This is a genomic window from Flaviramulus sp. (genome assembly GCF_982512915.1).
In genome coordinates this window covers 1-57,671 of the sequence record NZ_CEWOCJ010000001.1, presented here as the reverse complement: position 1 = coordinate 57,671, position 57,671 = coordinate 1, and the positions used below count along the sequence as shown (strand labels likewise).

At 31.1% G+C, this 57,671-nt stretch carries 57 protein-coding genes and 1 tRNA gene (1 of these 58 running past the window's edge); 37 read left to right on the top strand and 21 right to left on the bottom strand.

Annotated elements, in window-relative coordinates; all coding sequences use genetic code 11:
- Together AC1XJX_RS00290 and fsa are read left to right on the top strand one after the other, a co-directional pair.
- Nucleotides 1-1,094, top strand: partial view of a transketolase family protein gene (locus tag AC1XJX_RS00290; protein ID WP_482001955.1) — the 3' portion only. It extends 946 nt beyond the left edge of the window; the window shows 1,094 of its 2,040 coding nt (coding positions 947-2,040); the start codon falls outside the window, past its left edge; its stop codon occupies nt 1,092-1,094.
- A gap of 12 nt (nt 1,095-1,106) precedes the next feature.
- Complete coding sequence (gene fsa, locus AC1XJX_RS00285) at nt 1,107-1,763, top strand: fructose-6-phosphate aldolase (protein ID WP_482001954.1); 657 nt, start codon at nt 1,107-1,109, stop codon at nt 1,761-1,763.
- 130 nt (nt 1,764-1,893) lie between these two features.
- On the opposite strand, the gene AC1XJX_RS00280 is transcribed toward fsa, so the two are convergent.
- The gene (locus AC1XJX_RS00280; RefSeq protein WP_482001953.1) at nt 1,894-2,607 is read right to left on the bottom strand and encodes a VIT1/CCC1 transporter family protein; all 714 of its coding nucleotides are present in this window, start codon (nt 2,605-2,607) and stop codon (nt 1,894-1,896) included.
- 274 nt (nt 2,608-2,881) lie between these two features.
- Here AC1XJX_RS00280 and msrB point away from each other — a divergent pair, with 274 nt between their 5' ends.
- The 16 genes from msrB to AC1XJX_RS00200 all read left to right on the top strand — a co-directional run bounded on the left by msrB (nt 2,882) and on the right by AC1XJX_RS00200 (nt 16,376).
- Nucleotides 2,882-3,340: a peptide-methionine (R)-S-oxide reductase MsrB gene (gene msrB, locus AC1XJX_RS00275; RefSeq protein ID WP_482001952.1), complete on the top strand. Its 459-nt coding sequence runs from the start codon at nt 2,882-2,884 to the stop codon at nt 3,338-3,340.
- Nucleotides 3,333-3,875 (top strand): peptide-methionine (S)-S-oxide reductase MsrA, encoded by a 543-nt coding sequence (gene msrA, locus AC1XJX_RS00270; protein ID WP_482001951.1) that lies wholly within the window; start codon nt 3,333-3,335, stop codon nt 3,873-3,875. Before msrB ends, msrA begins: the two co-directional genes overlap by 8 nt.
- Nucleotides 3,876-4,067: 192 nt before the next feature.
- Nucleotides 4,068-4,748, top strand: coding sequence for a glycerophosphodiester phosphodiesterase (locus tag AC1XJX_RS00265; protein WP_482001950.1), 681 nt, complete (start codon nt 4,068-4,070; stop codon nt 4,746-4,748).
- Nucleotides 4,745-5,956, top strand: a complete 1,212-nt coding sequence (locus AC1XJX_RS00260; RefSeq protein ID WP_482001949.1) for a BaiN/RdsA family NAD(P)/FAD-dependent oxidoreductase — start codon at nt 4,745-4,747, stop codon at nt 5,954-5,956. The genes AC1XJX_RS00265 and AC1XJX_RS00260 overlap by 4 nt, the downstream gene beginning before the upstream one ends.
- Nucleotides 5,957-6,487, top strand: coding sequence for a DUF1697 domain-containing protein (locus AC1XJX_RS00255; protein ID WP_482001948.1), 531 nt, complete (start codon nt 5,957-5,959; stop codon nt 6,485-6,487).
- A 9-nt stretch (nt 6,488-6,496) separates the two neighbouring features.
- Nucleotides 6,497-7,576 (top strand): diphosphomevalonate decarboxylase, encoded by a 1,080-nt coding sequence (locus AC1XJX_RS00250; RefSeq protein WP_482001947.1) that lies wholly within the window; start codon nt 6,497-6,499, stop codon nt 7,574-7,576.
- A gap of 28 nt (nt 7,577-7,604) precedes the next feature.
- Entirely contained in the window at nt 7,605-8,531 is a 927-nt protein-coding gene (locus tag AC1XJX_RS00245) for a mevalonate kinase family protein (RefSeq protein WP_482001946.1), read from the top strand.
- Nucleotides 8,532-8,581: 50 nt separating this feature from the next.
- Entirely contained in the window at nt 8,582-9,484 is a 903-nt protein-coding gene (locus AC1XJX_RS00240; protein WP_482001945.1) for a geranylgeranylglycerol-phosphate geranylgeranyltransferase, read from the top strand.
- A 129-nt stretch (nt 9,485-9,613) separates the two neighbouring features.
- Nucleotides 9,614-10,459 carry a pseudouridine synthase gene (locus AC1XJX_RS00235; RefSeq protein ID WP_482001944.1) on the top strand — a complete coding sequence of 282 codons (846 nt, stop codon included), beginning with the start codon at nt 9,614-9,616 and terminating at the stop codon, nt 10,457-10,459.
- A 320-nt stretch (nt 10,460-10,779) separates the two neighbouring features.
- Nucleotides 10,780-12,177 (top strand): type III PLP-dependent enzyme domain-containing protein, encoded by a 1,398-nt coding sequence (locus AC1XJX_RS00230; protein WP_482001943.1) that lies wholly within the window; start codon nt 10,780-10,782, stop codon nt 12,175-12,177.
- A 146-nt stretch (nt 12,178-12,323) separates the two neighbouring features.
- Nucleotides 12,324-13,298: a deoxyhypusine synthase family protein gene (locus AC1XJX_RS00225; RefSeq protein ID WP_482001942.1), complete on the top strand. Its 975-nt coding sequence runs from the start codon at nt 12,324-12,326 to the stop codon at nt 13,296-13,298.
- 3 nt (nt 13,299-13,301) lie between these two features.
- A complete protein-coding gene (locus tag AC1XJX_RS00220) occupies nt 13,302-14,828 on the top strand; it encodes a bifunctional GNAT family N-acetyltransferase/carbon-nitrogen hydrolase family protein (protein WP_482001941.1) in 1,527 nt (508 codons plus the stop codon).
- Between the two features lie 49 nt (nt 14,829-14,877).
- On the top strand, nt 14,878-15,207 hold the full coding sequence (locus AC1XJX_RS00215) for a hypothetical protein (protein WP_482001940.1): 330 nt from the start codon (nt 14,878-14,880) through the stop codon (nt 15,205-15,207).
- Between the two features lie 14 nt (nt 15,208-15,221).
- Nucleotides 15,222-15,443 (top strand): hypothetical protein, encoded by a 222-nt coding sequence (locus AC1XJX_RS00210; RefSeq protein WP_482001939.1) that lies wholly within the window; start codon nt 15,222-15,224, stop codon nt 15,441-15,443.
- A gap of 10 nt (nt 15,444-15,453) precedes the next feature.
- Nucleotides 15,454-15,870: a VOC family protein gene (locus tag AC1XJX_RS00205; RefSeq protein WP_482001938.1), complete on the top strand. Its 417-nt coding sequence runs from the start codon at nt 15,454-15,456 to the stop codon at nt 15,868-15,870.
- 137 nt (nt 15,871-16,007) lie between these two features.
- Nucleotides 16,008-16,376, top strand: a complete 369-nt coding sequence (locus AC1XJX_RS00200) for a hypothetical protein (protein ID WP_482001937.1) — start codon at nt 16,008-16,010, stop codon at nt 16,374-16,376.
- A gap of 27 nt (nt 16,377-16,403) precedes the next feature.
- Here the strand turns inward: AC1XJX_RS00200 and AC1XJX_RS00195 are convergent, their stop codons facing one another.
- Entirely contained in the window at nt 16,404-17,807 is a 1,404-nt protein-coding gene (locus AC1XJX_RS00195) for an MptA/MptB family glycosyltransferase (RefSeq protein WP_482001936.1), read from the bottom strand.
- Nucleotides 17,808-18,130: 323 nt separating this feature from the next.
- Between AC1XJX_RS00195 and AC1XJX_RS00190 the strand changes: the two genes are divergently transcribed.
- The gene (locus tag AC1XJX_RS00190) at nt 18,131-19,042 is read left to right on the top strand and encodes a helix-turn-helix domain-containing protein (RefSeq protein ID WP_482001935.1); all 912 of its coding nucleotides are present in this window, start codon (nt 18,131-18,133) and stop codon (nt 19,040-19,042) included.
- Between the two features lie 99 nt (nt 19,043-19,141).
- Nucleotides 19,142-20,395 carry an erythromycin esterase family protein gene (locus AC1XJX_RS00185; RefSeq protein WP_482001934.1) on the top strand — a complete coding sequence of 418 codons (1,254 nt, stop codon included), beginning with the start codon at nt 19,142-19,144 and terminating at the stop codon, nt 20,393-20,395.
- Between the two features lie 29 nt (nt 20,396-20,424).
- Here the strand turns inward: AC1XJX_RS00185 and AC1XJX_RS00180 are convergent, their stop codons facing one another.
- From AC1XJX_RS00180 to AC1XJX_RS00160, 5 genes are read right to left on the bottom strand one after another with little or no spacing between them, the layout of a single operon-like run.
- Entirely contained in the window at nt 20,425-21,915 is a 1,491-nt protein-coding gene (locus AC1XJX_RS00180; protein WP_482001933.1) for a cellulose synthase family protein, read from the bottom strand.
- Complete coding sequence (locus AC1XJX_RS00175; protein WP_482001932.1) at nt 21,912-22,604, bottom strand: glycosyltransferase family 2 protein; 693 nt, start codon at nt 22,602-22,604, stop codon at nt 21,912-21,914. Before AC1XJX_RS00175 ends, AC1XJX_RS00180 begins: the two co-directional genes overlap by 4 nt.
- On the bottom strand, nt 22,601-23,080 hold the full coding sequence (locus AC1XJX_RS00170) for a toxin-antitoxin system YwqK family antitoxin (protein WP_482001931.1): 480 nt from the start codon (nt 23,078-23,080) through the stop codon (nt 22,601-22,603). The genes AC1XJX_RS00175 and AC1XJX_RS00170 overlap by 4 nt, the downstream gene beginning before the upstream one ends.
- Before the next feature lies 1 nt (nt 23,081).
- Entirely contained in the window at nt 23,082-24,671 is a 1,590-nt protein-coding gene (locus AC1XJX_RS00165) for a 4Fe-4S binding protein (RefSeq protein WP_482001930.1), read from the bottom strand.
- 2 nt (nt 24,672-24,673) lie between these two features.
- Nucleotides 24,674-25,975 carry an NAD(P)/FAD-dependent oxidoreductase gene (locus tag AC1XJX_RS00160; RefSeq protein WP_482001929.1) on the bottom strand — a complete coding sequence of 434 codons (1,302 nt, stop codon included), beginning with the start codon at nt 25,973-25,975 and terminating at the stop codon, nt 24,674-24,676.
- 238 nt (nt 25,976-26,213) lie between these two features.
- Between AC1XJX_RS00160 and AC1XJX_RS00155 the strand changes: the two genes are divergently transcribed.
- The 8 genes from AC1XJX_RS00155 to AC1XJX_RS00120 all read left to right on the top strand — a co-directional run bounded on the left by AC1XJX_RS00155 (nt 26,214) and on the right by AC1XJX_RS00120 (nt 33,027).
- On the top strand, nt 26,214-26,927 hold the full coding sequence (locus AC1XJX_RS00155; RefSeq protein ID WP_482001928.1) for a DUF547 domain-containing protein: 714 nt from the start codon (nt 26,214-26,216) through the stop codon (nt 26,925-26,927).
- 89 nt (nt 26,928-27,016) lie between these two features.
- Entirely contained in the window at nt 27,017-27,901 is an 885-nt protein-coding gene (locus AC1XJX_RS00150; protein WP_482001927.1) for a hypothetical protein, read from the top strand.
- Between the two features lie 40 nt (nt 27,902-27,941).
- Nucleotides 27,942-28,949, top strand: coding sequence for a glycoside hydrolase family 113 (locus AC1XJX_RS00145; protein WP_482001926.1), 1,008 nt, complete (start codon nt 27,942-27,944; stop codon nt 28,947-28,949).
- Nucleotides 28,933-29,673 (top strand): hypothetical protein, encoded by a 741-nt coding sequence (locus AC1XJX_RS00140; protein WP_482001925.1) that lies wholly within the window; start codon nt 28,933-28,935, stop codon nt 29,671-29,673. Before AC1XJX_RS00145 ends, AC1XJX_RS00140 begins: the two co-directional genes overlap by 17 nt.
- Nucleotides 29,670-30,146 (top strand): POTRA domain-containing protein, encoded by a 477-nt coding sequence (locus tag AC1XJX_RS00135; protein WP_482001924.1) that lies wholly within the window; start codon nt 29,670-29,672, stop codon nt 30,144-30,146. Before AC1XJX_RS00140 ends, AC1XJX_RS00135 begins: the two co-directional genes overlap by 4 nt.
- Nucleotides 30,077-30,943 (top strand): BamA/TamA family outer membrane protein, encoded by an 867-nt coding sequence (locus AC1XJX_RS00130; protein WP_482001923.1) that lies wholly within the window; start codon nt 30,077-30,079, stop codon nt 30,941-30,943. The genes AC1XJX_RS00135 and AC1XJX_RS00130 overlap by 70 nt, the downstream gene beginning before the upstream one ends.
- Before the next feature lie 42 nt (nt 30,944-30,985).
- The gene (locus AC1XJX_RS00125; RefSeq protein ID WP_482001922.1) at nt 30,986-32,242 is read left to right on the top strand and encodes a POTRA domain-containing protein; all 1,257 of its coding nucleotides are present in this window, start codon (nt 30,986-30,988) and stop codon (nt 32,240-32,242) included.
- 53 nt (nt 32,243-32,295) lie between these two features.
- Nucleotides 32,296-33,027, top strand: coding sequence for a metallophosphoesterase family protein (locus AC1XJX_RS00120; RefSeq protein WP_482001921.1), 732 nt, complete (start codon nt 32,296-32,298; stop codon nt 33,025-33,027).
- A gap of 31 nt (nt 33,028-33,058) precedes the next feature.
- On the opposite strand, the gene AC1XJX_RS00115 is transcribed toward AC1XJX_RS00120, so the two are convergent.
- From AC1XJX_RS00115 to AC1XJX_RS00055, 13 genes are all read right to left on the bottom strand, one after another.
- Entirely contained in the window at nt 33,059-34,579 is a 1,521-nt protein-coding gene (locus tag AC1XJX_RS00115; protein ID WP_482001920.1) for a carboxypeptidase-like regulatory domain-containing protein, read from the bottom strand.
- 75 nt (nt 34,580-34,654) lie between these two features.
- On the bottom strand, nt 34,655-35,377 hold the full coding sequence (locus tag AC1XJX_RS00110) for a TIGR04283 family arsenosugar biosynthesis glycosyltransferase (protein WP_482001919.1): 723 nt from the start codon (nt 35,375-35,377) through the stop codon (nt 34,655-34,657).
- Nucleotides 35,378-35,401: 24 nt separating this feature from the next.
- Complete coding sequence (locus AC1XJX_RS00105) at nt 35,402-36,280, bottom strand: DUF547 domain-containing protein (RefSeq protein ID WP_482001918.1); 879 nt, start codon at nt 36,278-36,280, stop codon at nt 35,402-35,404.
- A 181-nt stretch (nt 36,281-36,461) separates the two neighbouring features.
- Complete coding sequence (locus AC1XJX_RS00100; protein ID WP_482001917.1) at nt 36,462-37,274, bottom strand: purine-nucleoside phosphorylase; 813 nt, start codon at nt 37,272-37,274, stop codon at nt 36,462-36,464.
- Nucleotides 37,267-37,899 (bottom strand): TIGR04282 family arsenosugar biosynthesis glycosyltransferase, encoded by a 633-nt coding sequence (locus AC1XJX_RS00095; RefSeq protein ID WP_482001916.1) that lies wholly within the window; start codon nt 37,897-37,899, stop codon nt 37,267-37,269. Before AC1XJX_RS00095 ends, AC1XJX_RS00100 begins: the two co-directional genes overlap by 8 nt.
- On the bottom strand, nt 37,892-38,386 hold the full coding sequence (locus AC1XJX_RS00090; RefSeq protein ID WP_482001915.1) for a rhodanese-like domain-containing protein: 495 nt from the start codon (nt 38,384-38,386) through the stop codon (nt 37,892-37,894). Before AC1XJX_RS00090 ends, AC1XJX_RS00095 begins: the two co-directional genes overlap by 8 nt.
- Before the next feature lie 30 nt (nt 38,387-38,416).
- A complete protein-coding gene (locus tag AC1XJX_RS00085) occupies nt 38,417-39,244 on the bottom strand; it encodes a metallophosphoesterase family protein (protein WP_482001914.1) in 828 nt (275 codons plus the stop codon).
- Complete coding sequence (locus AC1XJX_RS00080) at nt 39,229-40,563, bottom strand: sodium:solute symporter family transporter (RefSeq protein WP_482001913.1); 1,335 nt, start codon at nt 40,561-40,563, stop codon at nt 39,229-39,231. Before AC1XJX_RS00080 ends, AC1XJX_RS00085 begins: the two co-directional genes overlap by 16 nt.
- A 6-nt stretch (nt 40,564-40,569) precedes the next feature.
- A complete protein-coding gene (locus tag AC1XJX_RS00075) occupies nt 40,570-42,009 on the bottom strand; it encodes a SusD/RagB family nutrient-binding outer membrane lipoprotein (protein WP_482001912.1) in 1,440 nt (479 codons plus the stop codon).
- Nucleotides 42,010-42,046: 37 nt separating this feature from the next.
- On the bottom strand, nt 42,047-45,238 hold the full coding sequence (locus AC1XJX_RS00070; RefSeq protein WP_482001911.1) for a SusC/RagA family TonB-linked outer membrane protein: 3,192 nt from the start codon (nt 45,236-45,238) through the stop codon (nt 42,047-42,049).
- A gap of 55 nt (nt 45,239-45,293) precedes the next feature.
- Nucleotides 45,294-45,977, bottom strand: coding sequence for a DUF2064 domain-containing protein (locus AC1XJX_RS00065; RefSeq protein WP_482001910.1), 684 nt, complete (start codon nt 45,975-45,977; stop codon nt 45,294-45,296).
- A 3-nt stretch (nt 45,978-45,980) separates the two neighbouring features.
- Nucleotides 45,981-47,036 carry an arsenosugar biosynthesis radical SAM (seleno)protein ArsS gene (gene arsS / locus AC1XJX_RS00060; RefSeq protein ID WP_482001909.1) on the bottom strand — a complete coding sequence of 352 codons (1,056 nt, stop codon included), beginning with the start codon at nt 47,034-47,036 and terminating at the stop codon, nt 45,981-45,983.
- Between the two features lie 144 nt (nt 47,037-47,180).
- Complete coding sequence (locus AC1XJX_RS00055; RefSeq protein WP_044637200.1) at nt 47,181-47,516, bottom strand: arsenosugar biosynthesis-associated peroxidase-like protein; 336 nt, start codon at nt 47,514-47,516, stop codon at nt 47,181-47,183.
- A 170-nt stretch (nt 47,517-47,686) separates the two neighbouring features.
- Between AC1XJX_RS00055 and AC1XJX_RS00050 the strand changes: the two genes are divergently transcribed.
- Complete coding sequence (locus AC1XJX_RS00050; RefSeq protein ID WP_482001908.1) at nt 47,687-48,934, top strand: cation:proton antiporter; 1,248 nt, start codon at nt 47,687-47,689, stop codon at nt 48,932-48,934.
- Between the two features lie 2 nt (nt 48,935-48,936).
- Here the strand turns inward: AC1XJX_RS00050 and AC1XJX_RS00045 are convergent, their stop codons facing one another.
- The gene (locus tag AC1XJX_RS00045; RefSeq protein WP_482001907.1) at nt 48,937-50,079 is read right to left on the bottom strand and encodes an acyl-CoA dehydrogenase; all 1,143 of its coding nucleotides are present in this window, start codon (nt 50,077-50,079) and stop codon (nt 48,937-48,939) included.
- Nucleotides 50,080-50,173: 94 nt separating this feature from the next.
- On the opposite strand from AC1XJX_RS00045, the gene AC1XJX_RS00040 reads away from it, so the two are divergent.
- The 8 genes from AC1XJX_RS00040 to AC1XJX_RS00005 all read left to right on the top strand — a co-directional run bounded on the left by AC1XJX_RS00040 (nt 50,174) and on the right by AC1XJX_RS00005 (nt 57,390).
- Nucleotides 50,174-51,238 carry an anhydro-N-acetylmuramic acid kinase gene (locus AC1XJX_RS00040; RefSeq protein ID WP_482001906.1) on the top strand — a complete coding sequence of 355 codons (1,065 nt, stop codon included), beginning with the start codon at nt 50,174-50,176 and terminating at the stop codon, nt 51,236-51,238.
- Between the two features lie 149 nt (nt 51,239-51,387).
- The gene (locus AC1XJX_RS00035) at nt 51,388-52,614 is read left to right on the top strand and encodes a Glu/Leu/Phe/Val dehydrogenase dimerization domain-containing protein (protein WP_482001905.1); all 1,227 of its coding nucleotides are present in this window, start codon (nt 51,388-51,390) and stop codon (nt 52,612-52,614) included.
- 9 nt (nt 52,615-52,623) lie between these two features.
- The gene (nhaD, locus tag AC1XJX_RS00030) at nt 52,624-54,018 is read left to right on the top strand and encodes a sodium:proton antiporter NhaD (protein ID WP_482001904.1); all 1,395 of its coding nucleotides are present in this window, start codon (nt 52,624-52,626) and stop codon (nt 54,016-54,018) included.
- A gap of 73 nt (nt 54,019-54,091) precedes the next feature.
- Nucleotides 54,092-54,793 (top strand): MotA/TolQ/ExbB proton channel family protein, encoded by a 702-nt coding sequence (locus AC1XJX_RS00025; protein WP_482001903.1) that lies wholly within the window; start codon nt 54,092-54,094, stop codon nt 54,791-54,793.
- A 1-nt stretch (nt 54,794) separates the two neighbouring features.
- Nucleotides 54,795-55,187: an ExbD/TolR family protein gene (locus tag AC1XJX_RS00020; RefSeq protein ID WP_482001902.1), complete on the top strand. Its 393-nt coding sequence runs from the start codon at nt 54,795-54,797 to the stop codon at nt 55,185-55,187.
- Nucleotides 55,187-56,035, top strand: a complete 849-nt coding sequence (locus AC1XJX_RS00015; RefSeq protein WP_482001901.1) for an energy transducer TonB — start codon at nt 55,187-55,189, stop codon at nt 56,033-56,035. Before AC1XJX_RS00020 ends, AC1XJX_RS00015 begins: the two co-directional genes overlap by 1 nt.
- Entirely contained in the window at nt 56,036-57,253 is a 1,218-nt protein-coding gene (locus AC1XJX_RS00010; protein ID WP_482001900.1) for a bifunctional folylpolyglutamate synthase/dihydrofolate synthase, read from the top strand. It begins immediately after the preceding gene.
- Between the two features lie 62 nt (nt 57,254-57,315).
- Nucleotides 57,316-57,390, top strand: a tRNA-Val gene (locus tag AC1XJX_RS00005).
- Nucleotides 57,391-57,671 lie beyond the last annotated feature (281 nt).

The window sequence follows — 57,671 nt, the reverse complement described above, 5'->3', positions numbered from 1 at the left end:
TTAATGCTTGGAGACAAACTAATGAAGTGCTATCTAATAAATTAGATTTCTTTTTATCAGGTAAATTACCAGAATTAGATTTTTCATCCATAGAACATAAAGCAGGATTAGCAACTAGAGTAGCATCATCTAATGTATTTGGCTATTTAGCAGATCATGTAGAAAATATGATTGTTTCATCTGCAGATTTATCTAATAGTGATAAAACAGATGGCTTCTTGAAAAAATCATCAGCACTTAAAAAAGGTGACTTTAGTGGCGGATTTTTACAAGCTGGTGTTGCAGAATTAACTATGGCTTGTATTGCTAATGGTATCGCATTACACGGAGGAGTTATTCCGGTGGTGGCTACATTCTTTGTGTTTTCAGATTATATGAAGCCAGCTATAAGATTAAGTGGTATACAGGAGTTAGGTGTAAAATATGTTTGGACACATGATGCCTTTAGAGTAGGAGAAGATGGACCAACTCACCAGCCTGTTGAACAAGAAGCACAAATAAGGCTACTAGAAAAACTAAAAAATCATAGTGGCAAAAATAGTTTCTTAGCATTACGACCAGCAGATTCAGCTGAAACAAGTGTTGCTTGGAAAATGGCATTAGAAAACAATAACACGCCTACAGGATTAATTTTGTCCAGACAAGGTATTAAAGACATATCTGCTCAAGGAACCTCACGATATGAAGAAGCTTTAGGTGCAGAAAAAGGTGGATATTTAGTAAAATCTGTTGAAAATCCAGATGTTGTATTAATAGCAAATGGGTCAGAAGTTGCTACTTTAGTAGCTGCGGCAGAAATTTTAGAAACTGAAAACGGATTAAAAGTTAATATTGCTTCAGTAATTTCAGAAGGACTTTTTAAATTACAATCAAAAGATTATCAAAACAGTATCATACCAAAAAACAAACCTTTATTTGGATTAACAGCTGGATTGCCAGTAAATTTAGAAGGGTTAGTGGGAGAAAACGGAAAAGTTTTTGGTTTAGAGCACTTTGGATATTCAGCTCCAGCTAATGTATTAGATGATAAATTTGGATTTACAGGAGATAAAGTAAGTAAAGAAGTATTAGCATATTTAAAAACACAACAATAATATTAATAAGCAATGAAATTTTTTATAGATACAGCAAACTTAACAGAAATAGCAGAAGCACAAGCTTTAGGCGTACTAGATGGAGTAACAACAAACCCATCATTAATGGCTAAAGAGGGTATAACTGGGGCAGAGAATATATTAAATCATTATAAAAAAATATGTGATATTGTTGAAGGCGATGTTAGTGCTGAGGTAATTTCAACAGATTTTGAAGGTATGGTAAGAGAAGGTGAAGCTTTAGCAGCGCTGCATCCACAAATTGTAGTTAAATTACCTATGATTGCAGCTGGAATAAAAGCCTGTAAATACTTTTCTGATAAAGGAATAAGAACTAACGTAACCCTAGTTTTTTCTGCAGGACAAGCTTTATTGGCTGCAAAAGCAGGTGCAACTTATGTGTCTCCTTTTTTAGGACGTTTAGATGATATTTCAACAGATGGATTAAACTTGATAGCAGAAATAAGACAGATTTATGATAACTATGCATTTGAAACACAAATCTTAGCAGCTTCAATTCGTCACACCATGCATGTAATAGATTGTGCTAAAATAGGCAGTGATGTAATGACAGGGCCATTATCATCAATAACGGGTTTACTTAAACACCCGTTAACGGATATAGGATTAGCTAAATTTTTAGAAGATTATAAAAAAGGAAATCAATAGTCAATTTAAAAGTTATAGATTTAAAAAAGCTTCTCATTTTGAGAAGTTTTTTTGTTTAATATTCATTGTATATTGATAACTAATTAATAAAGTATTTTTGAATAAATAATTTAATACATAAAAAGGTGTATCAAATATTTACTCCAAAAAAGTATCCAACTAAAGCTGTTAGCCCCATTGCTGCTGTGCCCCAAAATGTGATTCTAATAATTGCTTTTAAAACTCTAGAACCGCCGGTTTTAGCTGCTAAACTTCCTAAAATAGCAAGAAAAAAAATAGCAAAACCATATAGATAATATTCTATACTATTTAAAGGAAAAAAAAGGGTTATTAATAAAGGTAATAAACCACCTAATGTAAATGCTGCTCCAGAAGCAAAAGCTGCTTGAATTGGTTTTGCTTGACTTATTTCATTAATACCCAATTCATCTCTCACATGAGCTCCCAACGCATCATACTCAGTTAATTCTTTTGCAACAATTAGAGCAGTTGTTTTTTTTAAGCCTCTTTTTTCGTAAATTTCTGCTAAGCGATTTAATTCAATTTCGGGCATTTCTAATAGCTCTTGTTTTTCACGTTCAATATCAGCTTTTTCAATATCTGTTTGTGAACTAACTGAAACATACTCACCAGCTGCCATAGATAAAGAACCTGCCACTAACCCAGCTAATGTAGCTAGTACAATAGGTTCTCTAAAATCACTTGCTGCAGCAACCCCTATTGCTATACTTGCAGTTGATAAAATACCATCATTTGCGCCTAGAACTGCCGCTCTTAACCAATTACTTCTATGTATATAGTGGTTATTTAAATAATCATCTAATTCTTCAATTTTTTTTTCCATATTGAATTTTGTATTGATAGAAATTCTTGTTAAATAACAAACAATTGTATTTACATCTTTTTTCTAAATTTATAAAAATATAGTGAATAGATTTTTGATTTAACAAAATAAATTCTCTTGACCTTTAGCATTTACTAATCGTTTTATATTGCAAATATTTATCGTAAATTTCACAAATATTTGTTTTTAATTTTACAGGTATAAGACGCCATTTTTTCAATGTTATTTAGTTAATGTTTAAGATTTAAATTCATATTATAAAATAAAAATAATTATGCTTACTTGGAAAGATATTATAAACTTTACTGTTAAAAAAAATTTAACTCCTGATAACCGTATTGATAAAACAGAAGAAGAATGGCAAGTGCAATTAACTCCTGAGCAATATAGAATCACTAGACTCAAAGGTACAGAAAGGCCACATACTGGTGCTTTGTGTAGTATTTATGAAGAAGGTAAATATAATTGTATTTGTTGTAATGCACCTTTATTTGATTCTACAATCAAATTTAATTCTGGCACTGGTTGGCCTAGTTTTACTCATCCTATTAAAGAAAATGCTATCAAATACAAAAGAGATACCGCTTTTGTAATGGTTAGAGTAGAGGTAATGTGTAATACTTGCGATGCACATTTAGGACATGTTTTTCCTGATGGGCCAGAACCAAGTGGATTAAGATATTGTATCAATTCAGAATCTATGCAATTAGAAAGGGAGGTTGAAAATGAATAATGGTGATTTTCAAATAGCCACATTTGGAGGTGGCTGTTTTTGGTGTACTGAAGCCGTTTTTTTAGAGTTAAAAGGGGTAAAAAAAGTTGTTTCTGGATATTCAGGCGGGAATGTACCAGGATATCCAACTTATCGTGAGATTTGTTCTGGGTTAACTGGGCATGCTGAAGTTATACAAGTAACATTTGATGCTAATATAATTTCATTTAAAGATATTTTAATAATCTTCATGAATACCCACGATCCTACAACTTTAAACAGACAAGGAGCCGATAAAGGAACACAGTACCGATCAGTTATATATTATCATGATAATGCCCAAAAGGAGATTGCAGAACTTGTAGTTAAAGAACTTGCTACTTTTTATGAAAATCCAATTGTTACTGAAATAAGTCCATTATCTACTTTTTATAAGGCAGAAGATTATCATCAAAATTATTACAACAATAACCAAACTGAGGGATATTGTAGCTTTGTAATTACTCCAAAACTTGTAAAATTCAGAAAAACGCATTCTGAGAAACTTAAAAAATAGTTTAATTTATTGAGTCTTTTGAATCATTTTTTTCAAGAAATTATACTAATTGTACTTTTTCAAAAATATTTTGTAGTATTTGAAAGAACTTTGATTCTAGTAAAATATCTTATAATATTTTTATTCAAAGATAATTTAAGTAACTACCTTTGAAACGAAAATATAAAATATCAAAACATCTATAAAATTAGTATGCAACTATTAAAAATTGGACACAGAGGAGCGAAGGGACATGTTACCGAAAACACTTTAGAATCTATTCAAAAGGCTTTAAAATTAGGTGTTGATGGTATTGAGATTGACGTGCATCGATGTGCCTCTGGAGAATTAGTTGTTTTTCATGATTTTACTTTAGATAGAGTATCTGATGGCACAGGAGATATTTCAAAATTCACTTTAAAAGAGCTTAAAAAGATAAAAGTAAAAGGGGATTATGAAATACCTACATTATCTCAAGTTCTAGCTTTAGTAAATAATAAGTGTTTGTTAAATATTGAGTTAAAGGGTCAAGATACTGCAAATGAAGCTTCTAGGCTTATTGATTTTTACGTTGAAAAAAAGGGTTGGGATTACCAAAATCTAATAGTATCTAGTTTCCAATCGAGTTTACTTGAATCGGTTTTTAAAATTAATAAAAACATCCCTTTAGGTGTTATCACAGATACAAGTTTAGACAAAGCAGTTGCTTTTGCTAAAACGGTAGATGCAGGATTTATTTACGCCGATCATACCATGTTAACCCAAGAAAATGTAGAGGATTTAAAAAAAGATTTTAAAGTTTTTGCCTTTACAGTAAATAATTTAAAACCAATTAAACGTATAAAATCTTACGAGGTTGATGGTATAATTACCGACTATCCAGATAGGTTATGATCATCAAAGATGTAATTATAATTGGTGGTGGAGCTGCAGGTTTTTTTGCAGCTATTAATATTGCTGAACAAAATCCTAATTTAAAAGTAGCCATTTTAGAACGTGGAAAAGAAGTTTTAACTAAAGTTAAAGTTTCTGGAGGCGGACGTTGTAATGTAACGAATGCAGAATTTATTCCTCAAGAGTTAGTTCAAAATTACCCCAGAGGATATAAAGAGCTTTTAGGCCCTTTTCATCAATTTATGACTGGCGATACCATTGAATGGTTTGAAAAAAGAGATGTAGAACTGAAGATAGAAGAAGATGGTAGGATGTTTCCAGTTTCTAATTCGTCACAAACAATTATTGATTGTTTTTTAAATGAAGCCAAAAAATATAAAGTTGAAGTTTTATTAAATCACTCTGTGAAAACTATTAAAAAAGAAGTTTCTGTTTTTGAAATTGACACGAATCAAGGAAATTTCAAATCTAAAAAAATTTTAATAGCAACTGGTAGTAATCCTAAAATATGGAACGTTTTACAAAATTTAGGACATTCAGTTTCTCAACCTGTACCTTCTCTTTTTACTTTTAATATCTCAGACGAGCGCATAAAAGAGATTCCTGGAGTTGTGGCTTTAAATGTTGAAGTTAAAATTGTAGATACTGATTTATGGAGTGAAGGTCCTTTACTTATTACCCATTGGGGGATGAGTGCGCCAGCGATTTTGAAACTTTCTGCATTTGGAGCGATTGAATTAGCAAAAAGAGATTATAAATTTCAAATTGAAATTAATTTCATCAGAAAATCTTTTGAAGATTGTTTCGATGTTTTAAAGGGATTTAAACACGAGTTGTCAAAAAAAACAGTTTTTAAATCTACTCAATTTGATTTGCCAAAACGTCTTTGGCAAAAGCTAGTTTTAGCATCTGATATGGACTCAGAAACGCGTTGGGCTGATTTAAATAAAAATCAATTACAAAACTTATCAAATCAGCTAACAAATGCACTTTTTATTGTTGATGGTAAAAGCACTTTTAAAGAAGAATTTGTAACTGCAGGAGGAGTAAATTTAAAAGAAGTTAATTTTAAAACATTTGAAAGTAAACTGCATAAAAACATGTATTTTGCAGGTGAAGTTTTAAATATTGATGCCGTTACAGGTGGTTTTAATTTTCAAAATGCTTGGACTGGTGCTTATTTAGCAGCTCATAACATCTCCATGTAAATGAATAAGTATATCGTATTATTGAAAGGTATCAATGTAGGAGGACATAAAAAAGTTCTTATGGCAGAACTTCGAGAATTGTTATCAAATACTAACTTTCAAAACGTTCAAACCTACATTCAAAGTGGTAATCTCATTTTAGAATCTCCAGAAAAAGATGTCAAAAAATTAAAGCTTCATATGCAAAATGCTATCAAAAATCATTTTGGTTTTGAGATATCTGTTTTAATTAAAACTCCCAAAGAATTTCAACAAATTTTTAATGCCTGTCCTTTCCCAAAGGATATAAAGCAGTTAAGCTACTTTGTTATTTTGGATGATGCTCCGAATAAGGATTTGCTTAATGATGCTTCAGTCAAAATTTATGATGGTGAGCTATATGAAATAATTAACGATTGTATTTATTTTTATTTTGAAAAAGGTTTTGGTCAATCTAAATTTAATATAAATTTTTTTGAAAGAAAACTTAATACAATAGGTACCGCCAGAAATTTTAAAACTATGGTAAAGTTGTTATCTTTGTCAACTTAAATAGGTTAAATGTCAGTACAACAATTTATTCCAAAACCATATACAGCTTCTGTTAAAAACGGAAGTTTTAAATGGTCGTCACCTAGCAATATCGCTTTAGTTAAATATTGGGGTAAAAAGGAAGATCAAATCCCAGAAAACCCCTCTTTAAGTTTTACGTTAAGTGACTGTAAAACAATTACTAATTTGATTTTTTCAGAAAAACAAAATCAAGATAATTTTTCGTTTGAAGTGTTTTTAGATGATGACAAAAAGGATGATTTCAAACCAAAAATTGAAACTTTTTTTAAAAGAGTTGAGGTTTTTTTACCTTTTTTAAGGCACTATCATTTTAAAATTGAAACATCAAATACTTTTCCGCACAGTTCTGGTATTGCGTCTTCTGCAAGTGGGATGAGTGCATTAGCATTATGTTTGATGAGTCTTGAAAAAGCATTAAACAATGAAGTTTCTGATGAATTTTTTATTAAAAAAGCATCATTTTTGGCTCGATTAGGATCTGGTAGTGCTTGCCGAAGTTTAGAAGGCGATACAGTAGTTTGGGGACATCATAATGAGATTAAAGGAAGTTCAGATTTATTTGGAACGAAATATCCATTTGAAGTTCATGATAATTTTAAAAACTATCAAGACACCATTTTATTGGTTGATAAAGGCGAAAAGCAAGTTAGTAGCACCGTAGGGCATAATTTAATGCACGGACATCCATTTGCATCAAAGCGTTTTAGTCAAGCTCATAAGAACTTATCTAATTTAATAACTATTTTAAATGATGGAGATTTAGACGCTTTTATTAAGATAGTTGAAAGTGAAGCATTAACCTTGCATGCTATGATGATGACTAGCATGCCCTATTTTATATTAATGAAACCTAATACCATAGAAATTATTTACAAAATATGGGGATATAGAGAAACATCAAACTCTAAAATTTGTTTTACTCTTGATGCTGGAGCGAATGTACATGTACTATATCCAGAATATGAAACAGAATCTGTTATGAAATTCATTAAAAATGAATTAGTTGTATATTGCCAAAATGGACATTATATTTGCGACAAAATTGGTTTTGGAGCAAAACAATTGTAACTTTATAGTTCCAAATCAAATAAAGTAAATGAAAGGACCACTTTTTTATTCGAAAATATTGCTTTTTGGAGAGTATGGAATCATTAAAGATTCTAAAGGCTTATCTATTCCCTATAATTTTTATAATGGTGCTTTAAAGAAAACTGAAAATCCTTCAGAAACTGCTTTAAAATCTAATCAAAGCTTAAGACGGTTTGTTGAGTATTTAAAAAATATAAATCCAGAACTGGTAACTTTTGATATTGAATCCCTCGCAATAGATGTAAACGAGGGTATGTATTTTGATTCTTCTATTCCACAAGGATATGGCGTTGGTAGTAGTGGTGCTCTTGTAGCTGCTATTTACGATAAATATGCTCAAGATAAAATTACTGTTTTAGAGAATTTAACTCGTGAGAAGCTATTGAAACTAAAAACTATTTTCTCGGAAATGGAGTCATTTTTTCATGGAAAATCATCTGGTTTAGATCCTCTTAATAGTTATTTGAGTATTCCAATTCTAATAAATTCTAAAGATAATATTGAAGCCACTGGTATTCCAGCACAACAAAATGGAAAAGGTGCTGTGTTTTTATTAGATAGCGGTATTATTGGTGAAACTGCACCAATGGTAAGTATTTTTATGGAAAAAATGAAGCAAGAAGGTTTCAGGAAGATGCTTACAAACAAGTTTATTAAACATACAGACGCGTGTGTTGATGATTTTTTATCGGGTGATATTAAATCCCTGTTCAAAAATACAAAACAACTTTCAAAAGTTGTATTAAGTCATTTTAAGCCAATGATTCCAATTCAGTTTCATGAACTTTGGAGAAAAGGTATTGAAACAAATGATTATTACTTAAAGCTTTGTGGTTCTGGTGGCGGTGGCTATATTTTAGGATTTACTGAAGATATTGATAAAGCAAAACTATCCCTTACAGGATATAAACTAGAAGTTGTTTACAACTTTTAATTCTCCTTTATTGTTCTGAAAAATTTCAGAATTTTATAAATTATAAAACTATGCTAAGTCGGAGACAGAATCATATTCTAGTTAAGTTTTTTAGTATGTTTTCTGTTGTTAGAGGTTACAATATCTTAATTATTGTTATTGCACAATATTTAGCTTCAGTATATATAATGGCAAAAGGTAAATCTCTTAAAGAAGTGCTTTTAGATCCTAATTTATTTATGTTAGTCTTGGCTTCTGCTTCAACCATTGCAGGAGGCTATATTATCAACAATTTTTACGATTCAGAAAAAGATTTAATTAATAAACCTATTAAATCTAGGTTAGATAAATTGGTAAGTCAAAATACTAAATTGTCTTTTTATTTTGTTTTAAATTTTTCGTCTGTAATTATGGCAAGCTACGTGTCATTCAATGCTGTTATTTTCTTTTCTGTATATATTTTCGCTATTTGGTTCTATTCACATAAATTAAAAAAACTACCTTTTATTGGTAATTTAACTTCTGCAATTTTAACTATTACTCCATTTTTCGCCATTTTTCTTTATTATAAAAATTTTGAAACGGTAATTTTTGTTCATGCCATTTTCTTGTTTTTAATGATATCTATGCGCGAACTAACAAAAGATTTAGAAAACATTAAGGGAGATCTTCTTCAAAGTTACCAAACCATACCTATAGTTTATGGAGAAAAGGCTTCAAAAAACATACTAAGGGTATTAACCATTTTAACGTTAGTGCCTACATATATGTTATTAGTTTGTTTTGAGATAGGCTATATGTATTTGTATTTTTATTTCAGTACTTTTTTACTTCTAGTTTTTCTTTATGTGTTATGGAAATCTAAAACTAAATTACATTATTTAATACTTCATAATATCTTGAAATTCATCATTGTAACAGGGGTATTTTGTATTGTACTTATTAATATAGAATTAGTTTTAAATCAGATATAAGTTTTTTTAAGTGTTGTTAACCAACTTAATTTAACTCCTACTTTATCAAAAAAGGATTACAATAATTCATAAACCAAAAAATCGTAAATCGTAAATTTTAAGTATATCTTTGCAAAAAAATAATACGAAATGAATAGGCATCAAGGCAGTAAAGGAAAAGGAAAAGCTTCGGGACGTGGAGATAATAATACGCGTAGTAAAAGTTATGCAAGAGGAAATGCTCCCATAAAAAAAACCACTCCAACTTCTCCTAAAAAAGCGAGTAACCCTGACGAAATTAGATTAAATAAGTATGTTGCTAATTCTGGAATATGTTCTCGTAGAGAGGCTGATGTTCATATAGCAACCGGATTAGTAACAGTAAATGGGACAGTTGTAACCGAAATGGGTTACAAAGTAAAGCTAGGTGATGAAGTGCGTTATGATGGAGGACGCGTAAACCCAGAAAAGAAAGCTTATGTATTATTAAATAAGCCTAAAGGTTTTGCAACTACAACTAGTGAAGGTAAAGGAAGAACCGTTATGGATTTAGTTGCCAATGCAACTACTTCAAAAATTAAACCTATTGGGCGTTTAGGTAGAAACTCAAAAGGGCTTCTGTTGTTTACAAATGATGAGCAAATTCATGATAAATTTACCAACTCTAAAAATGGTGTTGGTAGGTTATTTCATATTGAATTAGATAAAAATTTAAAACTTGAAGATTTAAAAAAAATCCAAGCAGGGTTTAAAATAGAGGGAAAACTTATCGGAGTTGAGGAGATTAGCTATATTGATGGCGCAACAAAACGTGAAATTGGCTTAAAAATTAAAAATACAGGGAACACGATTGTCAGAACAATTTTTGATTATTTAAAATATGAAATTGTAAATTTAGATTGTGTTGCCATTGGGCATTTAACAAAAAAAGATATTCCAAGAGGGCACTGGAAACATCTTACCGAACAGGAATTGAATACATTAAAAATGCTTTAAAAACTACTTAAAAAAATCTTTAAAAAAACTTATTAATTAAAAATTTTATATTTCATTTGTACTGTTATTAGCTGAACAATTTGAATTGTGTTTATATGTTCGGGCTTTTGAAAATTAGGAAGTCATACTCAAAAGCTGCTTATCGTTTAAGTAACCGAATTTTAAAGCTAACTTCCGTTTTAGCAATATATGCTAGCCAGCATATGAATGGCTTTATTCCTACTACTCAAAATCAAATTCAAATTTGATATTCATTTTTTTTACGAGTTTATCGCCTAATTAATTTTAGGGTTTTATCTTTAACCTATTAAACAAAATAAATGAATACAAAATACATTGATTTAATTGATCAGACTTTTGATTTTCCACAAGAAGAATTCAGATTAGAAAATAAAACATTAGAATTTCATGGGATTAATCTTATGGAGTTGGTAGAGGAATATGGCGCGCCCTTAAAGTTTACCTATTTACCACAAATTTCTAACAATATTAATAAGGCTAAACAATGGTTTGCCGATGGCATAAAAAAGAATAAGTATAAAGGGAAATACCATTATTGTTATTGTACAAAAAGCTCACACTTTAATCATGTTTTAAATGAAGCTTTAAAAAATGATATTCATATTGAGACTTCCTCTGCTTTTGATATTGATATTGTTGAAAATTTGAAAGCCCAAGGTAAAATTACAGATGAAACTTATGTAATTAGTAATGGTTTTAAACGTTCTCAATACGTAACCAATATAGCTAGACTGATAAATAATGGGCACAAAAATGCCATTCCAATTATTGATAATTATGAAGAAATCGATTTATTATCTCAAGAAATAAAAGGAAAATTTAATGTTGGTATTAGAATAGCTTCAGAAGAAGAACCAAAGTTTGAGTTTTATACTTCTCGACTAGGGATAGGTTATAAAAACATAGTGCCATTTTATAAAAACCAAATTCAAAACAATAAAAGAGTTAAGTTAAAAATGCTTCATTTTTTCATTAATACAGGGATACGAGATAATGCGTATTATTGGAATGAATTACAAAAATGTTTGAAGGTTTATACGAGTTTAAAAAAAATATGTCCATCATTAGACAGTTTAAATATAGGGGGAGGATTTCCAATAAAAAATTCTTTAGCTTTTGATTTTGATTATCAATACATGGTTGATGAGATTATAAATCAAATCAATCTTGCATGTGAAGAAGAAGAAGTTAAAGTGCCTAATTTATTTACAGAATTTGGCAGTTTTACAGTTGGTGAAAGTGGTGGAGCTATCTATGAAGTACTATACCAAAAACAACAAAATGATCGTGAAAAGTGGAATATGATAAATTCATCATTCATTACTACCTTGCCTGATACTTGGGCTATTAATAAACGGTTTATTTTACTGCCTATAAACAGATGGAATGAAAGTTACGAGCGTGTTTTACTTGGTGGTTTAACCTGTGATAGTGATGATTATTATAATAGTGAACAGCATATGAATGCTATTTATTTACCTAAATACAACAAAGAAAAACCACTTTATATTGGGTTTTTTAACACAGGGGCCTATCAAGAAACCATTGGTGGTTTTGGAGGTTTACAACACTGTTTAATACCTTCGCCAAAACATATTTTAATTGACAAAGATAAAGATGGAAATCTAACAACTAAATTATTTAGCGACCAACAAAAAAGTGAAGACTTACTTAAAATTTTGGGATATAATAATTAAAATGGTTGTTTAAAAGTGATAGATTAAAAATTAGAACAATCAAAAATTGCAGGATAACCAGTTAAGTTATAAATTTATAACAAACGCAAATACAGTATTATTGCTAAATCATAATAAATATAAACGCTTAAAAAATAGCGAGAAAGATGAATACTAAAGGACCAATATCACAATTTATAGAAAAACATTATTTACATTTTAATGCTGCCGCTTTAGTTGACGCTGCAAAAGGTTACGAAGCACAATTAAATTCTGGCTCAAAAATGTTAGTATCTTTAGCTGGAGCAATGAGTACCGCAGAGTTAGGAAAGAGTTTTGCAGAAATGATTCGTCAAGATAAAGTGCAAATTATTTCTTGTACAGGTGCTAATTTGGAAGAGGATATTATGAATTTGGTAGCGCATTCTCATTACAAACGCGTACCAAACTATCGTGATTTAACTCCGCAAGAAGAATGGGATTTGCTAGAAAAAGGATTAAATCGCGTAACAGATACTTGTATTCCAGAGCATGAAGCATTCAGACGTTTACAAGCACATATTTTTAAGATTTGGAAAGATGCCGACGATAAAGGAGAACGGTATTTGCCACATGAGTATATGTACAAAATGTTATTATCAGGTGTTTTAGAACAATATTACGAAATTGATTTGAAAGACTCTTGGATGTATGCAGCGGCAGAAAAAAACTTGCCTATTGTTTGTCCAGGTTGGGAAGATAGCACGATGGGAAATATTTTTGCAAGCTATGTTTTAAAAGGTGAGTTAAAAGCAAGTACCATGAAATCTGGTATAGAATACATGACATTTTTAGCAGATTGGTATACGAATAATTCTAAAAATGGAATTGGTTTCTTCCAAATTGGAGGAGGCATAGCTGGAGATTTTCCAATATGTGTAGTGCCAATGTTATATCAAGATATGGAACGTACTGACACTCCTTTTTGGAGTTATTTCTGCCAGATTAGCGATTCAACAACAAGTTACGGATCTTATTCTGGCGCTGTTCCAAACGAAAAAATTACTTGGGGTAAACTTGATATTGATACTCCAAAATTTATAATTGAGAGTGACGCCACTATTGTAGCACCTTTAATTTTTGCTTATTTATTAGGACAATAAATTTTGGAAACAAAAAAAATTGAAAATATAGAATTAAAGTATTTATCTGTAAATGACTATGAAGAGTTGAGAGATGCAACTCTAGAGTCGTACGGAGGTGTACTTAATTCTTATTGGAAAAAGCATCATATAGAAAAATTAACTACCATGTTTCCAGAAGGGCAAGTGGTAATTAAGATTGACGGTGATATTGCTGGTTGCGCATTATCTCTTATTGTGGATTATGATAGGATTGATGATGATCATACATATGCAGATATTATAGCTGGAGAATCTTTTAAAAATCACAATCGAGAAGGTGATGTTTTATATGGAATAGATGTATTTATCAGGCCTAAGTATCGAGGGTTACGTTTAGGTAGGAGACTTTATGATTATCGTAAAGAAGTATGTGAAAACCTAAATTTAAAAAGTATTGTGTTTGGAGGAAGAATGCCCAATTATCACGAGCACAAGGAATTCTCACCAAAAGAATATATTGAAAAAGTAAAACGTAAGGAAATTCATGATCCTGTTTTGAATTTTCAAATATCTAATGATTTTCATCCAGTACGTGTTTTAAAAGGTTATTTAGAAGGTGATACAGCATCAAATGAATATGCTGTTTTAATGGAATGGGATAATATTTATTATACTAAACCAAAGAAGAAAGCTAGCACCATAAAAACTATTGTGCGTTTAGGCCTCATACAATGGCAAATGCGTCCCTATAAAAGTTTAGATGAATTGATGCAGCAAGTGGAGTATTTTATTGATAGTGTTTCGGCATATCGTTCTGATTTTGCAGTATTTCCAGAGTTTTTCAATGCACCCCTTATGGCGGAGTTTAACCATATGCATGAGCCAGAGGCTATTAGAGAACTAGCAAAATTTACTGAAACTATTGTTAATAAACTTAAACAACTATCAATATCCTATAACATCAACATCATTTCTGGGAGTATGCCAGAAGTAGTGGAAGATAAATTATACAATGTTGGTTATTTATGTAGAAGAGATGGTAGTGTTGAGCGTTACGAAAAAATACATGTAACACCAGATGAAGCTAAAGTTTGGGGTATGCAACGCGGAAATAAATTACAAACTTTTGACACTGATTGTGGAAGAATTGGCATATTAATATGTTATGATTCTGAGTTTCCAGAATTATCGCGTTTATTGGCTGATGAAGGTATGGATATTTTATTTGTTCCTTTTTTAACAGATACTCAAAATGGCTATTCTAGAGTTCGTTTGTGCGCTCAAGCCAGAGCTATAGAAAACGAGTGTTATGTGGCGATATCTGGAAGTGTAGGTAATTTGCCAAATGTTAATAATATGGATATTCAATATGCACAATCTGCAGTATTTACACCATGTGATTTTTCATTTCCAAGTAACGGAATTAAAGCAGAGGCTACCCCAAATACCGAAATGATTTTAGTAGCAGATGTAGATTTAAGTTTGCTAAGAGAATTACACTCTTTTGGAGCAGTAAAAAATTTAAAAGACAGAAGAAAAGATTTTTATGATGTTATACGCATAAAATAATCATAAATAGTATATTTAACTCATAAGTAAAAAACTTTACCCCATAAAAATGAAAAATAGAAACGAAAATTTAAAACGTGTTATAGTCGATTTTAAGAAGTTAACACCAGAAATTTTAGCTTTGTTGGTTGAAAAATATCCCGATGGCTATGATGAAGATCAGATTATATCGTTTAGAAATCAGCATAATGAAATTATTGAAGCTGTTGAGGTAACAACATCTGATACTAAATATTTAGTAAAAGTTAGTATGAAACTTGCAGTAACTATGGAAAACTATGATGAAGATGATTATGAAGATTTTGCTGGAGATGATCCAGAAGCGGTACAAGATCCTGAAATTTTAGATGAAGATTCAGAAGAAGAAGATAACGATTAATAAATTTTAATATTATGAGAACAGCTGTTTTTAAATCTTACAAAAACGGTTTATACACTTTTTGGTTTGAAAATGGCGAGGAGTTAGCCTTTGAAGAAGTTCATCCTCGCGTTTTAAAGCAATTCGATTTGAAAAATGATAAAGGTTTAATAGATAAAGACTTCAGAATTACTTTTGTTGAAGATGAAGATGGTGATGACGTTATCTACAGAGTAGAAAGTTTAAAGCCCATTTAATAAATGTATCATGCAAACATCGTTTCACATGTCTTTACCTTGTTTAAAAATCAAGGAGACAAAAGGATTTTACGCTAATATTGGCGCATCCTCAGGGAGAATGACCCAAAATTGGGTAGATATAAATTTATTTGGTCATCAAATAACATTTATTAAAGCCGGAAAATTCAATTTTACAAATCCTAATTATGTTTTTGAAGGCAAAATTTTACCATCATTTCATTTTGGAATTATCTTGGATTTTAAGACATGGGGAACTATATATGAAAAACTAAAATCTCAAGGTTTAGATGTAGTTACCAAAGCCACCTTTTTAAAAGATAAAGTAGGCGAACACACTTCTTTTTTTGTTAAAGACCCTAATGACTATATGTTAGAGTTCAAGAGTTTTAAAGATTTAGATGATATGTTCAATATAGCGCCTTAAGGCAATCACTATTATAAGACTAAAAAAAACTTAGTTTTAAGTACTATCAGTAGTTTTTTGAAAATTACTTAAGCCATTCGGACTTTAGGTAGAACGATTTCCGAAAAAAATTCAACTTAATTTTATTTTTTTAATATATGAAAACAATTGTTTTGTTTACAGCTTTTTTTGTACAACTATTTGTAATTACAAATTTTAATACCGATGTACTTTTTAATAATAGTATCACATGTTCCATTCAAGAAACTCAAGTTGTTGAAGCTGTTTTTGATAGTCATGAAGATTATGGGTATAATTTTATTCAAACTAAAGATAGTGAAGAGCATACCATAATTTTTCAAGAAATTGACGATGCCGTTTTAGCAATGTTTGATTTAAATGAAGCAATATTAATAGGTACTAAGTTTAAAATCACATTTACTGCTAAAGTTTTTGTAACCAAAGATTCAGATGGTTATGAAGATGAGAATGAATTAAATACTATTAAAAAATTAGAAAAACTATAAGCGTAGTTTTATTAAACTAGATAGAAATTAGGCTTCCAATTTGGAAGCCTTTTTTATGAATACTTCCCAAATAAATACACTATAAATAATGACATATTCAAAAGCTATAATCCATAAATTTTCGGATTTATCTGCTTTATTTATATTTATATAGGCTAAATAACTAACAATCATAACACAACTCCATACTAAAGGGAATTTATATTTTGTAAAAACGGATAGTATTAAAACCGTAGCGATATACCAAGGATGCACTGTAGTGGCAGTAAAATAATAAAAAGTTAATGCTATTAACATAGCAGTAATAAGTTGGGTAGTAGTTTTGTTTTTTCTAAAAAAAGTAATGCACAAAACAAACACAAATACGATAATAGGTATGGCTTTTCCAATAATGGCAATTTCATTATAACCTCTAAAACGGTAGCCAATTTCTCTGGCAATGTAATACAAACTGCCATTAAACTCAAATTTTTGAAACCAAAGCGCCACGGTATTGCTGTAATTATTAATAAACTCGGAGGAGTAAAAAGGCATAAATAATAAAAGCGTTGTGATGCCTACAACAGCATAAAACCCTATTAATTTTGCTATGACTGATAAGGTAGGTATCCATTTTTTAGTTTTTTCGTATGGATTTTGTCTCCAAAACCACTGTAAAAATAAAGGTAAAAATATAAGCGGAATAAGTTTAGTTGCTATTGATAAAGCTAAAACAAAACCAGCCCATTGCCATTTTCCTATTTGTAATAAATATAAACTCCAAATTAAAAAGAAAACCATAACACCTTCAAAATGTAGATTCCCTGTGAGTTCGATAATTATAAACGGATTTAAAATATACCAAAAGATATGATTCGATCGGAGATTTAATTTTTCTAATAATTTGGAGCCAAAATGCAAGGTTCCAAAATCGGAAGCTATAATAAGTAAGCGCATAACCATGACAGAACCTAAAATACTTTTCCCTGCTAATAACCCAGCAATAACAAAACAGAGTTGGTTTATGGGTGGGTAATTAGTGAAATGGCTCGCATTTAATACACCCATGCCATTATAAAGTTCTTGAGCTTGAGAAATAGGAAATATACCATTATTAATAAAAGATGCTACATTATATAAATATGGATTAAAACCCTGTAAAATCATTCTGCCATCCCATATAAAGCGATAAAAGTCTTGTGATAGGTTAGGTATTGCTAAAATTAAAATAGCTCTAAAACCAAAAGCAAAATAGGTTAATGCCTTAGTATTAGTTTTAAAAAGATGTACAATCTTAAAAAACAAAAAAAATAATGCCAAATAAAGTGCCACTAGTTTTGTATAATCTGTGCGTTGTAAATCATATGCAAAAAACGTATAAAACAAAGCGCTAGTAATTACCAATAGCAAAGGGGTATTATAGTATTTAAAAAAATTAGGTTTTAAATCCATAACCAAATATAGTATTATTTGTTTTTAGAAATATAACTAGATAACCTATTACCTATTTCTAATTAAATTAAAATAGATTTAAATCGAAAATAGTATATTTAACTTTATAAAAACATCATGAATTTAGACTATAATATTTTGAATGTCATCATGCTCTTTGGGGCGATTCAAGGGTTTATTCTTTGTGTATTTGTATATAAAAAAAAGTTTGGCAATAAACTTGCTGTTAACTTTTTTCTACTATTTCTGTTTTCACTTTCATTTATAACCTCATCTATGCTGTTTTAGATATTGGATTTTTTCAATATTATAGACCTTTACATATGTTTCCTTATCCTTATAAATGGCTAATTGGAGCAGGTTTTTATTTTTATATAAAAAATCAGTTTCCAAACAAAGAAGGATTAATTTATCATAAAAAAGAATGGTACATTTTACTGCCGGCTATTTTATATGGATTATTAAGATCCTATTGGTTTAGTGTTTCGATAAGAGAAAATAGCTTTAGAATAACAAGAGTTGTTATTGAATCAGATTTTTTTAGAATTCATGAGTTTTTTTATCAAATATTCACAGTGATTTTATTAATCCTGTCGTTAAAACTAATCAATAAAAATGAATTTGTACTTGCTAATATTCAAAAATCAAAATCCGTTTTAAAATGCTTAAAACGACTTACATTTGTGTTTTTAGGTATTATGATTTGGGATATTTTATTGTATTCAGCAGATTTATTTCTTCATAATTGGAGAGAAAGTATCGTTTTTTCGTATCCAACATTTGTATTTAATTCTGCGTTTATTTATTGGATTGGTATTATAGGTTTCACAAAACCAAAATTATTATTTAATACATTTTCTGATAACGAAAGTATAATAGCTTATCCCAATCTTCATTCGATTTCCGAAAAACTAAAAGAAGCCATTCAAATAAGAGAACTCTACACAAATCCAAATTTAACTTTAACAGAGTTTGCAAAAGAAATAGATAGCACAACTAAAGAATTGTCAAAATATATCAATGAAGTCCATAATATGAATTTTTCAGAATTTCTAAATCTTCACCGTGTAGAAAAAATAAAACAACTACTTTCTAGCGATGAAGTTCAAAAATTCAAGTTAGTAAGTCTAGCAGGAAAAGCTGGCTTTAATTCAAAATCTTCCTTTAATAGTATCTTTAAAAAAATGACAGGATTAACCCCTTCAGCTTATAAAAAGAAAAACAACATCATTTAAAAAAACGTCCAAGATTATTTTTTTTGGACAAAACTTATTAAGAATAATGGCTTGGTTGTATTTTACTTTTGCAACTTTGGTTTATCAAAAAACAATAGTATGAAACACTTTAGATTTAGTGTAGTTCTCTTTTTATTTCTTACCTTTTTCAGTTCTTATTCACAATCAGAAATAGAACTTCAATGGATTAAAAAAAACACAAGAGAATTAAAAACCACATCTGGCTATGATTTTTCTGCAATTAAAAATGCGATTGGTGACAAAAGAATCGTTGCTTTGGGTGAAAGCTCGCATGGCTCAGGAACTTTTTATAAGCTAAAATCTGAATTAGTAAAATATCTTCATAAAGAAATGGGATTTGAAGTTTTAGCTATGGAAAGTGGTTTAGGAGATACTTTTTTAGCATTCGAAACTATAGATACCTTGACGAGTAAACAACTTCGAGATTTTTCTGTATTCGGAAATTTTAGAGCTAATGAAGCTAATGGTTTATTTGATTATTTAAAATCACAAAGTATTACAAATTCACCTCTTTACTATATGGGTTATGATACGCAAGCATCTTCTGAATTTTTGTTTACCAAACTAAAATTTATTTTAAAGGATTATGATAAAGAGCTTTCAGACAGTCTTTTCACTAGGATGTTTTCTTATCAACGATCGTATGGATTTAGTTCTAACAATGACTCTATTAACTATCTTAAACATAGAGATATTTTTGTAGAAACATCAAATACAGCCAAGCGCTATTTAGAAGAAAATAAAGACGCAATCATTTCTAAGCACAAATTAAACAAAACTTTATTTCAAGTAATGGTTAGGAGTTTATCTATGTTTTCTGCATCCTATAATTTACCTTTCTCAGATAGATGGGAAAGCTTTGGTTTGAGAGACTCATTAATGGTTGAAAACCTAAAGTGGATGCTGAAGGAAGTTTACCCAAATAAGAAAGTTATTATTTGGGCACATAATGGTCATGTTGAAAAAGGGGCTATGGAAAATGGATATATGAAGACGATGGGTCAATTTTTAAAAGAAAAATATCCGAAAGATTATTATACAATTGGTTTATTTGCCAATAGTGGCGTATTATATCAATTTTGGACTAAAAAAACGATTCCAATTCAACAAACAGACTCTACATTTATCGAACATCGTTTAATTTCTTCAGGAAAAAAAATACCTTTTTTAGATTTGAGTCAAGATAAAAAAAACAGTAATAACAAATGGATTTTTGAGATTACTAAAGCATTTGAACTTGAAAATGGTGGAATCATTCGTTTTGTTCCAACTACAAGATTTGATGCATTAATTGTAGTTAAAGAATCAATAGCACCAACTTATAATTATTAATTTCTAAATCAAATTTCTTATTGTAAGCACTATACTTTTGAAGTTAAAGATTTAAAAAATACATAACCAAAACCAGCAAATAGCATGAAGTGAAAAGGAAATAAACCAAAATCGCCACCTTGGTTACCAACTACAAATGCGCTATACATTCCAAAAGCAAAATAAAGCATCAAGATGCCTTCAAAAATAACATGTATAGAAATGGTTTTTTTAAGATACTTATTGTTTTTCCAGTTGTCTTTAAAAGTGCTAATATTAAATTTAGGTGTACGAACAAATTCGCTTTTTTTACCCCAATGCCCCTCTAAAACAGCAATAGAATTATGTAAAGAAAAGCCCATGGCAATTGAGAAAAAAACAAAAAACATGCCTACATAGCGAACGAAATTTTTAAAGCCACTCCCATAAATATTTTTATACATAAACCAATAACATATAAAAAATATGATGGTACTTACCACGAAGAAACTCATTACATAAAAATAGGGTTTTAAGTGTGCGTATTCGTTTTTTATGTACAACATAGGGATGCTTAAAACACCTACAATAAGTACGTTTAAAAACATAGTACTGTTTAATAAATGTAGTATGCCATGTAATTTAGTTTTAGCTGAAATATTTTTAGATTTTAATACGCGCCAAAGCATTTTTCTAAAATTTTCTGCTCCACCTTTATTCCATCTAAATTGTTGTGAACGCGCTGCGCTGATAACTACAGGTAATTCTGCAGGAGTTTCAACATCTTCAAGGTATTTAAACTTCCAGTTTTTAAGTTGGGCACGATAGCTTAAATCTAAATCTTCAGTTAAGGTGTCTCCTTCCCAGTTTCCAGCATCAATAATGCATGTTTTTCTCCAAATACCAGCAGTACCATTAAAGTTAATAAAGTGTCCTTTACTATTTCTGCCAACTTGCTCTAAAGTAAAGTGTGCGTCTAAAGCAAATGCTTGTATTTTTGTAAGAATAGAAAAGTTACGGTTAATGTGCCCCCAACGCGTTTGTACAACACCAATGTGTTCATCTTTAAAATATGGGATGGTACGTTTTAACCAATCTGCTTTAGGAAGAAAATCTGAATCGAAAATAGCTATGAATTCACCTTTAGCTACTTTTAAGCCTTCTTTCAGTGCTCCTGCTTTAAAGCCAGAACGATCAACTCTAGTAATGTGTTGAATGTCTAAACCTGTAACTTTTAAATTTTCTACATGTTTTCTGGTGCTTTCGATGGTTTCATCTGTTGAATCATCTAGTACTTGAATTTCAAGTTTATCTATAGGATAATCAATTAGTGCAATGTTATCAAGTAAACGATCCATAACATACATTTCATTATATACAGGAAGTTGTATGGTAACAAAAGGTATTTCATCAGATTTAGATAAATCAAATTTTTCGCAAGTATCTTTTAGCTTCTTAGAAGATAGATAGTTAAATAGCAGATTTAATTGCGCTAATGCATACATGAAAATAAGCAAAAGAGCAAAACTGTATATAACTATAATTGTTGTTTCTAGAATCATTTTTTAATACTGTATTTAAAAATCCAACCTAATATTTTTACGCCTGCAAATATAGCACCTTTTATTGTACCAGACACTTTTGAAACACCAATTCTATTTCTGTAATTTACTGGCACTTCGCAGTATGAGAGTTTTTGTTTTAATACCTTAAGTTGCATCTCAACTGTCCAGCCATAGGTTTTGTCTTGCATTTTAAGTGCTAAAAGTTTGTTATATTTTATAGCTCTAAAAGGTCCGAGATCTGAAAATTTAGCATTAAAAAATAAGTTCATTAAATTGGTTGCTAGCCAGTTGCCGAATATTTGTGGCAACGTCATTGACCCTTTTTCACGTAGTTTTTTTACACGAGATCCAATTACAAAATCAATATCATCCTCAATGATTGGATTAATTATTTTCGATAATTCTTCAGGATAATCGCTAAAATCACCATCTAAAAATACAATAATATCTGGTTTTATATTTTGATTAGCAATATGTTGCATCCCTTTTAAGCAGGCATAGCCATAACCTTTGTTCATTTCTGCTAAAACTGTTGCACCCGCTCTTTTTGCATTAATTTCAGTATCATCAGTAGAATTATTATTAACAACAATAACTTCATCAACAATTTTAGGAATATCATTAATGACAAGTGCTATAGAATCAGCTTCATTATATGCAGGAATGATGACTGTGATTTTGGTCATTTAAGGTCGCTTAGTTTGTTTTCTTTTTTAAAAGACGCAAAGTTAGTCCATTCTTTTATTTTATTACCTGAAATGTACTTAGAAGCAGCAATTAATTTTTCGTTCTTGTATATAAGACAATAACCATTCTTTTGATTGTTTACCAATTGACATTTATGATTTATTTTTTTCATAGTATCATAAAATAACCACCAGTTGTTTTTTTTACCGTTAATATAATGACCTTCAGATTCTAAATTGCCATTTAGATAATAAAAATACCAGTAATTTATAGGTTTATTTTGATGAAAATGTCCTTCTTTTTGGGTCACACCATTTGGATAGTAAAATTTCCAATAATTTTCTTTAATACCATTAATCAACCAGCCTTCAGATTTTATTAACCCATCTTTATAATATATTTTCTGATAAGATTTTTTTTCTGAAAGATTTAAAGTTGTTGTTATTAAAACTAATAAAATTAAGATAATTCGCATTCTATTTTTGATTTACAAATTTCATCAAATCAACGTCATTCCCTAATAATATTTCAGTGGGATTAATTCTCCCTTCCATAGCATCATTCTCTAATTTTAATACACCACGTGGGCAAACTGCAGAACATACACCGCAACCAACACAGCTAGAACGGACAATATTTTCGCCTTTTTGAGCATAGTGTCTTACATCAATTCCCATTTCACAACTGTTTGAGCAGTTTCCGCAAGAAATACATTGTCCGCCGTTTGTTGTAATTCTAAATTTTGAGAATAAACGTTGTTGAAATCCTAGAATTGCTGCCATTGGACAACCAAATCTGCACCAAGAACGATTTCCCAAAATAGGATAAAAACCTGTGCCAATAACGCCTGAAAATATAGAGCCTATGTATAAGCCATAAGCAGATCTCAACGCACCAGATTTAATGTAAAAAATTTGATTTGTAGTGCCTGTAAAATGCATGATTAGTAAAAGAGCAATCACTACAAAGAAACCAATAGCGCCATATTTAGCATCTTTACCTAATTCCTGTCTTTTAAAAAACATAACACCTGCAAAAACTACAGTTAAAAAACCAATAACTAAAGCGATGAAAACACCTCTTGTTAGCCAGAAATTATTTTTATCATAGCCTAAATAGGTGTATATCATAGCTACTGTCATCACTACTGAAAACACTAAAACAGTATGAATTAGCCAGCGCTCTAATTTCCATGCAGACATTTTTTTAGAAGATAATTGCCTAAAAGAATCTCCAGCAGTTTCAGCTAATCCGCCACAACCACAAACCCAGGAACAATACCAGCGTTTTCCATATTTATAAGTTAAAATTGGTGTAATTACAAAAATGGAAATAATACCAAACAATATTAAGGCTAAACCAATATTTCCGTTTGAAAGAAAGCCGTTTACAGACCATTCATCAAAAATATAATAGTTAAGTGGCCAGATACTTTTTAAATCGTAGTATGGTAAATCATTATTCATAACATACATGAATTCTGGAATCAAGAAGGCAAAACCTAATTGAAAAAACATAACCGAACTTGTTCTTAGTTGTTGATAACGATTGTGTCTGTATTTTAAAATAAATTTATAGCCAAAGGCTAAAATAGCAACCGTATAAAGTGTACCGTAAACAAACCATTGGCTAGCTGGTCTTCCGCTTAATAATCTACTTAAAGGATCGAATAATCCTATTAAACCACTATTTTCGGCACCATTTGTTCCTAATCCTAAATATTTTGGAAAGAAGTAAAGTACAATATAAAAGGTGGTTAGTATAATGCCAACAATCCAACCCCAAATACCTCTTGATGAAATGGATTTAAACCAAACACCATCATTTTTTATACCTTCTAATTTGGTTAAATAGGCGTCTCTGGAATACACAATAATTCCGATAGAAATCAATCCTAAGGAAAGACTTAGAAATAGGCCTTTGTTAGGAAAATCAGTATTAAAGAGTGCCAGTGTTAAAATGAATAAGCCAATAATTCCTGTGGCTAGTGCTACTTTCTGTTTGTTTGAAATATCTACAGCATCTGGTTTTGCTAAAGACATGCTATGATTTATTTTATTACTCATGTTTATACGGTTTGTAATTGTTTGTTATAAGCTGAAATAATATCAGCTTCATAATGACTGTAAAATTCTGGATCGAAATTAGCTTCAGGAAGATGATTCATTACATAATCAACGTCTCGATTTTCGGTTAACCAAGTATCAAATGTTTCATGTCGCATTCTAATCCCAAAGGTGTTAATTCCTAAAAATTTGTTTGTATTTGTATTAAAACAAACGGTGATGCATTTCGTATCGTCCTCATGTTTCCAATGGAAATGTGCTTCGTTTTCTCTTGGTTTTGCAAATACCCAACCATAAGTTTGATATTCTATATCTAAAAATTTAGCAGAGTTAAACCAATGCCCTGGGTTATATTGTATTTTATTACCGCAAATGGTTTGTGCTAAAGTTTCACCCATCATACGCCCGGTATACCAAACCGCTTCTATAGGTCTGCGGCCATTTATACCTTCGTGTTGTTCTGCACAATCTCCAATAGCATAAACATTAGGTATGTTAGTTTCTAGATAACGATTCACTTTTACACCTCTACCTATTTCAATATCAGAATCTTTTATAAAATCAATATTAGGGGAGACACCAGCAGTTAAACCAACGACATTACATTCAATTTCTTCTCCAGTTTCTTGAATAATTATGGATTTTACTTTTCCGTTTTCATCGGATTTAATTTCCTTCAAGTTCATACCCAAACGTAAATCGATATGATGATTTTTTATGTGATGATTAATCATTTCGCTTTCTCCAGTAGGTAAAACACCATTCCAAAAGCTGTCTTCTCTTACTAAAAAAGTAATAGGGATGTTTCTTGAATTTAGCATTTCAACAAGTTCAATACCAATTAAACCACCGCCAACTATTACTGCACGTTTACAAGCCTCCTTATTAGGAGCATGTTTTTCAAGGTTTTCTAAATCTTGCTTATGGTACATACCCATAACACCCTCTAAATCTTGCCCTGGCCATCCAAATTTATTTGGTTTACTCCCAGTGGCGATAATAAGTTTGTCATATTTTAAAGTATCTCCTTCTGCGAAATGAAGTGTTTTTGCATCGGTATCAATATTCTTAACATATCCTTTTTTAAGATCGATTCGGTTTTTCTCCCAGAACCAATTTTCATAAGGTTGAGTGTGTTCAAATTTCATGTGCCCCATGTATACGTACATGAGTGCTGTTCTTGAGAAGAAATACTCGGTTTCAGCAGATACAATAGTAATTTTTTTATCAGATAATTTTCTTATATGTCTTGCTGCTGTTACACCAGAAATTCCGTTTCCTATAATGACGATGTGTTCTTGCATAATTTGATTGTTATAAGGTCTTAAGTCGAAGCTAAAGATAAGAACTTAATCAAAGTCGTTAATTTAGAACAAGTTTAAATTGATTTTGTTTTGTAAGGATTATTAATAAGCATAGACCCGAAAAAAACTTTTACTTCCTGTGTAATTACCCGAAGTTTTGTTCGACCTAAGGGCTGTTGCTTTGCAAAGATTAAAGTTTTAAACAGTCTTAAAAAATAAGATACTAATATTTAAAAAAATGAAAAAACAATTTATAATAATACTAATAGCACTAATATCTTTTGAAGGGATTTCTCAAGATTTAACTACTTTTTTTAGTAAAGCAGACACTTTTTTTAAAGCTAATGTGTCTGATGGAAAAGTAGCGTACACTAAAATATATAAAAATCCATCAACATTAAACAATCTTTTAAGTTTAGCTGAGGGCATTTCAGTTTCTAAAAGTGATACCAATAATTATCAAGCTTTTTGGATTAACGCTTATAATTTATCTGTTATCAAGGGTATTATAGATAATTATCCAACAAATTCGCCACTTGATAATGCTGGTTTTTTTGATAAAACCACGTATAGCTTAGGCGGAAAGAAAATTACTTTAAACGATATTGAGCATAAACTATTAAGAGGTCAGTTTAACGATGCGCGTTTTCACTTTGTTTTAGTATGTGGTGCGGTTGGCTGCCCGCCTTTAGTTAACGAAGCCTATTTACCAAACACATTGAATGCACAATTAGAAAAACAAACTAAAATTGCATTAAACGGTTCTTTTTTAAGAGTAAATGATAAAAAAAAGCGTGTAGAAGCTTCTCAAATTATGGAGTGGTATAAAGGTGATTTTACAATGAATGGTAAATCAGAAATAGACTTTATTAACCAATATAGAACAGAAAAATTAGAAGGTAAATATAAATTAAGCTACTTTCCTTATGATTGGAAAGTGAACAAACAATAACATCTATAAAAACCAAAAATAATTAATAACAAATCAAAATAGAAATAATAGATTTTCACCATTGTGGAAATTAAAAACAAAATCAAATTATGAAAAAATTAATCGCCATATTCGTATTTACAGCTATAGCATTCACAGGCTATTCACAAGAAGAAGATCAAGAAAATCAAGGAAGTGTGATACAAACTTACACACCTTCAAAATTGTTAAAACAAGGGCAATGGGATATTAAGTGGTTTAATAACTTATATACTGAAACAAAAGATTTATTTGGACCAAATGGTTCAGAACAAGATATTCCAAGAAACACTTTTTTTACATCAACGGTTGATATATTTACAGGAGTTTCGCCAAACAGTAAATTTAATATTGGGCTTTTACTTGAGTTTCGTTCTAACGTTATTGGAGGAAGAGATGCTTTAGATGTTTTTAAATTTGATGGTGAGGCAAATTCAGCACGTTCAGGTTTTACATCATTTGCTCCAGCAATTAAATTCAATCCTTTAAAAGGCGTTTCAAACTTTACTGTTCAAACCGCATTTCATATTCCTTTAGTAGATAATGAAGTTGAAAACGGTGTATTTTTAGATCAAAAAGGATTTATTTTTCAAAATAGATTTTTTTACGATTATAGTTTCGCTGGTGGTGATTGGCAATTGTTCTCTGAGTTAAATACAGAATATAACTTTGGGAAAAAGGAAGATAGTTTTGCAAATAACAGTTTGCGTTTAACACCAGGTGTATTTTTAAGTTATTTTCCAAGTTCTAAATTTACAATACTAGGCCTAGTACAACATTCTCAATTAATAGATACAGGAAACGATTTTTCTCAAGACTTCACAGCGCTAGGAGGTGGGGTAAAATATCAATTAACAGATGTTTTAAATGTAGAAACCTTATACACAAGTTTTATAAGGGGCACAGATACAGGATTAGGTAAAACATTTAACATAGGCTTAAGAGCTTTGTTTTAATGATTAATAGTAAATTAGAAGTTTAAACAAATATTTTATTATGAATAGATTTAAATTTCTAATGGTTTTAGTTAGTGTGTTTATTAGTTCTTGTGCTGCACAGTTTGAGAAAATAAATGGTGTTAGTTATGTAGCTTCAAGAGAAGAGATAAATGAGGAACATGTAAATCCTGTAGTTAATATTCAGGCTAATTTTGCTGCTGTAATGCCATTTGGCTTCATAAAAAACTTGGAGCATCCAGAAATTGTTCATAATACAAATAGACAATGGTTTGGTGAAACAAGAGTTGGTGCAAAACAATACATTCAAACACTTCGGAAAAAGCAAATCAAAATAATGATAAAGCCTCAGCTTTGGGTTTGGAAAGGTGAATTTACTGGGTTAATTGAAATGAAAAGTGAAGAAAATTGGAAAGTTTTAGAGGAATCGTATTCAAAATTTATAATGGAATATGCAGAACTTGCTCAAGAAGTTAAAGTAGATATTTTTTGTATAGGAACTGAATTAGAGAGATTTGTTATTCAAAGACCAGAATATTGGTTTGATCTGATTAGCCAAATTAAAAATGTTTACAAAGGGAAATTAACTTATGCAGCCAATTGGGATGAGTTTAAAAGAACCCCTTTTTGGAATGAATTAGATTTTATTGGTATTGATGCTTATTTTCCTGTCAGTAATAGTAAAACTCCAACTGTAAATGAATGTTTAGTAGGCTGGGAAAAGCATAAAAGTTTGATTAAAACGATATCTGAAACCTATAATAAACCTATATTATTTACAGAGTTTGGCTATAGAAGTGTTGATTATTCTGGGAAACAACCTTGGGTAAGCGACATGAGTATGAAAGGAGTAAATTTTGAGGCACAAAACAATACAACACAAGCCCTTTTTGAAACTTTTTGGAACGAAAATTGGTTCGCAGGAGGTTTTGTTTGGAAATGGTTTCATAATCATGATAAAGTTGGCGGAATAAATGATCACCAGTTTACACCACAAAATAAACCTGCAGAATCTTTAATTAAAAAATACTATGAATTTTATAGGTAAAATAGGGTGTTTGTTTTTATGTGTTTTGATTTTATCTTGTACAAATTCAGATATTAATGATGAGCAATTATCATTAAAATCATATTTAGATAGTGCAATTTTTAATACAGGTGCTGTTATTGCTTGTGCTGCTAGCGACAATGATAGTGGTAATATTTTAACATTTTATTACCCAGAATCGGGTGCTTTAAACACGCGTTATTATGAAACTAAATCGGTTGAAGTTGATCATAATAATTTTTCAAATTATCAACAAGTTCTAATAGTAAGCGAACCTATTTTTAATTGTTATTTGAGACGCTTTTCGCAAGAATCCATGGTTGAAAAATGGATTATAATCACATTTGAATTAGATGGTGAAATAAAAGTTTCAAATCCTATTCGATCAAAGCAAATTTCGAAGCCTACTTTATGGGATGATATTGTTACTATTGAACAATCAGAATCTAATATGCCAATTTTTTCGTGGCAGGACAATGTTGTTAGAGATAACACCATTTATTTTCAAATTGTATCTGATACTCAAGATAATTTATTGTCAGGAACATACACCAATCAAAATCAATTTCAATATTATAAATTAGATAACGTGGTATTAAATATAACTATTGAAACACCGCCAACACTTCAATTAGGGTTTCTATACAATTTCACATTAATGGATGTTAGTTTAGATAATTGGGTAAATGCAGCGACCTTAAATAAAAGTTTCGTGAATCAATGAAAAATATCATAACAATAATTCTTTTTATGTTCGTTGCATTATCAAATGCACAAGAAAATACAGTTTCAGAAGTTATAATTATTGGAAACAAAAGAACTAAAACAGCATTTTTAAAAAAATTAGCGTTTGTTAAATCAGGAAGTATTTTAGATTCATCAAGAATAGCATCAGATATCAGGCGATTGAAGTTATTACCCTCTGTTGCCAATGTAGAATTTAGCCTAGATAAAAAAGAAGAAGGCAACTATCATTTAACTTATACCATTGTAGAAAATTTTGCTATAATTCCTGGACTTAATATATCAACAGATAATAATGGTGAATTTGCTTTTAGAACTTCAGTATTTGATTTTAATTTTCTAGGAAGAAATCAATTAATAGGGGGGGGTATTACAGCAGAAATGTGTTTGATTCTTACGGTGCTTTTTGGGAAGCTCCTAACTTATTTTTACGTAAGTTTGGGATTGGTTTAAATTATCAAAACATCGTATCTCAAGAGCCTGTTTTTTTTGATGATAATCAAGATGTAAATTACAAGTTTAACACCAAAGCTTTTCAGTTTAGTTTCATGTATGAGCCAAACTTTAATAATCGTTTAGAGTTGGGTTTAAATATTTCAAATGAAGATTATGAGTTCTTAGAAGGGAATTTGCCTCAAGGCACCCCATCTGAATTAGGAGCCAACAAAGTGGCTATAGTTGGTGAATATGAGTATAATAATATTAATATTTTTTATCAATATCAGGAAGGTTTTAGAAGTCTCTTTACTTACCGCTTTGTTACAGGTTCCACAGGTCAGAATGACTTGTTAACCAATTTTTTTATTGGTCGAAATGATTTTGAATATTTTAAGCGTATTGGAGAAAAAGGAAACTGGGCAAACCGATTGCGTTTAGCTTATGCATCAAACGATGATACACCATTTGCGCCGTTTGCTGTAGATAATCAATTAAACCTAAGAGGGGTAGGAAATACGATTGATAGAGGTACTGCCGCTATTGTCCTTAATTCTGAATATAGATACACTTTGTATGAAAAAGGGTGGTTTGTATTACAAAGTAATGCTTTTATAGATGTTGGTTCATGGCGTAACCCAGGAGGTGATTTGGGAGAATTAGTTGATGGTAGTACGGTAAAACTTTACCCAGGTTTAGGGTTAAGGTTTATACATAAGAAGATTTTTAATGCTGTTTTTAGATTAGATTATGGTTTTGGTATTGGAAATGAAGCCACAAACGGATTAGTTTTCGGAATTGGACAATATTTTTAATTTTTATACTTATTTTTAGGCTTAAATAAAATGAGTTTTTAAATGACTAAAAAAGCAATTATTTTTATTTTTTGGTTTGTAAGTTTTTTTTCTTTCACTCAAGAATTAATTGTTAACGATTTAAAAATTCAAGGTAATACGAAGTTGAAAACTTCATTCATTAAGAGTATTTCTAATATTAAACCGGGTAAAGTGCTTGATTCTGTTATTATTGAACAAGACATCTTGCGCTTGAAACGCCTTCCCTCTGTATCCCACGCTTATTATCAAGTATTTCATTCAGCAGATAATCAATATAATGTTTTCTATAATATAGAGGAAAATTTAACACTTATTCCTTCGGCTAATGTTTTTACAACTAATGATGATGAATTTGCTTATCGATTGGGTTTATATGAGTTTAATTTATTTGGAAGAAATATTGCATTTGGAGGCTTTTATCAAAAGGATATTTATGACAGTTACGCCTTAAACCTTAGAGCGCCTTATCTTTTTTCTAATAAGTTTGGTTTAGCTGTAAATTTTCAAAATTTAACAACCTTAGAGCCTGTATTTTTTCCTGATGAAACTGCCAACTACAGATACAATAACAAATCTTTTGAAGTTTTAGGTTTGTGTGAAATTAATTTTAAAAACCGTTTTGAATTAGGTTTAAATTATTTTACCGAAGATTATCGTTTTAAAGGAGAAAATATTAATAATCGTCCCGAATTAAATATACATAAATGGTTATTAAAAGGAATATATGAATATAATACATTAGATTATTTCTATCAATATGTATCAGGTTTTAGAAGTCTGTTTAATTTTCAATACGTGACTTCAACCAATGATATATTACCCGATTTTTTTATTGGATGGAATGATTTTTTTCTGTTCAAAAGAGTTGGGAAAAAGGGAAATTTGGCTAACAGATTGCGTTTAGGTTTGTCAAATAATGACGATACACCTTTTGCACCATTTTCAGTAGATAATAATTTAAATATAAGAGGCGTTGGTAATATAATTGACAGAGGTACAGGTGTAATTGTTTTAAATACTGAGTACAGATACACGCTTTATGAAAAAAACTGGTTTGTATTACAAGGAAATGCCTTCGTAGATTCAGGTTCGTGGCGAAATCCAGGAGGCGATTTTGGAGATTTTGGAAATGCGCAAAACATAAGAATTTACCCTGGAGTTGGGCTTCGTTTTATACATAAAAAAATATATAATGCTATTTTTAGAATAGATTACGGACACGGTATTACTGAGGATGCTACGCAAGGTTTTGTTTTTGGTATTGGGCAGTATTTTTAATTGAAACTTTTTTTCCGCTCAATTAGTTCATTAGATTTGTTAAAAAATAAATCATGCAAATTTTTGCTATAGGAGATATTCATGGAGGTTTAAAAGCCTTAATTCAGTTACTTAATAAATTAGAAGTTAAAGATGAAGATACCCTTATTTTTATGGGTGATTATGTAGATGGCTGGAGTGAATCTGCACAAGTTGTTCAGTTTTTAATAGAGCTCTCTGAGAAAATAAGTTGTGTTTTTATTAAAGGAAACCATGATGTTTGGTGTGAAGATTGGTTATTAAGAGGAGAAGTAAATCCAACTTGGTACATGCATGGCGGAAAAGAAACTATAGAGAGTTATATTGGTTTTACTACTGAAGAAAAGAAACGCCATTTAGGTTTTTTTAATGGGATGCTCCCATACTATTTAGATCCAGAAAACAGGTTGTTTTTACATGCTGGTTTTACATCGATGCACGGTGTTGAAAAAGAATTATTACAGACCACTTTTTATTACGATAGAACTTTATGGGAAATGGCTTTAAGTTTAGATAAAAACATTGATAAAAATTCTGTGTTATATCCAAAACGATTAAAGCATTATGATGAAATTTATATTGGACATACGCCAACAACAAATTTCAATTCTTTGAAGCCTATGCATGCTGCAAACGTATGGAATGTAGATACAGGCGTTGCATTTTCTGGTAAATTAACAGCGCTTAATATTAACACTAAATCATTTTTTCAAAGTGATAATATAAGAGACCTTTATCCTCATGAAAAGGGCCGGAATAAAGATTAGTATAGTTCTCAATAATTTATATGAATCTTATTTACTCAATACTTTTAAAGTCTCTAATGGCTTGATTGGGTTCTATAACATTATATCCTTTCCAGAATTCTGGATCATATTTTGGTAAGTAAATAGGTTTTACTTTTGGTTTTTCTTCAAATGCTGCGTAATCGGTTCTGTTTATTGGGTTGTTTTCAAAAACTACTAATTCTTGTTTTTCAATGTTAGAGACAATAAAATGGATATCTGAAGATAATTCGTTTTGTTTTCTTCTTCCTTTAGAATGTTTATTTTTTTCAATTATTTTTAAAGGTCTTTTAATTCCGAATTTATTCCCTTCCTCAACTTCAGCATATTTAAGGGCATATCTATTAAATTTGTTTTTTTCATAAATAAAAGTACCTCTTTTTAAATACAAGTTATATGAAAGTCCTAATAATCTGAAGTTTTTTAGGGCTTTTACGTTTTCATAATCAACTCTTATAATTGCAAAATCATCTATATTTACATAAATGGTGCCCTTATAATTAGCACTTCTTTTAGGTTTAAATTTTATAATGCACACAAAATTATTATTTAAAAAACTGTAATCTTCAAGCTCAAATTCATATCTGTTTGATTTTTCTAAAAAATTCAAATCACTATCGGGATAAGCGAAGCTCTTTAGTTGTAATCTAGAAATCGAATACTTAGTGTATTTTGTAAAACTATTTTTTCGTTCCTGTTCTTTTTTCTTTTGTTCTTCAAGAAAAGCTTCAGTTTCATCTACTTTAGGTTTTTCATTATGAAAAAAAGAAGAGTCCATGTCTTCTTTAGTTCCAAAAACACCAGATTTGATTTTAAAATAAGAATCGCGTTTTACGTACTTTTTTATAATACTATTGAATTTTTCTTCATAACTATTAAATGTTATTTCTCTACTTTTATCATATAAATTTGATGCTTTTATAATATCCAATTTTAATGTATCATTAATTCCTGATTTACCATACATATCAGCTAAGACCTCAGTGTAATTATCAGCACTATCAGGCATCGCATTTAAAAGACTATCAACAAAACTTTGATTAAATTCTGGTATAGTTGTATTTTTAATAGTAACTTCCTTTTTTAATAGGTTAGTTAAATTTGAAGCTCTGTAAAAAACTTTACTTTTTATAAAATCGTAATCGTAATTATTTGCTAAGTTTTCTTTTGCCTTTTCAATAATTTCCTCAGCAGTGTAGTTTTTGTTAGAAATTAAAACTTCATTGAGTTCTATGGATTTAGGGCTCAATAAAACCACACTATCATTAAATGTGTTTACTAAAAAACACTTGGTCTGATAGCCTAAGCACCTTATGATTAAAGAGTCTTTCTTTGATTTATTTTGATTTAAATACAATAAAAATTCACCATTATTATTACTAATCACACCAGAGTTTTCGTTTATGGAAATTGTAGCGAAAGGGATTGGTTTTTGTGAAGTAGAATCTAGTATTTTTGCATTAATAGATTCTTGCGAAAAGCTATTAGAAGTTACCAGAATAAAAAACATGGAAACTTTATGAAGATGGTTCATATAATCGTTATTTTTTTATAAAAGTAGACGATTAAATAAACCGATTGTAACATTTACAATTTCATTAAGTCATTTTTATCGGTTTTTAACATTTACATGTTTTTGATAATAATTATTTAACATTTGTGGTGAAGCTCCTAGCCACTTTTTTATATGAATAACTAAATAATGGTATTGAAGTTTGTAAATACCGTACGATGTGAAACGTCTAGCTGAGGTGGTTAACCATTCTTGAATGACTACAAATTGTTTATTTTCATAAAGTTTACTTATAAATTCGTTGTCTTCATAAATAATAAAAGCTTCATTGAATCCTCCTATTTTGTCAAATAGAATTGTTGAAATAAATAAACTTTGATCGCCGCCTCTGCAGGATTTCCAATTAAATTGTGTAAACCAACCGGCTATTTTTAGCCATAAATGATTACTGTTAAATTTCATTTTAAAACACCCTGCAAGATTGTTTTTTTTAACTTGATTAATGATAAGTGAATCGAAATTTTTAGGAGGAAAAGAATCGGCATGCAGAAAATATAAAAGATTCCCTCTAGCGTGTTTAGCGCCAAAATTCATTTGTTTCGCTCTTCCTTTTTCTGAGTTTATTAAAATAATTTCAAAATTATTCAGAGAGTTAAATGATTGAATTATATCTTGAGAACCATCCGTACTACCGCCATCAACAAAAATAATTTCTGAGATATTTTGTTTTGAAGCATTTTTTAAAACGTGATTTAGTAGCTTAGAAATATTATCAGCTTCATTTAAAATTGGTATTATTATTGAAATTAGATAATTCATCTATTTAGTTACAATAGTTTTAGTTTACTCATTCAAAGCCCAATTATAATCTTTGTATTTAATTTTAGCATTCTCTGAAATTTTAATGTCTAAAAATTGATTTAAAAAATCTATTAAACTACTATTTTGTTTAAAATCTTTAGCAAACCACTGAAAAATTTTAGAAAGCTCTAAGTTGTTTTCTGATATATTATTTTTCTCAGAATCGTTTAAAAATTCTTTTGTGACTTTTGTGAGTTGTGCATCTAAATTTGAAGCAGTAAAAGCTTTATTTTGTAATTTAGGACAAGAATATGACGCGCAAACAATAGCAAAATGAATGCGAGGCTCATCCATTTTTCGTAAAATTTGATGTTCTATATCACTTAAATTATACCATTTCTTTCCAAATTTCCATAAACGTTGATCCCATGGATTTTTAATATCTTTAATACTCTTTATAGGGTAATTTTGAATAATTAAATCAATTGTCAGGGCATTATAAGCATTTATCCAGTAAGCAAGTTTATCTTCTTTATACCATGAGATATCAGGAATATTTTGTCCTAAATTTGATATATAGTTTTTTAAATTCTTGTAATCTTTTTTTATGCCTTTATAATTAATATCACCATTTTCAGAAATGTATTCTTTAAGTAATGTGCTAAATTCTTTATGGTTAAATACTTCTAAATTGTTCTCGCTTCCAATCATTTGCTCTTCTATAATTTTCCCTTTTATATTTTCTGTTTCGGTAATAATTGTTGGAATCACTTTATCAATAATTTTAGTGTGTTTTTTAACGCTATCATCTATAATATCTTTTGTTTCAGAAGTTTTGTTAGGAGTGCTTTTAACAACACGTTTTGTTCCTGAACAGGCAGATACTAAAATTAAAATAAAAAGTAGATGTTGGTATTTCATTTTTTACTTAATGCTTAAAATTGCTGATTAATAAAAATTTTTTGTGAATCGTTCATTGTTTTCAAAATCTAATTCAATTTATCTTAGATTATGAAGTGTAAAATTTAAGTTAAAAATAATCCCATATGTTTTACGTTAGTCTGTACTTAATACCGCCTTTTTTATACGTTATGTGTGGTTTCTAAATAGTTTTTATTACCTCTTTAAATAATATTATCATATTAGGTTCTGCTTTTTCGGCATTCGCAATAATATCTGCAATGTTTACTGGTTCAAGATTATCTGGGTCGCATTCATCTGTTAAAACCGAAATAGCTGCCACTTTTAAGTATAAATGATTTGCAACTATAATTTCTGGTACAGTGCTCATACCAACAGCATCGGCTCCAATAATTTTTAGCATACGATATTCGGCACGGGTTTCTAATTGTGGACCAATAACACTTGCGTAAACACCTTGATGTAATTTTATATTATTGGCTTTTGCAATACTTTTAAATTTAGAATTTAATGCTTCATCATAAGGAGCACTCATGTCGGTAAAACGCTCTCCTAAAAGCTCGACGCCTTTAAATGCTAATGGCGAGCTCCCTTGAAGATTTATATGATCTTCAATAAGCATGAGTTCACCTTTTTTAAAGTTTAAATTTATGGCGCCAGCTGCATTTGAAACTAATAAGGTTTTAATGCCTAATTTTTCCATAATCCGAACAGGGTAGGAAACATCCTGTAGTGAGTAGCCTTCATATAAATGAAAACGACCTTGCATCACAATTATTTTTTTACCTTCTAAATTTCCATAAATTAGTTTCCCTTTATGAAACTCTACAGTAGCGGTTGGAAAATTAGGAATATGGTTGTAGCTTACCTCTTTTATAATTTCAACTTCATTAATAAGTTGTCCTAATCCAGTACCTAAAATGATGCCAATTTCAGGTTTTTCAAAACCTTTTTGTTTTAAAAAATTTACAGTTTCTTCTATGATTTCAATCATTTAGTTGTTTGATTTTTTCTTGTAATTTTAAATTTGATTTGTAGAATTTAGATGCAATTAAATCTTCATAAGTATCAATATCATTTAGTTTAACTGAATTAGTGAATTTTATGTTTTTTGAATTCAATTCTTTTAAAGTTACTTCTAATAAATTTGACTCACTCCAAGGTTTATTTTCAAAAATAAAATCATGTTTTTTTGTGAGTCCTATTAAATAGTATCCACCATCTTCTGCAGGACCAAAAACAACATCTGTTTTATTTAGAGTTTCTAAGCTGATTTCAATATGTTTTGAGCTTATATCGGGCAAATCAGATCCAATTAAAACTATTCGCTCGTAGCCATTTTCAAATCCTTTTGCAAAAGCATTCTTCATGCGCTCACCTAAATCTTTTCCTTTTTGAACGGTTTTGAAATAACCTTCCCATTGGCTTTCAACAATAGTATCTGAAAAATAGATATGTACATTTGTATTTAAGCCTTTTGTGGCTTCCTCAGTAACTTTCACCAATTCACTATAAACCTCAAAAGCACCTTGGTTACCAATGGTTTTTGCTAATCGGGTTTTTACCTTTCCAAGTTTTATGTTTTTTACAAAAACAATAACTAGCTCTTTATTAATCATAAACTTTTATACCCTTTGTTAACCATTTACCCCATTCTTTAGAATACCCATGAATACTATCGGTCTCTTCTCCTTTGGGGTTATAAATAGGTAAATTTTTATTTTTAAATTCAAAAATACCACCATATAAATTTAGAACATTTTTATAGCCAGCTTTTTTAAGTTTTTTACCAATGTTCTCAGATCGAATTCCTAAAGAACAATAAACTGCAATTTTTGAGTCTTTATTTTTGACCTGTTTTTTCACAGAGTCTATTTTAAAAGAATCATACCCAACATAAATGGCATCTTTAATATGGCTAGTTTGATATTCTTTTAATTCTCTTGAATCTAGGATTACTACATCTGTTTTTAGCATTGCCAATTCTTGCACAGTTATGTACGGTATGCTATTATCGTTGTATTGTTTTAATAGTTTTTCTATCGATTTTTGAGCAAATAAAGAAAAACTTTGAAACACTATTAAAAGAATAATAATTTTTTTCATAATACTTTTAGTCTCTCAAATTTAATAAAATTACAGTTGAATACCGAAACCTTGTAAGCCACTTTCAACAGCTGGTAAAATTTCGGTATTGTCCCAAATACCTGTTATTATAGTTCTGGCGTATTCTTCAGGTAATAATCCGTTTTGCATCAGGTTATTCGTTAATTTATAATTGTAATTTAAAGTATGATGTTTATATTCTAAAACACCTTTTTTATCATTTAAAATAGCATACCAAACTAATGGTGTTCCATCGTTTGCAGGCATGCCAATAACGCCAGGGTTTAGCCAAAGTTTATCCCTTTTTGAGTCGCAAAAAGGCAAACCACAATGACCTCCAATAACGACATCGTAATTATTAACTTCAAAATTGGGTGCTTTTATCTCCCACGGTGTTGATTTAAATATGAATTCTGAAGTGTTAAAATATGACCCATGAACTACCAAAACTTTTTTTCTAGCATAGTTAAAAGTGATATGGTCTGGCAGTGTTTTTACAAAATCTATTGAATTTTTAGAAAGTTGACTTTGCGCATAAGGATACCATTGTTGTGAAAAACCGTCGCATCTCGATCCTTTTCTAAAATCGCATCCGCAATCTTCTGCGCCCTCACGAAGTTGAATTTCAACATTACCTGCAATACTTTTAGGTTCCCAAATTTTAAATAGTTGAACAGTTTCTTCGGGTTGTGCACAATAACCAACAATATCGCCCGTGCAAATACAATTTTCTGGGGCAATATTTTCTTTTTCTGCGAGGTGTTTCATAGCTTCCAAAGCTTGCAAATTACTATATACACCTCCAAAAAGCAGGATTTTCCCTGATAGGGTTCCTAAATAATCTATTTTTTTATCCATGATGGTATAAAATATAAAAGAATACAACTTAAAATACCCCACATATTTACCCAAAGTAAATCGGCGTATTTGCCATCTGTAAATATGAGTGATTTTGGGAATATTCCTAAAACTAAAATAAAACCAAAAACCAAACCGCAAACCACACTCAAATAAAAACTAATTTTAGGTGCTTTAGTATTCCAAAATAAAAACACGGGTGTTAAGCCAATAACCATGGTGCCCGAAATGGTGGTTGCTGATAAAATTTCGGCATTTAAGAAAACAGGAAGCGTTCCTAAAATAGCTATGGCTACCATAGATGCTCTGCCAAACGTTAAGTTTTTACCCATATTTAAATCTATTGCTAATAGTTTTGAAAATGACGAAAATGTAGAGTCTAAAGTTGATGCTGCCGAGGTAATCATTATAAAATTTATGACCAAAAGTATTACCACTCCAAAGGCTTTGCCAACTTCTACAGCAGCCTGCCCTTGCATGCCTTGGGTTTGAGCGTAAACGCCAACCATACTAAAGAGAACAATGCTAAAAGCTCCTAAAAGGCTTGCTAATAAAAAACTTTTACGAGTTACTTTTGGAGAACTTATAAAAGCTCTGTCTGTTAAAACTGGGTCGTGAAAAGGATAGCTAAAGGACTGTATGATGGCTGCAAAAAACAAATTTAAACCCAACTCAAAACTCCAAGTTCCAGAGGTTACAACATCTATAGTTGAAAAATGATCTAAAGAAAAAATATGATATAAGATAATTATTAATAATACTGAAAACAATCCCATTTGAATCACATCCGTAAAAATAGAACTACTCAATCCGCCTTTTATAGCATACGCTAAAGTTAATAATGTAAATAAAATAATGGACCAATAGTAAGGTTCACTGCCTTGAGCACCAAAAAAACTACCAATAACCATGGTGTTGCTCCAAACCTCATTAAATAAACGAATGGCGATTAAAATAGAAAATAGCGCCATAGCACCTTTTCCGAATTTTGTAGTTAAAAACTGATGAATACTATTAAAACCTCCTTTAACGCGTATTTGATAAATTAAAACTCCAGCAACTGCAAATGATAAATAATAACCTGCATAAGCCACACCGCCAACAATACCGTAATCAAGCCCTAGGTTTGCTGCGTTAGTAATGCTTTTTGCGAAAATCCAAGAAATTATTAGGCTTCCTGTTAATACAAAAGTATTGGGTGCTTTAAGCCTTTTTGTGGCTTTAAAGAATTGATTTCTAGATTTTGCATAGGGAGAAATTAAAAAGAGTATTAAACTCGATACAATTATTAAACTCCATTGCCAGTTTATTAGTTCCATAATGTCTTATTCATCCCACCAAACAGGACTATCTATACTATTATCGTTAGTGTTATTAGCTGCGCGGTTATAGTTTTCAGTATTTAAAGTGGCTTCTTCAGCAGGATAGGGCATACGTACAGGAATTACATTGTTGTTTAAACTTGCTGAAATAGTTCTTAATTCGGGAAAACCAGTGCGACGATATTCCACCCAACCGTCATAACCGTTAATAATATTTGCAATCCATTTTTGGGTAATTATTTGTTGTAATGGTGTTGTTCCAGAAGCGTTAAAAGCAGCGTTACTAGTTAAGTAATCTGACGGTAAATCAGTATTCCAATACTCAAAAGCTAAAGCAACTCCAGATTCATAAAGTTGCTGAGCATCTGCCAATATTAAATTTTTTAAAGCGGCTTCTGCAAAAGCAAAGTGCACTTCCCAAGCGGTTATAAAATTAGCGTCTAAAGTAGAGGTGTCTTCTCTAAAAGGGGTTCCTGCTAAAGAATAATTAGCTAATGTTAACGACGTAGATGTGGCGTCTATACCATTTAATAAGCCATTGAATTCGCCTGAATTCGAATTAGAAAAGGGTCTGAATAAGGTATTTATTCTTGTGTCGTTTAAGCCAACAAGAATATCTTCCATGGTTTCAGAAAGTACAAAATTGTTAAAATCTCCGATTCGTAATTGTGCTAACCTGAAGCTGTTTGGGTCTGAATTAGTAAAATCGAAAACCGCATTTTGACTATTGATTTTAATATAATTTCCGGCATCAAAAATAGACTGTAAATCTAATGAAACATCTACTTTGCCAGAAATACGCACTAAATATTTAACCTTTAATGAGTTTGCGAATCGTACCCAAGCTTGTAAATCGCCATTAAATAAAATATCGCCTTCAAGTGGTATGGCATCATTGTAGTTTTCAATGGCTTCAATGCCTTTATCTAAGTTATCCAAAATACCGCCTTCATTTAAGTAAATGTCTTCTTGAGCATCATATACAGGTGTTACTGTTTTGTTGATGCCATCAAAAGCTTCAAAATAAGGGACATCACCAAATAAATCGGTTAATCCTCCTGCCATATAAGCCTTTAAAATAAGCGCTGGACCTTGATAAACTTTTAAAGCATCAACGGTTCTGGACTGATTCAGAATAATTTCATTATCACGTAAATTAGTGTAAAACACAGGCCAAGGGTTGCCACCTAATTGTGGTGATTTTAAGGCGTGTCTGTCAAATAAATTAAAATCTAATGCGGTACGATGTTGGGCTAACAAATCACCAGCTACAAAACCCTCGTAACTCATTTCTTCACCAAAATTATAAATGACTTGGCGCAACAATAAACTAGGTTGCACCGAAACGGGAGCATTCGGGTTTGTGTTAATCTCTTCGAAGTCTTTGGTACAACTTGTGGTAACAAGACTTAAAATGGTTAGTATGTATAATATGTTTTTCATAAATATATTTTCATTTCCGTGAAAACGGAAATCTTTCTTAAAAATTAAACCCTGCTTTAAAACCGAAACTACGTGTGGTAGCGTAACTTAAATCTTCAACACCACTAACAAAGCCGTTGCCTTGAACAGCTATTTGTTCGGGGTCAAAATGTGGATTTTCTGTAATGGCAAATAAGTTGTTTCCTGTTAGAGAAAGGCTTAAATCGGCATCTTTACTTAAGCCTAAAAAGCCTTGTTTCAACTTGAAATTATAACCAATAGAAAACTGACGGAGCTTTAAAAAAGAAGCATCATAAACGTTGTTTTCTTCGTGGTTTCTATCATAAAATTGTCTGTAAAAACTTTCTGCTGAAACCGCTACGGTATTCGGTTGACCAGTATTGATGTTAACACCAGGTGTAACAATGCCTGCTTCTGGTCTAAAAGTAGTTTCGGCTAATTGCCCACCAACGTTGCCTAACGCTCGTGTTCGAGATACAATTTCTCCACCTTGTCTCCAATCAAATAAGAAACTAAAATTCCAATTTTTATAGTTGAAGTTATTATTCCATCCCAATGTGAAATCAGGATTGTAATTTCCTAGTTTTTGTAAATTATTATCGGCAATTAAGCGCCCATTATCATCTACTAAAAATGCGCCATTTTCATTTTTAGAATATCCTGTACCGTAAAAATCGCCAATACGCCCGCCTTCTTCTACTTGAAACCAAACGGTTTGGTTGGCACTATCATAAATTCTACTAAAAGCTAAGGTTAAACGCCCATCGTTTTGTGGTAAGTTCTCAATAGTAGAGCGGTTTGTAGCAAAGTTAAATGTGGTGTTCCATTGGAAATTTTCATTTTTTAGGGGCGTTACACCCAAAACAATTTCAACACCTTGAGTATTGACTTCGCCACCATTAATTACTTGTTGGTTATACCCTGAAGAAATAGCAATTGGTAGTGAAATAATTTGGTCTTTAGTTGTGGCATTGTAATATGTAACATCAAAATTTAAACGGTCTTTAAAAAAACGTAAATCTGCACCCAACTCATAATTTGTGGTTTGTTCGGGTTTTAAATTCGCATTATGAATAAAGTTCTGGTTGCTAAAAGTTGGTTGTCCGTTAAAAGGCGTTTGCGACACAAAAGCACCAGATGTTTGGTAGGCGCCCGTATCATTTCCAACTTGCGCGATATTGGCGCGTAATTTTGCAAATGAAAAAACAGTTGGTAATTTGGTTACATTAGATAAAATAAAACTGGCAGAAGCCGATGGATAGAAAAACGACGCACCATCTACTGAAAAGGGTGTTGCTAGTGCACTAGACCAATCATTTCTTCCAGTAACATCTAAAAACAAATAGTTTTTGTAACCTAATTTTGCAATTCCATAAAATGAGTTGATACGTTTTTCACTTTCAAACTGAAAGACCTCAATAGGTGAGGCGGCATTATTTAAACTAAAAATACCTGGTTGTGCTAGGTTTACAGTTTGAGATTGTTTTGTAGAAGCTGTTTGGCTCAAGCGATTTCCGCCTAACGACACATCAACAGAAAAATCAACAAAGGTATTGTTATAATTAACTAAGAAATCGGTATTAACTTCTCTGTATTTTACATCGTGTTCTGCATAACCACCATTTTTAAAACGATTACTACTAAAGTTCCGTCTAAATTGTCTGGTTTCACTACTGTAATCCATACCTGTTCTAATATGGGCACTAATGTGTTTTGTAATTTGCTGTTGTAATTGAATGTTTCCAAAAATTCTATCGCGCTTGAAGGAATTTCTGTTTTCTAAAAGAATAAAATAAGGATTATCAAAAAACGTATAGTTAAACGAGTATTGTTGAATCCCTTCCAACCCTGGCTGCCAATAATCTTTTAAATTATTAATGTTTAAAGAACGAGGTCCCCAAGCTACTAAGGAATAGTTTACATTTTCACTACCATATCCATTTGAGGGTCTGTTATCACTACTTGAATTTACATAACTAAAGGATGTAGATACCTCTGTTTTGTTAGAAGGCTTGAAATTGAGTTTTGTACTCACGGTTTGCCTATCTAAATTTACACCTGGAATTATAGATTCGCTTCTTAAATCCGTAAACGATAAGCGATAATTACCCGTATCAAAACCGTTGGAAATAGCAATGTTATTTATAGCGGTTGAACCTGTTTTATAAAAATCTTTTAAGTTATCTGGGTTTGATAAAAATGGAGTTGGGGTAATTGATAAACTGTTGTAAAGTGATGTGTCTCCGCCACGAACAAAAGTACCATCTGCCAATTGTACAGGACTATCAAATTGTGGTACCAAATTACCAACATCTAAACGTGGTCCCCACGAATAGGTGATATTATCACTAACGCCACCACCAAGGCCATCTACAAATTCAAAAACACCAGATTGCCCTTGGCCGTATTCGTTTTGAAAATCTGGAAGTTTAAAAGCAGAATCAAAGGTTATGGCTGTGTTAACACTAACACTAAATTTTTTCTTTTTACTGCCATCTTTAGTTTTAATAACAATAACTCCGTTTGATGCTCTGGTGCCGTAAAGTGCCGCAGCACTCGCGCCTTTTAATACCGTAACCGATTCAATATCATCAGGATTTACTTCCATAGCACCGTTTCCAAAATCTATTTCTTGAAACCCAGCTGCAGCTTCGTTAGTAAAATTGAAAACCGTTTCATTGTTAATGGGGATGCCATCAATAACAAAAAGCGGATTATTATTTGAAAAAGAGGCTTCCCCACGAATGGTTATTTTAGAAGAAGACCCCACGCCTGTAGCACCTTGGGTAACGGTAACGCCCGCTAATTTTCCTTGAAGGTTATCCAAGAAATTAACGGTTTTTACTTTGGTTAAACTTTCAGATTTTATAGCTTGAACTGCATATCCTAACTCTTTAGTTTCTCGCTCTAATCCTAATGCGGTTATAATCACTTCATCTAGGGCAGAAACATCTTCCATTAACGCAATGTTTATGGTTGTTTTATTCCCAACAGTAATAAGTTGGTTTTTGTAACCCAGAAATGAAAATTTTAGTTGACTTGTTTGTGATGGAATCTCAATAGAATAGTACCCGTTTTCATCGCTAATGGTGCCGTTTGTATTGTTAGTTATATTAACAAAAGGTAAAGGCCCGTTATCCTTAGAATCGGTAACTCGACCAGTAATAGTAATTTGAGCATGACTTAAACCAAATATAGTTAGCATCAAGCATAATATAATGTACTTCATTTATATGATAAAAAAATTAATAAGTGTATCTGATATTAATCAGATTTAAAGAGTTTTATAAATGAAGAAATGCAGGCGAACCTTTGTTGAATTGTAGATTTAATATGAAGTTTTCAATAGTAATAAAATGATAATAGGTAATCTTTTTTACACTTGAAAACGATTGAAGTAAAAGTGTTTTTATCTTTGTTGAAAGGGTTTTGTAACTCTCAAGAACTAGTTTAATATCTGAGGCAGTATCAATATCTGTTAATATTTCTAGATAAGTGATATTTATTTTTTTAGAAGCTTTTAATTTGGAAATACTTCTGTTTAAGTTAGAGGTTTGCCAGGGTAATTTTAAAAAGATTTCTTTGTTAAATTGGGATTTTTTGAGTCCCATTAAATAGAAACCTCCATCGGTTGATGGTCCCAAAACAATGCTGTGTTTTTGAAGTTTTTCAACCGTTTTTAAAATGTGTTTAGAAGTTAGGTGTGGCGTATCATTTCCTATAGTAATAACCGTATTAAAACCTAAATTGTAAACAGATTGGATGGCATTTGTAAAACGCTCTCCAAAGGAATTACCAATTTGTTGTTTTTCAGAAAAAAGAAAATAAGGTATTCCTGTTTTTTTTGCAATATTTAAAGTGTGCTTGTTTAAAGTTTCAAACAAACTTCTACTAGAAAAAGATTTTGAAATAATCTCTTTCTCGGCTGAATTAGCAAAAATTAATATGGCAGTTTTACTTTCTTTCATATTTTATGCAACAACACCCTGACAACTGCTGCCTGCGCCTGCGGTACAGCCATAGCAATGTTGAGATATTACAATATTTCGACCTTCTAATAAGTCTTCATTATATTCTGAAATATGCTGAGATTTTCCATTTACTGGAAGTTGAAGCATTTGATTAAAATCGCAATCGAATAAATAACCATCCCAACTTACAGAAAGTGTGTTGGTGCACATTACATTAGCTACAGCAGCCGGATTATAAGCTTCAACAAGTGAGTACATATAATCTTCGTAATTTTCTGAGGCGATTAAATAATCTAAAAATCTTGCAATTGGTAAATTTGTAATGGCAAATAAATTATGAAACTGAATATCAAAATCTTCTTTAAGTGCCTTTTTGAAATCTTTTTCCATCGCCATTTGGTCACCTGGTAAAAAGGCACCCGATGGATTGTAAACCAAATCTAAACGTAAGTCGCTATCTTGCATGCCGTAGCCAACTGCGTTTAATTCTTGTAATGCTTTTATGGATTTATCAAAAACACCGTCGCCACGCTGTTTATCTGTTTTTCCACGGGTCCAATGTGGCATGGAACTTACTACATGTACATTATGTTTTTTAAAAAACTCTGGTAAATCATAATACTTTTTATTGGCTCTAATAATGGTTAAGTTAGAGCGCACGATAAAATCTTTAATACCGGCTTTGGCAGCTTCTTCAACAAACCATCTGAAATCTGGATTCATTTCTGGTGCTCCTCCTGTTAAATCTAAGGTGTGGGCTCCGGTATTTTTTATAACCTCCAAACATTGTCGCATGGTATCGCGCGTCATGATTTCTTTACGGTCTGGACCAGCATCTACATGGCAATGGTCGCAAACTTGGTTACACATATAGCCCACATTAATTTGAAGAATTTCTAGCTTTTTTGCCTTAAGCGGAAATTGATTTGTTTCTGAAATTTTATTTTTAAAGGTTGGCAATTCGCCACTTTTAAAAATACCGTTAGATAGAATTTCTAACTGTCTATTGCTTTTTGCTAAATCGCTATTTCGTTTTTGTAGAGATTTTGTTGCCATTAATTATATTTTACTAATCTATAGTTATTACGATAAAAATTGGAGTTCTGGTTTTGCGTTAGGGATTGAACGGTTTGTTTGAGCTCCCCGACAGTAAGAGGGAGCGAGTAGTGAAAGCCCGACCCTTGTGGAAACGCCCAAATATTACCCATCTAGTTTATTTACTTTGTTCATCATTTGTACGCCATGTACTAATGTTGCACCGCTTTTTATGGCTGCACCAACGTGAATAGCTTCCATCATTTCTTCTTTGGTGACACCGCGTTGTAAACCGTCTTTTGTATAGGCATCTATACAGTACGGGCATTGCTCGGTATGGGCAACGGCCAAGGCAATTAGAGATTTTTCGCGTGCGGTAAGTGCACCTTCTTCAAAAACTTTACCATAATATTCAAAGAATTTGTTTCCTAGCTCCTCACTCCATTCTGTGATTTTTCCAAATTTTCTTAAGTCTGCTGGGTCGTAATAAGTTTTTTGCATAAAAATATTTTTGTCTAAAGATAAAAATCTATTTAGCTAAAGTCGGAAAGATTATCAATTCTTAACAAAAGTATTTATTAAATATTAGTTTTATTTTTCATTTAAAATTTAATTATAAGGCTATTATTTTATTTTAGATGGTTTATTTTAGCTTTTAAATATTTAAAATTATGGATGTTTATTTTACTATTACCACCATATTAGTTGTTTTGTCTGCTCTTTTTGGGTATATAAATGTGCGCTTTTTAAAATTGCCAAACACGATAGGTTTGATGTTTATAACAATAGTTTTTACATTGGCTGTTTTTGCATTAAGCTATTTTGATTCGACACTACTCGATGCTGAAAGATTTATTATCAAGCAAATAAATTTTAAAACTGTTTTATTAGATGTAATGTTGAGTTTTTTACTTTTTGCAGGGGCATTACACACCAATTTTCAGCAACTAAAGGTTCAACGGTGGCCAGTGTTAGTTTTTTCTACGTTTGGCGTTTTAGTATCTACTTTTTTAGTTGGAGCTGCTGTTTTTTTAATTCTTAAATTAATTAGTTTAGAGGTTAACTTTATTTATTGTTTGCTATTTGGTGCATTAATATCACCTACAGATCCTATTGCTGTATTGGGTATTTTAAAGAAAGCTGGTGTGCCCAAAAAATTGGAAGCAAAAATTGTGGGTGAGTCCTTGTTTAATGATGGTGTTGGTGTGGTTGTGTTTTTAACTATTTTTCAAATAGCATCATTAGGCATAGACCAAATATCAGCTTTTGATGTTTTTCAGTTATTTGGAAAAGAAGTTTTTGGAGGTATTTTGTTAGGTGGTTTTCTGGGTTGGATTTCTTATAGATTAATGAAATCTATTAACGATTATGATATTGAAGTTATCATCACACTAGCTGCCGTAATGGGTGGTACCGTAATAGCTCATAAACTTCATGTATCTGCGCCTTTAGCTATGGTAACTGCAGGTTTAATTGTAGGTAACGATACAATAAGAGAAGCTTCGATGAGTGAGATTACAGAGACTTATGTTGACAAATTTTGGGAACTTATAGATATCCTTTTAAATACCATTCTATTTGTTTTAATCGGTATGGAAATATTAGTGCTTACTTTTGAAACAGAATATGTTATAGCCGGATTAATAACAATTCCAATTGTTTTAGCATGTCGTTATTTGTCATTATTATTACCTATAGGTCTTTTTAAAAAGAAATTAGATTTTGTTCCAAAAACTAACCTAATAATGACTTGGGGCGGTTTGCGAGGAGGTATATCTATTGCATTAGCTTTGGGATTAACCGAGACTATGCAACGAGATTTATTCTTAGTTATAACTTACGTAGTTGTTGTATTTTCTATTCTAGTTCAAGGACTTACCGTAGGGAAATTGGTTAAACGCGTTGAAGAAATAAAGTAAAATTATTCTTTTATTAAACTTCTGGATATTACAATTTTTTGTATTTCTGAGGTGCCTTCGTAAATTTGAGTAATTTTTGCGTCACGCATCAAACGCTCAACATGGTAGTCTTTAACAAAACCATTACCACCATGTATTTGAACAGCTTCAACCGTGTGTTCCATAGCAACTTTAGAGGCGTATAATTTTGCCATCGCACTAGATTTATCATAGTTGTTACCTTGGTCTTTATCCCATGCAGCTTTCATTACTAGCATTCTGGCAGCTTCAATATCAGTATACATATCCGCAAGTTTAAAAGCAATAGCTTGATGATTACATATTTCAGTTCCAAAAGCTTTACGTTCTTTAGAGTATTTCAAAGCCAACTCATAAGCACCAGAAGCTATTCCTAAAGCTTGTGCAGCAATACCAATACGTCCTCCAGAAAGCGTTTTCATGGCAAATCTAAAACCAGAACCATTAGTGCCAATTCTATTTTCTTTAGGTACCCTTACATCATTAAATTGTAGGGTATGTGTGTCGCTTCCGCGAATACCAAGTTTGTCTTCTTTTGGTCCAATATGAAAACCTTCCATACCTTTTTCAACAATAAAAGCGTTTATTCCATGCGACCCTTTATCTCTATCTGTTTGGGCAATTACTAGGTATACATCAGAACGTCCACCATTTGTAATCCAGTTTTTAGTTCCGTTTATAAGATAATGATCACCTTTGTCAATAGCAGTTGTTTTTTGTGAAGTGGCATCGCTACCAGCTTCTGGTTCGCTCAAACAAAAAGCGCCAACAAATTCTCCTGTGGCTAATTTTGTTAAGTATTTTTGCTTTTGCTCTTCAGATCCATAAGCTTCAATGCCATAACAGACTAGTGAATTATTTACAGAAACAATTACGGATGCTGATGCATCAATTTTTGATAATTCTTCCATGATAAGTACATAAGAAATAGCATCCATACCACTACCGCCGTATTTTGGGTCTACCATAATCCCCATAAAACCCAAGTCTCCCATTTTTCGTACTAGTTCATTTGGGAATTCTTGTTTATTGTCACGTTCTATAACTCCAGCAAGTAATTCTGTTTGAGCAAAATCCCGAGCAGCATCGCGAATCATTAAATGTTCTTCAGATAGGCTAAAATTCATAATTCTCAATTAAAAGGGTGTTTTGATAAAAAATATTTACAAATATAGCCTTTTAGTGTGAATTTTTTAATTCATATTATTATTTTTACGCATGATGGAAAAAATAAATTACAATATTATTGGCGTTATGTCTGGTACATCTTTAGACGGTGTAGACTTGGTTTTAGTTAAATTCCAGATAGATAATATCTGGGGTTTTGAAATTATTCATTCTGAAACCACAAATTATAGTAGTGATTGGTATAATTTGCTTAAAAATTTAGTCACTTATCCAATAGAAAAATTAAAAATTATTGATGAAGATTACACGGTTTATTTGGCAAAGATTATTAAAAATTTTATAAACAAGCATAAAATTAAAAATATTGATGCCGTATGTTCTCACGGGCATACAGCACTTCATCAACCACAAAACAAATTAACTTATCAAATAGGTAATAAACCTTTTTTGGCAAATTTGATAAGTCAAAAAGTTGTTTGTGATTTTAGAGTTCAGGATGTCGAGTTAGGCGGACAAGGAGCGCCATTAGTGCCTATTGGAGATAAGTTGTTGTTTTCTAAATATGATTATTGTTTAAATTTAGGAGGTTTTGCTAACATTTCGACTGAAGTTAATAAGCAACGTATAGCCTACGATGTTTGTCCTGTAAATATTGTATTAAACCATTATGTAACTAAACTTGGTTTGAGTTATGATGATGGTGGAAAAATTGCCTCAAAAGGTTTTGTGAATCTTGAGCTATTAACGCAACTAAATGATCTGCCATTTTACAAACAAAGTTTTCCTAAATCATTAGGTTTAGAATGGGTGCAGACTTATATTCTTCCTTTAATTGATAGTTTTTATTTAGAAGTGAAAGATGTTTTAAGAACTTTTATTGAGCATGTTTCTATTCAAATTGCTTTCGTAATCAATGGAAATGCAAAAGAAACAGTTTTAGTTACTGGTGGTGGTGCCTACAATATTTACTTGATTGAAAGAATTAAATTTCACTTAAAACAAATTATTGTAATTCCAGAAAATGAGATTATTGAATATAAAGAGGCCTTAATTTTTGCGCTACTTGGCGTGCTAAAACTCAGAGAACAAGTTAATTGCCTTAAAAGTGTAACAGGTGCTAAAAAGGATCACAGTTCTGGTAAAATTTATCTCCCTTAAAAATATTAAAAAATTAATATTAAAGGATTTTAGTTTTTTATATTTGTTACAAAACTAATTTAATACTTTCCTGATGACACAGCTTTAGCTACTCTTAAATCTACCCCCAAAAACTAATTTTAAGCTAAGCACAAATCATAATATCAGAAATGAAAGAATTATTAAAAAAATATGAAAATAAAGAACCTGAAATTGTTTTCAATTGGAAAGATTCCGAAACTGAAGCGGAAGGTTGGGTTGTTATTAATTCATTAAGAGGGGGTGCTGCAGGAGGTGGAACTCGTATGCGTAAAGGATTAGATATGAACGAAGTTTTATCATTGGCTAAAACGATGGAGATAAAATTCACAGTCTCCGGTCCAGCTATTGGTGGCGCTAAATCAGGTATAAATTTTGATCCAAAAGACCCAAGAAAAAAAGGCGTTTTAGAGCGTTGGTATAAAGCAGTGTCACCTTTGCTAAAAAGTTATTATGGAACAGGTGGTGATTTAAATGTTGATGAAACACATGAAGTTATTCCAATTACGGAAGAAAGTGGTGTTTGGCATCCACAAGAAGGTGTTTTTAATGGCCATTTTAAGCCTACAGAAGCTGATAAAATAAATAGAATTGGACAACTTAGGCAAGGTGTTATTAAGGTTATTGAAAACCCAATTTATTCGCCTAGTGTTTCAAAAAAATATACAATTGCAGACATGATTACAGGTTTTGGAGTATCTGAAGCCGTAAAACAATATTATGAAGTTTATGGAGGTTGTGTTTCAGGAAAACGTGCTGTAATACAAGGCTTTGGTAATGTAGGTGCTGCAGCTGCTTTTTATTTGGCGCAAATGGGAGCTAAGGTAGTTGGTATTATTGATATTGCAGGAGGGTTAATAAATGAAGAAGGCTTTACTTTTGAAGAAATTACTAAATTGTTTCTGGCTAAAAACGGTAATACGTTAGTAGCTGATAATTTAATACCTTTTGAAGAAATTAATGATAAAATATGGTCTATTCAAACAGAAATTTTTGCACCTTGTGCTGCTTCAAGATTAGTGACGATACACCAAATTGATGAAATGATTGATAGTGGTTTAGAAGTTATATCTTGTGGCGCAAATGTGCCCTTTGCCGATAAAGAAATTTTCTTTGGACCCATTATGGAGCATACAGACTACAGAGTTAGTTTAATTCCTGATTTTATATCAAATTGCGGGATGGCTCGAGTTTTTGCGTACTTTATGGAGCGAAAAGTTCAAATGACAGATGAAGCCATTTTTAATGATACATCTAATACTATAAGAAAGGCAATAGAAAAAATTTATCAAAAAAATAAATCGAAAACAGAAATTAGTGCCACAGCTTTTGAGATAGCACTTAACCAACTTATTTAAATTAAATATATGGAAGCAACAATTATTTTAGTATTTGTAATGGGATATTTAGCCATTACCATAGAACACAGTATAAAAATAGATAAATTGATACCAGCATTGGTGATGATGGCTGTATGTTGGGCTCTTATAGCCTTAGGGTTAGAAAGTTTTCCTCAATGGTTTGATTCTTCTAAACATACTTTGCTAGAAGGTTTTGGATCTATGGCCTCTGAAGATAAAATGCACCTTATGGAAGAAACACTTCTCCATCATTTAGGTAAAACTTCTGAGATATTGGTGTTCCTTTTAGGTGCTATGACTATTGTTGAAATTATTGATTATTTTGATGGATTCTCTACTATAAAAGATTTTGTAAAAACAAAAAAGAAAACAAAAATTCTGTGGATATTTTCAATTTTAGCATTCGTTTTATCAGCTATTATTGATAATCTTACTGCAACTATCGTTCTAATTTCTATTCTTCAAAAAATTGTTAAGGACCGCGAAATTCGCCTATGGTACGCTGGTTTAATAATTATTGCAGCTAATGCTGGTGGAGCTTGGTCTCCTATCGGGGATGTAACAACAACAATGTTATGGATCGGAAAAAAAGTGTCAACTGGGCATTTAATCGGTTATTTATTTGTGCCATCATTTCTTTGTATGGCTGTACCATCATTTATTGCATCATTTTTGCCTGTATTTAAAGGGGAACTAGATGTTGAAGAAGAAGTAGATAAAAAGAAATCTAAGTTTAGTGGTACGATGTTATATCTTGGTCTAGGGGCCATTGTTTTTGTTCCAATATTTAAGACTATCACACATTTACCTCCTTATGTTGGAATGATGTTGTCTCTAGGGTTTGTTGCAATTTTTGCTGAAATCTATAGTAATTCAAAGTTTAGTATTTCTGGTTCAGATTCTGAAGAGCATGATGCAAATTCTCACCATAGTCCCGTACATCATTCTTTATCTAAAATAGAATTACCAAGTATATTATTCTTTTTAGGAATTTTAATGGCTGTTGCTGCTTTAGAATCTTTAGGAATTTTATTTGGTTTTGCTAATACTTTACAAGAGAAAATGCCAATGTTGGGTACTGAAATCCATGTAGGCGAAGGGGTTTCTGATTTAGTTGTTCTTTTACTTGGTGTTGGTTCAGCTGTAATTGATAACGTACCATTAGTAGCAGCAAGTCTAGGAATGTTTCATGAGCCAATGGATAATGAGTTATGGCATTTTATAGCATATTCAGCTGGTACAGGTGGTAGTATGTTAATCATAGGTTCAGCAGCAGGCGTTGTAGCTATGGGAATGGAGAAAATTGATTTTTTCTGGTACTTAAAAAAGATTTCTTGGTTAGCATTAATAGGTTTCCTTGTAGGAGCTGTTGCCTTTATGTTTACTAGAACTTTATTTTAAATATTTTAAAATAATAAACTATACTTTAAATAAAAAACTAACGTTATTAAGTTGCAATAAATTTCTTTATTCTATGCTAAATACATTTTTACAAAATACACAGGAAGGTGCAGAAGTGCTAACTGAAGGACAATCTGTTGAAAAAACATTATCAATTATAGAATTAATTAGTAGTGGTGGTGCTGCCGGACAATTCATAATAGCTGTATTGTTTTTACTTTTAGTAGCTGCCATTTATATTTATTTTGAAAGAATTTTTGCTATAAAAGCGGCTTCAAATGTTGATGCAAATTTTATGAATCAAATTAAAGATTATGTAAGTAATGGCAAAATTGATTCAGCTCAAATGCTTTGTGCACAGGTAAATTCTCCGGTATCTAGATTAATAGGAAAAGGAATTTCTAGAATAGGAAAACCACTTGCTGATATAAATACGGCTATTGAGAATGCTGGGCGCCTAGAAATTTACGGCTTAGAGAAAAACGTTAGTATTTTAGCTACTATATCCGGAGCTGCTCCAATGATTGGATTTCTTGGTACAGTAATTGGAATGATATTAGCAATATTTGAATTGGCTAATGCAGGTGGTAGTATAGAGATGGATGTGTTAGCAGGTGGTTTATATACCGCTATGACAACGACTGTTGCAGGTTTAATTGTTGGTATTGTAGCTTACATGGCTTACAATCATTTGGTAGTTAAAACTGATAAAGTTGTTTATCAAATGGAAGCAAATTCATTAGAATTTCTTGATCACTTAAACGAGCCTTCGTAATATGAATTTTAGAGGAAGAAATAAAGTAACACCAGAATTTAACATGTCATCAATGACGGATATTGTGTTCCTGCTTCTTATATTTTTTATGATAGCTTCTACACTTGTTACTACTAATGCTATTGATATATTATTACCAAAGGCTAGTGGTAAGACCGAAAACAAAAAATCTATTGCGGTAAGTATAAAGAAAGACTTAACTTACTATATTGAACAAAAACGAGTTGGAGAAAGTGTTTTGGAAAGTGAATTACTTGCAGCTTTATCTTCCGAAGAAAAACCAACTATAGTTTTAAGGGCAGAAAAATCTGTACCTGTAGAGAATGTTGTCAAGGTTATGGATATTGCTAACCGTAATAAGTTCAAAGTTATTTTAGCTGTTAAGCCAAATTAATGAAATACTTTAAAACAAAACACGAGAAAAATTCTGCTAAGTTAACAGCTTTAATCTCTATTATTTTGCTGTTATTGTTGTTTGTAGTTGGAACCACTTATATGGATCCTCCTGAAGAATACGGTGTTGCAGTAAATTTTGGAAATACAGATTTTGGTAAAGGCGATATACAACCCAAAGAACCTGTAAAATCTGAGCCTCTTAAAATTGATGAGCCATCACAACCTGATGCATCAAAAGCAGAACCAACTGAAGCATCACAAGAAAAGGAGGAAGTTTTAACTGCTGAAAATGCCGAAGAAATAGCCATTAAAAAACAAAAAGATGCTGAGGTAAAAGCCAAAGCAATAGCAGATGCTAAAGCTAAAGCTGAGGCAGATAGAGTAGCTAAAAAATTGCGCGAACAGGAAGATAAAAAGAAGAAACTTGATGCTCTAATTGGTGGTGTTAGTAAATCAGAAGGCCCAACTACTGGTAGTGAAGGTAATGATAATAAAGCTGGTGATAATGGTCAGTTAGATGGCAAGCTTTATGCGCCTAGTTATTTTGGTGGACAAGGAACAGGAAGCGGAGGTGTTGGGTATGGTTTAAATGGAAGAGGGAGACCAACCAAGGACATATTTAAACAAGATTGTAATGAATCTGGTATGGTTGTGGTGAAGATAGAAGTAGATAAAAACGGAACAGTTGTTAGCGCAGAAACGGGTGTGAGAGGCACAACTAATACAGCGGCATGTTTATTAGAACCAGCAAAGAAAATTGCGCTATCACACAGATGGCCACCAGATTCTAAAGCACCTACTAGACAAATTGGTTTTGTAAGCGTCAATTTTGAATTAAGTAATTAAATGACCTATCAGGATACTCTAAATTGGATGTTTTCTCAACTGCCAATGTATCAAAAGCAAGGAGCAACTGCTTTTAAAAAAGATTTATCTAACACTTTAAAGCTCTCTGAGTATTTAAATTTCCCTGAAAATCAATTTAGATCTATACATGTTGGTGGAACTAATGGCAAAGGTTCTACAAGTCATATGTTGGCATCAATTCTTCAAGAGGCTGGTTACAATGTTGCATTGTATACATCACCTCATTTAAAAGATTTTAGAGAGCGTATTAAAATTAATGGCAAAGAAGTAAGTAAACAATTTGTTATAGGATTTATAAAGCGCCATAAAGCTTTTTTTGAAGTAAACCAACTATCATTTTTTGAAATGACTGTAGGAATGGCTTTCGATTACTTTTCAAAAAAGAAAGTTGATATAGCTGTTATTGAAGTTGGCTTGGGAGGAAGATTAGATTCAACAAATATTATTACACCAGAAGTTTCGGTAATAACCAACATAGGTTTCGATCATATGCAATTTCTTGGAAATACTTTAGAGGCTATTGCTTTTGAAAAAGCAGGAATTATAAAACCAAGTATCCCTGTAGTTATTGGAGAAACACAAAAAGAAACAAAATCTGTTTTTGGATTAATGGCTAAAAAAAATAATGCTCAAATTGTATTTGCTGATAAAAATATAAAGGAAGTTTATAAGTCAGATTTAACTGGAAGCTATCAAGCTAAGAATATTAAAACAGTTTTGCAATCTATTAAAGTGCTTCAATCAAAAGGGTTTAAAATTACGGACGAACAATTAAAAATAGGTTTACTAAATGTTGTAAAAAATACAGGTTTATTAGGTAGATGGCAAATTTTAAATAATAGCCCCAAAGTAGTTTGTGATACTGGACATAATCGTGAAGGTTTAACCTATGTTGTAAATCAGCTTTCAAAAGAAAATTTTAATAACCTGCATATTGTTTTTGGAGTTGTAAATGATAAAGATTTAAGCTCAATAATAGATATTATGCCAAAAAAAGCAATCTATTATTTTTGTAAACCGAATATACAGCGAGGTTTAGATACCAAAATATTAAAAGATTATTTTGCGAAGAACAATATTGAGGGAGAAGTGTATGATTCTGTAAATGAAGCTTATAATGTAGCTTTAAGAAATGCGAAAGAGACAGATTTTGTTTTTATTGGAGGCAGTACATTTGTAGTTGCAGAAATAGTTTAAATTTTTATTAAAAAAGTTTTTGCAATATTAAAAACTAGGTTATATTTGCATTCCAATTTAGAGGGCGCATAGCTCAGTTGGTTCAGAGCACTTGGTTTACACCCAAGGGGTCGGGGGTTCGAATCCCTCTGCGCCCACTAAACGGGACAAATTCTTAATATTAGGATTGTCCCGTTTTTCATTTCTTCCAAAATCCTTATTAACACTGGATATTTTTAAAAGTAGCGGATTGATATCAGCGGTTTGAACTTTTTTATTTTGAAAACCGAATTTATTTGGGAATATCAAACCGGTAAGGAGTCTTTTGTTGTGAATATCACCATCAACGTATTGTTTATCAAAGTTTTGTAAGTTAGATAAGCCTTTGTCTTGTCCTGAAATATGGCTACAGGTTAAAGTTGATTTTACGCTGTTAATT

Excerpts from the sequence above, each read along its gene's own strand:
- AC1XJX_RS00070 (WP_482001911.1), bottom strand. The coding sequence starts at position 45,238 with ATGAAGTACATTATATTATGCTTGATGCTAACTATATTTGGTTTAAGT.
- AC1XJX_RS00210 (WP_482001939.1), top strand. The coding sequence starts at position 15,222 with ATGAGAACAGCTGTTTTTAAATCTTACAAAAACGGTTTATACACTTTT.
- AC1XJX_RS00100 (WP_482001917.1), bottom strand. The coding sequence starts at position 37,274 with ATGATTGAAATCATAGAAGAAACTGTAAATTTTTTAAAACAAAAAGGT.
- nhaD (WP_482001904.1), top strand. The coding sequence starts at position 52,624 with ATGGAAGCAACAATTATTTTAGTATTTGTAATGGGATATTTAGCCATT.
- AC1XJX_RS00035 (WP_482001905.1), top strand. The coding sequence starts at position 51,388 with ATGAAAGAATTATTAAAAAAATATGAAAATAAAGAACCTGAAATTGTT.
- AC1XJX_RS00025 (WP_482001903.1), top strand. The coding sequence starts at position 54,092 with ATGCTAAATACATTTTTACAAAATACACAGGAAGGTGCAGAAGTGCTA.
- AC1XJX_RS00170 (WP_482001931.1), bottom strand. The coding sequence starts at position 23,080 with ATGCGAATTATCTTAATTTTATTAGTTTTAATAACAACAACTTTAAAT.
- AC1XJX_RS00155 (WP_482001928.1), top strand. The coding sequence starts at position 26,214 with ATGAAAAAACAATTTATAATAATACTAATAGCACTAATATCTTTTGAA.
- AC1XJX_RS00150 (WP_482001927.1), top strand. The coding sequence starts at position 27,017 with ATGAAAAAATTAATCGCCATATTCGTATTTACAGCTATAGCATTCACA.
- AC1XJX_RS00160 (WP_482001929.1), bottom strand. The coding sequence starts at position 25,975 with ATGCAAGAACACATCGTCATTATAGGAAACGGAATTTCTGGTGTAACA.
- AC1XJX_RS00055 (WP_044637200.1), bottom strand. The coding sequence starts at position 47,516 with ATGCAAAAAACTTATTACGACCCAGCAGACTTAAGAAAATTTGGAAAA.
- AC1XJX_RS00015 (WP_482001901.1), top strand. The coding sequence starts at position 55,187 with ATGAAATACTTTAAAACAAAACACGAGAAAAATTCTGCTAAGTTAACA.
- AC1XJX_RS00135 (WP_482001924.1), top strand. The coding sequence starts at position 29,670 with ATGAAAAATATCATAACAATAATTCTTTTTATGTTCGTTGCATTATCA.
- AC1XJX_RS00265 (WP_482001950.1), top strand. The coding sequence starts at position 4,068 with ATGCAACTATTAAAAATTGGACACAGAGGAGCGAAGGGACATGTTACC.
- AC1XJX_RS00045 (WP_482001907.1), bottom strand. The coding sequence starts at position 50,079 with ATGAATTTTAGCCTATCTGAAGAACATTTAATGATTCGCGATGCTGCT.
- AC1XJX_RS00280 (WP_482001953.1), bottom strand. The coding sequence starts at position 2,607 with ATGGAAAAAAAAATTGAAGAATTAGATGATTATTTAAATAACCACTAT.
- AC1XJX_RS00115 (WP_482001920.1), bottom strand. The coding sequence starts at position 34,579 with ATGAACCATCTTCATAAAGTTTCCATGTTTTTTATTCTGGTAACTTCT.
- AC1XJX_RS00175 (WP_482001932.1), bottom strand. The coding sequence starts at position 22,604 with ATGACCAAAATCACAGTCATCATTCCTGCATATAATGAAGCTGATTCT.
- AC1XJX_RS00200 (WP_482001937.1), top strand. The coding sequence starts at position 16,008 with ATGAAAACAATTGTTTTGTTTACAGCTTTTTTTGTACAACTATTTGTA.
- AC1XJX_RS00050 (WP_482001908.1), top strand. The coding sequence starts at position 47,687 with ATGGATGTTTATTTTACTATTACCACCATATTAGTTGTTTTGTCTGCT.
- AC1XJX_RS00120 (WP_482001921.1), top strand. The coding sequence starts at position 32,296 with ATGCAAATTTTTGCTATAGGAGATATTCATGGAGGTTTAAAAGCCTTA.
- AC1XJX_RS00240 (WP_482001945.1), top strand. The coding sequence starts at position 8,582 with ATGCTAAGTCGGAGACAGAATCATATTCTAGTTAAGTTTTTTAGTATG.
- AC1XJX_RS00235 (WP_482001944.1), top strand. The coding sequence starts at position 9,614 with ATGAATAGGCATCAAGGCAGTAAAGGAAAAGGAAAAGCTTCGGGACGT.
- AC1XJX_RS00190 (WP_482001935.1), top strand. The coding sequence starts at position 18,131 with ATGTTTCCTTATCCTTATAAATGGCTAATTGGAGCAGGTTTTTATTTT.
- AC1XJX_RS00260 (WP_482001949.1), top strand. The coding sequence starts at position 4,745 with ATGATCATCAAAGATGTAATTATAATTGGTGGTGGAGCTGCAGGTTTT.
- AC1XJX_RS00180 (WP_482001933.1), bottom strand. The coding sequence starts at position 21,915 with ATGATTCTAGAAACAACAATTATAGTTATATACAGTTTTGCTCTTTTG.
- msrB (WP_482001952.1), top strand. The coding sequence starts at position 2,882 with ATGCTTACTTGGAAAGATATTATAAACTTTACTGTTAAAAAAAATTTA.
- AC1XJX_RS00255 (WP_482001948.1), top strand. The coding sequence starts at position 5,957 with ATGAATAAGTATATCGTATTATTGAAAGGTATCAATGTAGGAGGACAT.
- AC1XJX_RS00140 (WP_482001925.1), top strand. The coding sequence starts at position 28,933 with ATGAATTTTATAGGTAAAATAGGGTGTTTGTTTTTATGTGTTTTGATT.
- AC1XJX_RS00085 (WP_482001914.1), bottom strand. The coding sequence starts at position 39,244 with ATGGATAAAAAAATAGATTATTTAGGAACCCTATCAGGGAAAATCCTG.
- AC1XJX_RS00225 (WP_482001942.1), top strand. The coding sequence starts at position 12,324 with ATGAATACTAAAGGACCAATATCACAATTTATAGAAAAACATTATTTA.
- AC1XJX_RS00110 (WP_482001919.1), bottom strand. The coding sequence starts at position 35,377 with ATGAATTATCTAATTTCAATAATAATACCAATTTTAAATGAAGCTGAT.
- AC1XJX_RS00165 (WP_482001930.1), bottom strand. The coding sequence starts at position 24,671 with ATGAGTAATAAAATAAATCATAGCATGTCTTTAGCAAAACCAGATGCT.
- AC1XJX_RS00245 (WP_482001946.1), top strand. The coding sequence starts at position 7,605 with ATGAAAGGACCACTTTTTTATTCGAAAATATTGCTTTTTGGAGAGTAT.
- AC1XJX_RS00020 (WP_482001902.1), top strand. The coding sequence starts at position 54,795 with ATGAATTTTAGAGGAAGAAATAAAGTAACACCAGAATTTAACATGTCA.
- AC1XJX_RS00040 (WP_482001906.1), top strand. The coding sequence starts at position 50,174 with ATGGAAAAAATAAATTACAATATTATTGGCGTTATGTCTGGTACATCT.
- AC1XJX_RS00010 (WP_482001900.1), top strand. The coding sequence starts at position 56,036 with ATGACCTATCAGGATACTCTAAATTGGATGTTTTCTCAACTGCCAATG.
- AC1XJX_RS00215 (WP_482001940.1), top strand. The coding sequence starts at position 14,878 with ATGAAAAATAGAAACGAAAATTTAAAACGTGTTATAGTCGATTTTAAG.
- AC1XJX_RS00105 (WP_482001918.1), bottom strand. The coding sequence starts at position 36,280 with ATGAAATACCAACATCTACTTTTTATTTTAATTTTAGTATCTGCCTGT.
- AC1XJX_RS00145 (WP_482001926.1), top strand. The coding sequence starts at position 27,942 with ATGAATAGATTTAAATTTCTAATGGTTTTAGTTAGTGTGTTTATTAGT.
- AC1XJX_RS00095 (WP_482001916.1), bottom strand. The coding sequence starts at position 37,899 with ATGATTAATAAAGAGCTAGTTATTGTTTTTGTAAAAAACATAAAACTT.
- msrA (WP_482001951.1), top strand. The coding sequence starts at position 3,333 with ATGAATAATGGTGATTTTCAAATAGCCACATTTGGAGGTGGCTGTTTT.
- AC1XJX_RS00230 (WP_482001943.1), top strand. The coding sequence starts at position 10,780 with ATGAATACAAAATACATTGATTTAATTGATCAGACTTTTGATTTTCCA.
- arsS (WP_482001909.1), bottom strand. The coding sequence starts at position 47,036 with ATGGCAACAAAATCTCTACAAAAACGAAATAGCGATTTAGCAAAAAGC.
- fsa (WP_482001954.1), top strand. The coding sequence starts at position 1,107 with ATGAAATTTTTTATAGATACAGCAAACTTAACAGAAATAGCAGAAGCA.
- AC1XJX_RS00065 (WP_482001910.1), bottom strand. The coding sequence starts at position 45,977 with ATGAAAGAAAGTAAAACTGCCATATTAATTTTTGCTAATTCAGCCGAG.
- AC1XJX_RS00090 (WP_482001915.1), bottom strand. The coding sequence starts at position 38,386 with ATGAAAAAAATTATTATTCTTTTAATAGTGTTTCAAAGTTTTTCTTTA.
- AC1XJX_RS00195 (WP_482001936.1), bottom strand. The coding sequence starts at position 17,807 with ATGGATTTAAAACCTAATTTTTTTAAATACTATAATACCCCTTTGCTA.
- AC1XJX_RS00205 (WP_482001938.1), top strand. The coding sequence starts at position 15,454 with ATGCAAACATCGTTTCACATGTCTTTACCTTGTTTAAAAATCAAGGAG.
- AC1XJX_RS00185 (WP_482001934.1), top strand. The coding sequence starts at position 19,142 with ATGAAACACTTTAGATTTAGTGTAGTTCTCTTTTTATTTCTTACCTTT.
- AC1XJX_RS00250 (WP_482001947.1), top strand. The coding sequence starts at position 6,497 with ATGTCAGTACAACAATTTATTCCAAAACCATATACAGCTTCTGTTAAA.
- AC1XJX_RS00125 (WP_482001922.1), top strand. The coding sequence starts at position 30,986 with ATGACTAAAAAAGCAATTATTTTTATTTTTTGGTTTGTAAGTTTTTTT.
- AC1XJX_RS00075 (WP_482001912.1), bottom strand. The coding sequence starts at position 42,009 with ATGAAAAACATATTATACATACTAACCATTTTAAGTCTTGTTACCACA.
- AC1XJX_RS00080 (WP_482001913.1), bottom strand. The coding sequence starts at position 40,563 with ATGGAACTAATAAACTGGCAATGGAGTTTAATAATTGTATCGAGTTTA.